This window comes from Clostridium sp. ATCC BAA-442 (assembly GCF_964239415.1).
In the GTDB taxonomy this organism is placed as follows: domain Bacteria; phylum Bacillota; class Clostridia; order Oscillospirales; family Oscillospiraceae; genus Flavonifractor; species Flavonifractor plautii.
In genome coordinates, this window is record NZ_CAXSQB010000001.1 from 30,381 (window position 1) to 86,950 (window position 56,570).

Below are 56,570 nucleotides of genomic sequence, written 5' to 3' on the forward strand. Positions count from 1 at the left end.
CGACAGGCGGCGGCGGATACCAGAGTGGTATCCGCCGCAGGAGGGAGATCAGCCGAAAAAGCGGTTCAGATCCTCCTCCACAGTGCCGATGCCGGCGATGCCGAAGGTATCTGTCAGCACCTTGGCCACGTTGGGGGAGAGAAAGGCAGGCAGGGTGGGGCCCAGGTGGATGTTTTTCACGCCCAGGTGGAGCAGGGCCAGCAGGACAATCACCGCCTTCTGCTCATACCAGGCGATGTTATAGACGATGGGCAGGTCATTGATGTCGTCCAGGCCGAAGATCTCCTGGAGCTTGAGGGCGATGACAGCCAGGGAGTAGGAGTCGTTGCACTGGCCCGCGTCCAGCACCCGGGGGATGCCGTTGATGTTGCCCAGCTCCAGCTTGTTATACTTGTACTTGGCGCATCCGGCGGTGAGGATTACCGTGTCCTGGGGCAGGGCCTTGGCGAACTCGGTGTAGTAATCGCGGCTCTTGGCCCGGCCGTCGCAGCCAGCCATGACCACGAACTTGCGGATGGCACCGCTCTTGACGGCTTCCACCACCTGGTCGGCCAGAGCCAGCACCTGGTTGTGGGCAAAGCCGCCCACCAGGGTGCCCTGTTCCAGCTCAATGGGGGAGGGGCAGCGCCTGGCGTGGGCGATCAGGGCGGAAAAATCCTTGTGTCCCTGGCGGTCGGCCCCGATGTGGGGGCAGCCGGGAAAGCCCACTGCCCCGGTGGTATAGAGCCGGTTCTTGTAGCTGTCCTTCGGGGGCACCAGACAGTTGGTGGTCAGCAGGATGGGGCCGCGGAAGGCCTCGAACTCCTCCTTCTGCTGCCACCAGGCGTTGCCGTAGTTGCCCACAAAGTTGGGATACTTCTGAAAGGCGGGGTAGTAGTGGGCGGGTAGCATCTCGCCATGGGTGTAAACGTCCACGCCGGTCCCCACAGTCTGCTCCAGAAGCTGCTCCAGGTCGTGGAGGTCGTGGCCGGAGACCAGAATGGCGGGGTTATCCCGCACGCCCAGGTTCACCCGGGTCACCTCCGGGTGGCCGTAGGCGCTGGTGTTGGCCTCGTCCAGGGCGGCCATCACGTCCACACCGTACTTGCCGGTCTCCAGGGCGAGGGCGGTCAGCTCCTCCGCGGTGAGGGAGTCGTCCAGGGTCTTGGCCAGGGCCGCCTGGAGAAAGGCGTCCACGCCGGGGGCGGACTTGCCGTAGGCGTTGACGTGGTGATTGTAGGCGGCCATGCCCTTGAGCCCGTAGGTGATAAGCTCCCGCAGAGAGCGGATGTCCTCGTCGGCAGTGGACAAAATGCCAACGGCCTGGGCCTTGTCGTCCCAGTCACCGGAGCCGTCCCAGCGCGCGGCGGCGGACAGCCCCGCCCCGTCCAGCCGGGAGCGCAGGGCGGCATTCCGCTCCAGAGTGGCGCGGATGCGGGCCTGAAGTGCGTCATCATCAAAGTTGGCGTTGGTGATGGTTACAAACAGGTTTTCGGTCACCAGCCGGTCGTCCTCCGGGATGATGGCCTCGCCCTGGTTCCGCAGGGCGGTTGTGAGTTGGCAGAGACCGCGGGTCACATAGATGAGCAAATCCTGGAGCGCGGCGGTGCGGGCACTCTTGCCGCAGACGCCCGCCCGGGTGCAGCCGGTGCAGCCGGCGGTTTCCTGACACTGATAACAAAACATGTAAAGTCCTCCTTGTACGGGCGGAAGTATTGGAACTGTCCGCAAGTATAGCGGAGGCGCGGGGGAATGTATGTTGTAATTGCAACAGAAAAGGGGATTTGCTGTGGAAAGTGGCCCGACCGAACGGACAAAGGCCCAAAAGACTCTTGAGAACGGACTCCCAGTGTGTTAAAATAAAAATAAACTATTTAATTTGTCTTTATTGGGGGTGGACGGGATGCCTAGGGTCGCTTATTCGGAGGAGGAACGGGAGCGTATCCGGGTGGCATTGGTTCGGGTCGGACTCGATCTGATGACAAAGCAGGGGATTCAGCATACAACCGTTGAGCAGATATACAGAAGGGTTGGGATATCACGCACGTTTTTCTACTCCTTTTTCCCGACCAAGGAGGATCTGATCGTGGAGACGCTGTACCTCCAGCAGCCCAAAATTGTGGCATATGCGCGAAAGCTGATGGCAGATCCTGCTCTGAGCTGGCGTGATGGGGTGAGGCAATTCCTCCATGCCTGCTGCTATGGCGAGAAGAATGGGATCGCGGTTCTGACCATCGAGGAGCAGCAGCTCATTTTTAAGCGCCTGTCCAAAGAGAGTTGTCAGATGTTCCGCGAAAAGCAGGCCCGCCTGTTTGGAACCATACTGGAGAGTTTTGGAATCAGGGCGAATCGGGCAAATATCAGCCTGTTTACCAATCTGAGCCTCACGGTAATGGTCATACGCAGGGCGATCCCGGACACGCTTCCGCTGTTTGTGCCAGAGGCCGCCGATGAAACGGTGGAGTTTCAGATCAACGCGATCGCAGATGCCTTGGAGATATTGAAAGAGCAGGACTGATGGAATTGGAAAATCCGTCCGGATATTGAAGTACGATGTCGGATTCGGGCGGATTTAAGTCTGCTATAGATAAAGATAAATTATAAATTTAATTCTTATTTGAGTGTTCTTTATATGATATATATTTAGGAGGAGTATGCAATGGGGTTTTTTAGCAAACTGTTCAAGGGACCGGAAATTGATATGGAAAAGAGCGATGCAAATGCAAAGAAAATGCGTGCGCTGTTTCACCAAGCAGTAGGGGGCGGGGAGGATTACAGGTTGATATTTGGTTATACCGAGGATGTAAGCCGGTTCAACTATGGGTTCGTCCACGGGAGTAAAACAAAGATTGGGAATCTGCTGGTCGGTTGGAATGAGGAGAGTCAGACAATTGTAGTCGTTCCTACGGTCCCGGATCTTTCCGGCTGCGGCGAGCCGGTCTATTACCGCCGCTCCGAAATTTTGAAGGCATATCGAAATAAATATCCCACTGACGCATTCATTATCTATCCTGATAAGAAAAGCTATATTGGCATCCACGCCTATGACTGGTTGGAGGACGAAACATTGTATGTCTATGTGTCTCAGGAGAAGGAACTGGCGGCATTTACAGAATTTTTTATGAACTGCTTTGCAACGAAGTGAGACTCTGTTCCAGAACCCTATACATAGAAAATAATTTCACCAAAAGGGAGGCGTATACACGAACGCCTCCCTTTTTAGCAAAAAAAGAGACTTGCCTTATAAAAGCAAGTCTCTTGGTGGAGATAAGCGGGATCGAACCGCTGACCTCTTGAATGCCATTCAAGCGCTCTCCTGAGTCCATCGGTTACATACCCCCGTAACCGGGCTTCGGAGATGCGCTTCAATACGCAGTCTGTCACCACCGCTGCTGTGGCCGAAGCTAATCGGCCTATACTCTCTTTCCTGCTGATTATGATATAATTCTGATGTCCTACAAGAGAAAGAGGGTGTAATATGGAAAAAGAGTACATACCTGATGAGCCATATTGGTATCAATTTGGAAAATGTGTTTTTATTGTGGAACCTTACTACAATAAAAGTGGCGAAAGTATGGAAGACATCTTGTTGAAGTTACGATGGCTGGTCCGGATGAAAAATGCGGGATAAAGGTCGCAGGAAAAACCTAATATCGCGGTCAAAGCTGTTGCGCAAAAGGCTTATCCAAATAAGATCGCCCTAAAATCTTAGAGAGATATTGTTAATATCTCAGAGTCGCTTAAAAATCACCTATGCAACAAGATGATATCCAATTAAGCTTTTTTCAATAACACCTGCTACATACAATTTATGAATACCACTCAAGATTTCTTGCTCAGAAAAACGCTTAGATTTTTCTTCAGACCAATTCTTAAACCCAATAATAATATCTTCCGGTGTCATACTACCAGTTTGCTCAATTAAAAAGCAGATAGTGGATAAACACTCCAATTCGTGATCACTCTTTATAGCATTAACAAAGTCACAAGCTTTCTGAATGGGTATAAACAAATCGTTTATTGTATTATTTACAGATTCACTTACTATTTTGTTATATAAAATGATCTTTGCTTCTTCTGTGGTCTGTGTTTTATGATATTTCTGAAATTCACGAATTTTTTGACTTATAACATCGATTGAGTGATCATATGGCCCATATTTATATGCGGAGAAGCCAAAATATTTTTTGTGGGAGAAAACATTTACGAAGTACGCTGCTTTTTGTAATCTAAATTTGTTAAATTGATGCAACTGGTGTTTTATCTCCATTAACACAAGGGCTGATGCGCTGAGTTTGGGTTCTTGCACAGGCAAAGAAGAAAAACTCTTTGATGGTTCATAAATATATATATCAACGAATTGTGCAACAGGCTGCATCTTGTCGACAATAACTTCTTTTACATTTGTCCATATGAGCCCTCCGTTTCCACTGCCAAGAGGAGGTATCGCAATGCTTTCAATGTTGAGCTTACTAATCAATATCAATAATTCATCCAATCCAGTTTCAATATATTCAATCTTGGATTTTTCACGCCATTTATTCTTTGTGGGGAAGTTAATAATAATCTTTCCACACTCTCTAAAATAATGAAGTTTTCCGGGCTTTAATTGTCCATTTTTGCACGCCTTAATATAGTCAACATTATTCTCCGGAAATCGCAACTTAAACTGATAAGCTATACCCTTTCCCATATATCCTTCACAGTTTACTGTGTTGACCAGGGCATCGGCATTTGATTGAAGTAAATCTCCAGTCGTGTAAAAAAGCACAGAGACACCTCCCCTCTAAATTATATAACTTTAACTAGTTTACGGAAACATTCTGGCATTAACAGTTATTCGCACACGATTTGAATTTGGCGCTTGCATTATTTTCCTCTTAGTTTCTTCACTTGCAACAAAAATACAAGAGAAGGCTTCACATGGAATGTTATATGGCACAACACATTCAGCCATACAAGCTTTCTTAATCTCTGGGTCGCGATAATCTCGTCCACTTTCTCTATCTAAAATGTCCCAGCGGATTAACTTAAATCCTTCATCATACGGATAGATGTCTGGTTCGTCTTTATCTAATGGATGGGAAGGAATGATATAAAACTTATTTGTTTTATGCAGATCTCTAGAAATTGTAATTATTGCCATATTCTCTGCGCCATAAGTTTTACATATACGACCATCGAAGGGATTCTTAGAATAAAAATGGAAAAGAACATAATTAGACAATGCACTTTTATATGATTCTCGTTTACTTAATATCTCTGGATCTGCGATATCGTAGAACTTTGCTCCACCTTGTTTTTCCAGTTCTTTTCGAGGCATTAGACCATATTCCAAAATTGAAGGAATATTGTCAATATGAGTAATATGATACAATAACTTCCCTTGACTTGGAGCAGTGCCCATAAAACTCGCCTCCATAGCATTAAAGATTAAGTGACAAGTATATCATAGCTGAATTCCAAGAAAGCGTCAATCATTATATTGAATTCGCTTTTGCCTAACTGGACTACAGGCGGCGTTTTTTGATAAAAATCTGAAAGGAGGCGATAGTCGCCCATTGGCCAGCCATGAGGCTGGCTTTTTCTATTTCACGAAAAGGAGGTTTTTGATTGCCTGACAACAACCATATTCCCGATTCAGGGAAAGTAAACGAGCCCCCCAAGGCTGGGAACACAGAGCCTATTAAGGCCGATCCGCCTGTGGAGGAACAGCCCGCCCCGGTAAAGACGGAGCCCCCTGCGGTGGAGGACGCAGCTAAGACAGCGCCCCCTCCCGCAGCGGAAAAGCCCCCCGAGAACAAGGAAATCTCCGGCTCTACGGCGGAGCAGCCCGCTCCCGTCAGGGAGGACGTGCCCAAGGATAAAGAGGCTCCCGCCGCTGGGAAGGATACCCCGCCCAAGGGAAAGAAGCCCCTTGATAAGTCCTTGCCGGAGGACAAGCAGACCACGATTCCCGGTATGGAGGCCCCCGCTGGGAAGGTAGTGGATTTTGCCGCCGCCCGGGATGGGGCGGCCAAGGGGGAGCAAACAGACAAATCGCCGGATACCCCCAAGCCCCGCCGTGGGCGTAAGCCCAAGGAGGCCACTCAGGATAAGGATGATCCATCGGGCAAGGTTCGGGACAAAGTGTCCCGAGGCAAGCGCGGCAAGGCCGCCCCTGAGCGGGACGCTCCCGGAGGCGGCTCTGCCGCTGATGCTCCCGCCGTTGAGGGGGATACCCCTGCCGCAGATGTAGAGGCCGCCTTTGGGCTGAAGGACGCCACCCGCGCCACCAAGGAGGAGGTCGTTTACCTTGACCTCTCCGAACTCCACGCCTTTAAGGATCACCCTTTCAAGGTGCGGGAGGATGCGGAGATGCAATCCCTGGTGGAGAGCGTCAAGACCGGCGGCGTGAACCAGCCCGCCCTTGTCCGCCCCCGTGAGGGTGGCGGCTATGAGATCATTGCGGGCCACCGACGCCAAAAGGCCAGTGAGCTGGCCGGTTTTCGGAATATGCCCTGCATTGTCCGTGAAATGACGGATGACGAGGCCATCTTGGCTATGACAGACGATAACCTGCGGCACCGGGATCATATCCTCCCCACGGAGAAAGCCAAGGCACTCCAACAGCAGGTGGATGCCATTTCCCACCGGGGGGTCAAACTCCAAAATGTTGCCGAGGGCGATATTGGTAAACGTTCAACGGAGATTGTGGGTGCCCGGAATGGCCTAAACTATAAAAAGGTCATGCGGCTGATCCGCTTGAACTATCTGGTGCAGGAGCTGAAAGATAGGCTGGATGGGACGGCAATAAACGCGGACGGCAAGCCCGCAAAGAAAATCGCCTTTACCCCCGCTGTGGAGTTGTCCTATATCCGGCCCAAAAATCAGCGGCTCATCGCGGTGTCCATCGAGGGGGAGCAGGCGTCGCCCTCTGTATCCCAGGCAAAAAAGCTCCGGGAACTGGATGAAAAGGGCTTGCTCAACGGAGATGTCATTGATGGAATTTTAAGCGAGGAAAAGAAGGAGGTCGATCAAGTGATTATCAGCACACAGGAACTCAATAAATATTTTGGCCAGGAGGTCACTCCCCAGCAGATGAAAGCGCAGATCGTGGCGCTGCTGGACGAGTGGAAGGAAAAGCAGCCACCTGAGAAGAAAGCGGAACTGGAGAAGTAAGCCTTTGGGACGCTTTGTCCCAAGGGCTTACTTCATTTCTACATTATATTAGGAGGTGCGATTTTGAACATTTATCACCATACCCCCAGGCGGCTCATGGCGCTGGTGCTGGCCCTGGTGCTGTGCATCGGCATGGTGCCCAGCGCCTTTGCCGCTCAGGAGGACAACTATCACAATCCGGCAGAGAATTGGATTGAGGCGCTCAACCGCACCAACGAACTGGATGCCAATTCGGTGGTGACGATTGAAACATTTAACTGCTGCGAGTGCGGGCAGGCCACTTCGTTTGAAGTGTTCCGCGTGCCGGAGTACACCCGCAACGGGGAAACAGCCCTGACCCGCAACGTCAAGTATTCAGATGGTACTTGCCTGGACGGGGAAAGCAAGGGCGACCTGCTGGACGGCACCCCCGGCAAGGATGCCTACTACACCGGCTACCACTGGACGAAAGCGGTGTGCCAGACTTGCGGCACGTTCAATACCAACATGGGGGCCACCAATTACTCCTGTGGTAAAAATGTGTATTGGCTCTATGACTGCGCAGCGGATTTCTTTGAGGAACTGCCGGAAACGCAGACCATTGAGCAGGTAGACAGCGAGTATCACCGCGTCACCACTACTAGCGGGGAGTATTGCGCGTTCTGCTATGGCACGTTCAAGGAGGAAAATTCCACCCTGGAGCGCCACCACATGGAGGGCAGCATCCGCCCGGAGTTGGCCCATGACCGCTTTGTGGAAATGGACACCTGTGCTGATTGCGGCTATTCCGAAACCGCCTACACCGCCGCAAAGAGTGTCGTGGCGGACTACTTCGGCGTGGTGGACGGCCAGCCCCACACCGTCACCGTGTCAGATCTCTCCGACGCGGGCGTGACCACGGCGATCCGCTATGGCAACGAGGCAGGCTCCTGCACCCTGACTTCGGCCCCCAACTACACGGAGGCCGGGGATTATCCCGTGTATTATGAAATCACCTACACCTTTAAGGACACCAACATGGTGGAGGACGGCGTGGCCTTTGTACATCTCCGTGACGAAACAGTTGCCGGGGACGGCTCCTGCTCCTGCGGCTGTGGCAATCCCGATTGCGGCTGCCAGAACCCGGATTGTGACGGCTGCTGCTGCGATGATAAGGGGTGCGGCGAGAACCACAACTGGACGCTGCTGGACAGCGTAGACCCCACCTGTCTGACCCTGGGCTATGACCGCTATCTCTGTGTCGAGTGCGGCATGATTGAAAAGCGGGACTATGAGGCGGCCCTGGGCCACGCCTACCAGAGCTCTGTCATCCGGGAGGCCACCTGCGAGGTGCCCGGCAAGACCCTGGACATCTGCCAGCGGTGCGGCGATACCAAGGAGACCTCCATCCCCCAGGGGGAGCATGAGTTCTCTATTTCCACCATCTCCGCCACCTGCACCAGCCCCGGCTACACCCTGCGGGAGTGCGCCGTCTGCGGGGAGCGCCATATCGAGGACATCACCCCGGCGCTGGCCCACAACTATGTGAGCAAGACCACCCCGGCCACCTGTGAGGGCGGCGGCAAGACCATCCATCTCTGCGAGGGCTGCGGCTCCAGCTTTATCACGGATTACACCGACCCCCTGGGCCATAGCTGGGACGAGGGCAAGGAGATCACCGATGCCACCTGCACCGGCGAGGGTATGACCGAGTACACCTGTGTCCGCTGCGGGGCCACCCGTCTGGAGGGCGACGCGGCGGCGGGCCATGTGCCCGGCGCTCCCGCTACCTGCACCGAGCCCCAGCTTTGCGAGAAGTGCGGGGCCGTGATTGCCAACGCCCTGGGCCACGACTACCAGGAGGAAGTGATCGCGCCTACCTGCGAGGGCATGGGCCATACCACCTACATCTGCTCCCGCTGCGGCGATACCTATGACGGGGACTACACTGACCCCACCGGCCACACCCCCAGCGACTGGATTGTAGACGTGGAGCCCACCACAGATTCCGAGGGCTCCCGGCATAAGGAGTGCGAGGTCTGCGGAGAAACGGTGGAAACCGAGGAAATCGAGAAGATCTACAATCAATCCACCACGGACGAACACGGCGAGGCCATTGTGGGTGGGTATCTGGTGACGGTCAGCGACACCGATACCAAAAATCCCGTAGCCGGGGCCACCGTCACGCTCCGCGCGGATGAGTCCCTGTCCATCCGGCTGCCCTCTGGCCGCCTGTTGGACTATGACGACCAGACCACCATCCTTGTCCAGCTCGTCAAGGACAAGTCCCCTGTTTCCGGCATGGGTATCGCCGTCACTGACCGCAACGACAATTTCAGCAGCGGCAAGACGGATACCGCCGGGCAGCTCACTGTCCCCGGCGGCTCGGATTCCACCAACGAGGACGGCAAGGGCACCGTGGGCTGGGAGGACGAGGACGGCGACCGCTGGACGCTGACCGTCACCGTGGAGGACTATGAAACCAAGCGCCCGATCCCGGACGCCGGTATCTCCATCGGCTCCACCGGCAATATCACCGTCACCCTGCCGGACGGCGAGGACATGGACGAGGACAACCGCATCACCGTCACTGTTACCGACCATGAGCGCCAGCCCCAGGAGGGCCTGTCTGTCATCGTGAAGGGCGACCTGGGCCAGCGGGAAAGCGGCGAAACCGATGAGGCGGGCCAGCTCACCGTGCCCGAGGTGGCGGAGCTGGAGACCCACGGGGCCTATGTGGTGGGTTACACGGACGGCACCTTTGGGCCGGGCCGGAGTATGCGCCGCAGCGAGGCGGCCACTATCTTTGCCCGCCTGCTCTCCCAGCGCCTGGGTGAGCCCATCACCGCCCCCACGACCGCTACCTTCCCGGACGTGCCCGCCGATGCGTGGTACGCCGGGTATGTGTCCTACCTGACCCGCTATGGCGTGGCGGTGGGCTACACGGACGGCCTGTTCCACGGGGACGAGCCCATCTCCCGCGCCGAATTCACGGCTATGGCGGTGCGGTTCTTTGATGCCTACGGGGACGGCGACCAGGAGATCATGGAGGACTACCAGGACTTTTGGGATGTGTCCCCCGGCCATTGGGCGGCGGGCTACATTGAGGACGCGGCCCGGCACGGCTGGGTGGTAGGCTATGAGGACGGAACGTTCCAGCCGGAGGATGAAATCTCCCGCGCGGAGGTCGTTACCATCGTCAACCGCCTGCTGGGGCGCGAGGCCGACCAGGACTACATCGCCAGCGGCCCCCGTGGGCTGGTGCGTTTCCCGGACGTGCCCAGCAGCCATTGGGCCTACTATGACATTCTGGAGGCGTCCAACCACCACGAGGCGGACGTGTCCGGCGATCCCGAGGTCTGGCAGGAGAAGTAAGGAGCCCTGAGACACTTTGTCCCAAGGCTTTTGTGCTCGTCCATCCCGGAGCTCTGGCGGTATATATCCCCCGTCGCCGCCGTCCTTCCGGCGCAGGCGGGAGCGGGCAGTCAAGGGCAAGCCGCCGCAGAGCGGCGGGGGGGGGGGGGGGGGTGGGGGGGGGATGGGGGTGGGCTGAACGATCCCAAAGAGCATCTACATTTTAATGTATAACAGGAGGTATCTGAACATGAAAAGACCCCTTGCTTATATCACCGCCCCTTGGAAGGGCGACATAGCGGACAACGCGGAGCAGGCGGCGCAGTATTGCCGGGCTGTCTACGAGGCGGGCTATGCCCCCATCTGCCCCACGCTGTTTCTGCCCCTGTTCCTCAATGACCCGGTGCCCCAGGAGCATAAGGACGGCATCGACATTGGCCGCGACCTGCTCCGGCGCTCCCGGGTGCTGGTGGTCTGCGGCCACATCGTCACGGAGGAAATGAAAAACGACATCGCCATCGCCCAGCGGCTGGGGATCACGGCCACCACCCTGGAAGGCATTTTGACGGTGAAAGGCCAGGGGAAACGCTGATGCCCTCGCTCTTTGAGGCGTATATCACCAACCTTGGCAAGTACACCGAAGGTAAGATGGCAGGCGAAACGCTGAACTTCCCTACCACCACGGAGGAGGTGCAAGCCCTCCTAAAGCGCATCGGCGTGGACGGGGTACGCTACCAGGAGTTCTTCATTACCAGTTTTGACGGCGATGTGCTGGGGCTCTATGACTATCTCACTGAGTATGAGAATATCGACGAACTCAATCATTTGGCCTGTCTGCTCTCGGAAATGAGCCAGAGCGATTTGGAGAAGTTTGAGGCCATCATTGACGGCGGAGAACACACCTCCGACGTGAAAGACCTGATTAACCTGACGTACAATCTGGACTGCTACGATTTTTACCCCGACGTGGAGGACGAGGAAGCCCTGGGACGGCTGTATCTCCAGGAGTTTGAGGCTGTCCAGGTGCCGGAAAAACTGGTGGATTACATCGACTACGAGGCATACGGGCGGGATGTCCGTATCAATGAGAACGGGCATTTTGCCCCCGGCGGCTATGTGCGGGGCGGCTGGGATTTTACGGAGGTCTATCACGGCATCCAGGACATCCCTGCCGAGCACAAGGTATTCGCCCTGCCCCGGCTCAATATCCGGGAGCAGATGGCAGCCTATCAAGAAGTGATAGACCGCTCCTCTTTAGAGGGGGAGAGACATCCGCCCACCAATGCCCGTGAGGATCGGTAGCCCTTTGGGACACTTTGTCCCAAGGGGCTTTTGTCATATCTGGAGGAGGTGATTGACTGGTAGACGAGGAAGTGTCCCGGCGCACCATAGCGGTCTATGTGAAGGCGGGCAAGCTGACCACCCGGACGCTGGCCCTGGCGCTGCAGGCGGCGGGGCGGCAGATTCGCAAGGCGCACCAAGCCCACCAAACACCCCACGGCAGGCAGACGGTACGGAAACTGATGGCCCACGGTGCGAACACGAACAGCGCCCCCGTGGAGGCCCCGGCCCTCTTTGACCGGGTGGCCCGCAAAATGAACGTGGACTACGCTTTCTACAAGACCAAAGAGGGGAAATACCTGCTGTTCTTCAAATCCGGCCAGGCGGACGCCATTTCCGCCTGTTTCTCGGAGTATTCCCATCTGGTGCTCCGCCGGGGGAGATCCCGCAAGACGCCCATCATGGAGCAGTTAAAAAACGCCCAGGAGCAGGTGCGGCAGCAGCCCCACCGTGAGCAGGAGCGCGTAAAGGAGATGGTACATGAAGATCGGTAACGTCAAGAAAATCCTTTTACCCAACCTGCCCTACCTGTTCTTTTTGTGGGCTTTTCTGAAAATAGGCACCGCCTACCGGCTGGCCCCCGGCGCGGACTTCGCCCACAAGCTCATCGGCCTGGGTCAGACCATCGGCCCGGCCTTTGCCGACCTCGCCCCGGGGCTCCACCCCTTTGATTGGCTGGTGGGGATCGTCGGGGCGGCGGCGCTCCGGCTGGTGGTGTACGCCAAAGCAAAGCGGGCAAAGAAGTTCCGCCGGGATGAGGAGTACGGTTCGGCGCGATGGGGCGGCCCCAGAGATATTGAGCCGTTCACCGATCCCAAGTTTGAGAACAACGTCATTCTCACCGGGACGGAACTGCTCACCATGAACACCCGGCCCAAAAATCCCGCCAACGCCCGCAACCTCAACGCCTGCGTGGTGGGCTCGTCCGGCTCCGGCAAGACCCGGTTCTGGCTGACCCCCCAACTTTTGCAGGCTCATTCTTCCTATGTTTGTGTAGATCCAAAATCCAGCGTCTTGTCCCAAGTCGGTTCTTTTTTACAGCGGCGTGGGTACAAAATCAAGGTGTTCAACAGCATTGATTTTTCAAAATCCATGCACTATAACCCCTTGGCCTACGTCCGCAACGAGGCGGACATTCTAAAGTTTGTGAATACCTTGATTGCCAATACCAAGGGCGAGGGCAAGGAAAGTGACCCGTTCTGGACAAAGGCGGAAACGCTGCTCTACTGCGCTCTCATCGCCTATATCATCTTCGAGGGCCCGCCGGAGGACAGGAATATGAATACTTTGGTGGATATGATCTCCGGCATGGAGGTCAAGGAGAACGACGAGGACTACATGAACGCGGTGGACTATATGTTCAAGGGCCTGGAAAAGCGAAAGCCGGATTGCTTTGCGGTCAAGCAGTACAAAAAGTACAAGCTGGCCAGCGGCAAGACGGCAAAATCCATCCTGATCTCCTGCGGGGCCCGCCTCGCCCCCTTTGACATCCCCCAGCTCCGGGAGATCATGGCCTATGACGAACTGGAACTTGACCGCATGGGCGACAGGCGCACAGCAACCTTTTTCTGCATCAGCGACACCGACAGCACCTACAATTTCCTGGTGGCGCTGGCCTTTTCGCAGATGTTCAATCTGTTGTGTGAGCGGGCGGACAACAAGTACGGGGGTCGCCTGCCCCATCATGTGCGGGTGCTGTGGGACGAGGCGGCCAACACGGGACAGGTGCCAAACCTGGAAAAGCTGGTGGCCGTCATCCGTTCCCGGGAGGTGTCGCTGACGCTCTTTTACCAGCAGTTAGCGCAGTGCAAGGCCATCTATGACAAACACGCGGAAACCATTTTAGGCAACATGGATTCCGTGGTGTTCCTGGGAGGCCGCGAGAGCTCCACCATCAAGGAGATCTCGGAGAACTGGCTGGGCAAGGCCACCATCTATATGCAGACGGACGGGCGCTCCAAGGGCCAGTCCGAGAGCTATAACCTCAACACCCAGCGGCTGGGCCGAGAGCTGATGACCCCCAGTGAGCTTGCCACCATGCCCGGTGACAGGTGCATCTTGCAGCTCCGGGGCCTGCCGCCCTTCTATTCCCCTAAGTACGATTTGAAACGCCACCCCAACTATAAGTTTACGGCGGAGGCGGACAAAAAGCGCAACGCCTTTGACCTGGACAAGCTGATCCGCCGTAGGCGGCGGCCCGGTCTGGACGAGGTGTGCGAGGTGTTCCAGGTGGACGAGCCGATCCCGCTCACGGAGGAGGACGAGGACATCCTCAACTATGACGATGTGGACGACCCGGACGCCTTTTAAGATAGATACCTTTTTATTATTGTTCCTTTGGGACAAAGTGTCCCAAGGCAGCGCCGCCAGTTTTGGCGGCTTAATTTTTTGCCCGGAACTATCCGGAGAAATGGAGGTTTTATGGAGTTTTTCAGTTCCGCGATCACTACTTTGCAGACCCTTGTTGTGGCTCTGGGCGCTGGCCTGGGCGTGTGGGGCGTCGTGAACCTGCTGGAAGGTTATGGTTCCGACAACCCCGGCTCCAAGTCACAGGGAATTAAGCAGCTTATGGCCGGCGGCGGCATCATCCTGCTGGGCACCACCCTGATCCCTGTTCTGAGCACCCTGTTTTAAGGCTGGCCGCCTATGGATTTTCTCACCGACTGGCTCACAGGCTGGCTGAAAGACCTGCTCATTGACGGCATCATGGGAAACCTGGGCGGGCTGTTTGACAACGTGAACGCCTCAGTCGGGGACGTGGCGGCACAGGTGGGAACCACCCCGGCGGCGTGGAACGCCGGGGTGTTCTCCCTGATCCGGCAGCTCTCCGAGACGGTGATCCTGCCGATAGCGGGCATGGTGCTGACCTTTGTTGCCACCTATGAGCTCATTCAGATGCTTTTGGAAAAGAACAATATGCACGAGGTTGACGTGGCGAACATCTACAAGTGGATGTTCAAGACGGCCATTGCCATCCTGATTCTTTCCAACACTTTCAATATTGTCATGGCGGTGTTCGACGTGAGCCAGAGCGTCATCGCGGATGCCAGCGGGCTTGTCCAGGGCTCCACAGACATCTCGGCGGATATGCTGGCAGAGTTGGAAACCACGCTGGAGGGCATGGGCATCGGCTCCCTGCTGGGGCTGTTCATGCAGTCCATTCTCATCCAGGTGTGTATGTTCGCGCTGAACATCATCATCTTTGTCATCGTGTATGGCCGTATGCTGGAAATTTACGGCGCGTCCAGAAGCGCCGCTTTTCATCCAAAGGCGGTGTGCGGGCATTTTGGGAACCCGGCTTTAGCAAGCCGGTAAAGAAAAGTATCAAAGACGTGAAAAGCGTCACTTTAGCGTCATCCGATTTACCCCGGAGGGAAACCACAAGGGGGACAATAGCGTATCGGAAAAATCGCAAGTTGGGAAAACCATCTACCCACGACTGAGCGGCAAGACGCAACATTGTGAATGAGGAGCAAGGCTAAACTGCTTTAAGGGTAGTCCGAGGCGGGATACTCGACCCGGCGGCGCAGGATGGTTGTATTCGCCGTATGTCATAGCGGAATGTGACAGGTAAACACAGACCGCACGATACTTATGACAGCCAGCCGCAGTAAGCGGAAAAGGACGAAAATCCACTACCGACATCACAATACGCTTATCCCAAAGTGTCTAACTGGAGATTGCCTAAACCGGAACGCCGGAACTATCCGGCTATGCGTAATGCCGCAAGGCGATAAATTTCAAGGGGTAAAAACCCAAGAAAGATGACGCTGAATATCCAGCATGGCAACGGAGCCTCCGTAGTAGTCCGAGGGCGGGAAAGCCGTCTACATGGCGAAGGGAGGCAGGATGTCAACCAATTCATAAAAAGGAAAGGTGCGTGAGGCATTATGAGAAGTCCTGAAAATGTGTTGGAAAGCCTAAAATCCAAGGCGTGTAACAAGAGTTACAAGTACGAGCGGTTATACCGCAACCTGTACAATCCACAATTCTATCTGCTGGCATATCAGCGGATACAGGCGAAACCAGGCAACATGACAGCCGGAACAGACGGCAAAACCATTGACGGAATGGGAATGGCAAGGATAAACGCCCTCATTGAAAAGATGCGGGATTTTAGTTATCAGCCTAACCCGGCAAGGAGAACGTATATCCCGAAATCCAATGGGAAAATGCGTCCTCTGGGGATACCGTCATTCGACGATAAACTGATACAGGAGGTGGTGCGGCTCATCTTAGAGAGTATTTATGAGCCAACCTTTAGCGACTATTCCCACGGTTTCCGTATAAACAGAAGCTGTCATACGGCACTCAAATATGTGCAGAAATATTTTACGGGGACAAAGTGGTTCGTTGAGGGAGATATAAAGGGCTGTTTTGACAACGTAGACCATCATGTGTTGATTGCTATTTTGCGAAAGCGGATTGCAGATGAACATTTCATCGGTCTGCTCTGGAAGTTCTTGAAAGCTGGATATATGGAGGATTGGAATTATCACAATACTTATTCCGGCACTCCGCAAGGCTCCATCATCAGCCCTATCCTTGCAAACATCTACATGAACGAACTGGATAGCTATATGGCAGAGTATGCAGAGAAATTCAACTGCGGAAACCGCCGTAAAATCAATCCTGCGTTCAAGAAGAAGCTGGATGTCTGCCGGGGGAAAGAACAAAGGCTTAAAAGAAATCTCTCTAAAATGAGCGAGGAAGAAAAAGAAGGTCTAATTGCAGAAATCCGGGAACTGCGGCGTAGTCTGAAATCTATGCCGTATAGCGACCAGATGGACGATAGCTATAAACGGATTTGCTATATCCGATATGCCGATGATTTCTTAATTGGAGTTATCGGCAGCAAAGAGGACGCAGAACAGATTAAACAAGATGTAGGCTGCTTTATCCGGGACAAACTCCATCTGGAAATGTCCGAGGAAAAGACATTGATTACTCATGGACACGACGCTGCGAAGTTCTTGGGATATGAGGTCACAATCGCCAAAGGCGAACACAACAAAAAGACCAAAACCGGGGCTACCAGACGGGTAAACAATGGAAAAGTCTTGCTCTATGTTCCCCATGATAAGTGGGTAAAACGACTGTTCTCCTACAATGCCCTCAAGATTAAATACGACAAACAAAATGGAAACAAAGAGGTTTGGGAACCTGTCCGGCGCACTCGCCTGTTGCACTTGGACGATTTGGAAATCCTAAACCAGTACAACGCAGAAATCCGTGGATTGTATAACTACTACCGACTTGCAAACAACGTGTCTGTACTCAACAACTTCTACTATGTAATGAGATACAGTATGCTCAAAACCTTTGCTGGAAAATATCGGACACGAATCAGCAGAATTATCCGCAAGTACCGTCAAGGAAAAGATTTTGTTGTGGAATATCCGAAGAAAAACGGCAAGGTCGGAAAGGTATTGTTTTACAATAATGGGTTCCGCCGGGACACTAAAGTAGAAAGCGGAAATCCTGATATAGTAGCAAGAATTTTTGAGAATTATGGGCGTAATAGCCTTATAAAAAGACTGCAAGCAAACAGGTGTGAGTGGTGTGGCGCAGAGAATGTGCCGCTTGAAATACACCATATACGAAAACTCAAAGATTTAAGTGGCAGAAAACAATGGGAAATCGCCATGATTGGGCGTAAGCGCAAGACAATGGCACTCTGCATTGACTGTCACGATAAGTTACACGCAGGAAAGTTAGACTGACATCTGGAGAGCCGGATACATCGAGAGGTGTAAGTCCGGTTCGGAGGGGAGTTCTCGGAAACCTGCCATAGTGATATGGTAAGGCGCCGGGTTCTTACCCTACTCATGTCCAGTTTGGCCCCGCTGCCGATGGCGACCCTTGCCAACCGGGAGTTGGGCGGCATGGGGCAGAACTACATCAAGTCCCTATTCGCCGTGGGATTCCAGGGGCTGCTCATCCTGGTGTGCGTGGCGATCTATGCCGTGCTCGTCCAGGGCATCGCCACCAGTGGCGACCCCATCGGCGCAATTTGGGGGGCTATGGGCTACACGGTGCTCTTGTGTTTCATGCTATTCAAGACGAGCAGCATCGCCCGGAGTATCTTCGGGGCCCACTAAACTTTTGAAGGAGGATTGATTTATGCCAAAAAACCAGGCGGCCCCTATCACCCAGGACGCTGCCATCCAGGAAATGAACCGGCTGCTGTTTGAGGCCCCCATCGCGGAGCTGGCGGAGAGCCAGGGTATCAGCATTGACGAGGCGGTAAAGCTCCGTGTGGAAAAATCCATTGAGGCTGCTCCGCTGCCCATTGAAGTGACGGTACGGCCCATCGAGCCGATGGGCTCCCTGCGGGGCTATGCCAGCGTCAATATCGGCGGCATCGTGGTGGACGATTTCAAAGTGGTGGACGGCAAGAACGGGATGTTCCTGAGTCCCCCCAGCAAGGAGTCCAACCGGACGCGCAGCGGCTACCGGGCCACGACGCGGGTAACGAGCCGGGCCCTGCAGGAGCGGCTGGACGCCCTCACTGTGGATGCCTACAACGCGGCAGTGGAGCAGCTTGTGGCCCGTGTTAAGGCCCTGCGCCCCGCCCCCATCCGGGAGCAGCTGGCGCAGGCGGCCCAGGCTGCGGACAAGGCCAACGCGGAGCGCCCGGCCCCGGACAAGGGCAAGGAGGCCAGGGATGACAGATAGGGCCCCTTTGGGACAAAGTGTCCCAAACGGCCCGGCGGCCCCGGTGGAGTCCGGCATCTACTTCATGGACGGCATCGCGGGCCTGCGCTCCCTGCCCCAGCACTCGATTGACCTGCTGCTCACCGACCCGCCCTACGGCACCACCCGGAATTTTTGGGACGTACCCCTGCCGCTCCCCGAGCTGTGGGAGGCGGTACGCTGGGCGGTAAAGCCCAACGGGGCGATCCTGTTCTTCGCCCAGTGCCCCTATGACAAAATACTGGGGGCGTCCAATCTAAAAATGCTCCGCTATGAGTGGGTGTGGTACAAGAGCCGGTGTACCGGCTTTCTCAACGCCCGGCGGGCCCCGCTGAAAAAGACGGAGAATATTTTGGTGTTCTACCAAAAGCTCCCGCTGTACCAACCGCAGTTCGAGCAGGGCAAGCCCTATGAGCGCATCTGCAAGAAGGGCTCTCTCAGCTCCAACTACGGTAAATATATCCCCAGCGGGAACGGCTCCCCGGACGGACGGCGGTTCCCTGGGAACGTGCTGGCCTTTGCGTCTGTCCAGCACACCATCCACCCAACGCAAAAGCTGGTGGAACTGTGCGAGTATTTCATCCGTACCTACACCCGGCCCGGCGAGCTGGTGGCAGACATCTGCGCTGGCTCCGGCACAACGGCGGTGGCCGCCGTCAACACAGGCCGCCGCTACATCTGTTTTGAAACAGCCCCGGCCATCTTCGGCACCGCCGTCCAGCGTATCCGCGAGGCGGAGGAGACAGTGGCGCGGGGCGGGAAAGGAGTGTGAGCCATCAATCAATATTCTGTGATCTACGCCGACCCACCCTGGCGGTATTCCGCCAAGAGGGTGCAGGGGGCGGCGGAGCACCATTACCCAACCATGAGTATCAACGAATTATGCGCGCTCCCGGTGGCGGAACTGGCCGCCCCGGACAGCGCGCTTTTTTTGTGGGCCACGTTTCCCCAGCTCCCGGAGGCCCTGCGGCTCATCCGGGCTTGGGGCTTTACCTACAAGACCGTGGCCTTTGTATGGCTGAAACAAAACCGCAAGTCCGAGGGCTGGTTCTACGGCCTGGGCTTTTGGACGAGGGGCAACGCGGAGGTGTGCCTGCTGGCGACCAGAGGCCATCCCAGGCGGCAGGCGGCCAACGTCCACCAGTTCATCATTTCCCCCATCCGGGAACACAGCCGGAAACCGGACGAGGCACGGGAGAAGATCGTGGCCCTCATGGGGGACGTACCCCGTGTGGAGCTGTTTGCCCGGCAGTCACCGCCCGGCTGGGACGTGTGGGGGAACGAGGTGGAGCCCTCGGCGGGCCTTTGGGACACTTTGTCCCAAACTGGAGGTGATTGAAATTCCCTATGTAAACGTACCAAACGACCTTTCCAAAATCAAAACGAAGGTGGCGTTCAATCTCACCAAGCGCCAGCTCATCTGTTTCGGCTGCGGGGCTGCCGTAGGCATCCCGGCCTATCTGCTGGCCCGGACCGTGATCGGCAACACCGGCGGCCTGTTCCTCATGCTGGGGGTTATGCTCCCGGCTTTTCTTTTGGCGATGTATGAGCGGGACGGCCTGCCGCTGGAGAAGGTGGCCCGGAACATCATCCGGGCCAAGTTCCTGCGCTCCGGGCATCGGCCCTATCGAACGGATAATATCTACGCCCCTTTTACCCTGCGGGGCGCGATGGAAAAGGAGGATGCGATTGCAAAAAGCAAGCACGCAAAGAAAAAAGCCCGCAAGGGCTGACCGCCGGGGCCGGGGCATGGTGTCCGCCCAGCAGACCATCCCCTATGTAGCGATGTACCCGGACGGGGTGTGCCAACTCCCCGGCGGCCTGTTTACCAAGGCCGTGGAATATGAGGACATCAACTACTCAGTGGCGTCCTCGGAGGATCAATCCGCCATCTTCAATGGCTGGAGCGCCTTCCTCAACTACTTTGACAGCGCCCTGCCGTTCCAGCTCTCCTTTGTCAATCGACGAGCCCACACCGCCAGCCGGTACAAGGTGAATATCCCCATGCAGTCCGACGAATACGACAGCATCCGGGGGGAGTTCGTGTCCATGCTCAAGCGTCAGATCGCCAAGAGCAACAACGGCATTGACCGGGCCAAGTACATCACCTTTGGCGTGCCCGCCGGTTCACTGGGCGAGGCCCGGCCCCGGCTGGAGCGTGTGGAGGCCGACGTGGTGGGAAACCTGCACCGGCTGGGCGTGCAGTCTAATCCCCTGGACGGGCGGGAGCGGCTGGCGGTGCTCCACGGCCAGACCCATCCGGGGAGCCGGGAGCCGTTCCGCTTTTCGTGGAAGGACATTCCCCGCACCGGCCTTGGCACCAAGGATGCCGTTGCCCCCAGCGAGGGCTTTGACTTCTCCCAACCCCGCCTGTTCCGGGTGGGGCGGTATTGGGGCGCGGCGTCCTACCTGCAAATTCTGGCGTCTGAGCTCTCAGACAAGCTGCTGCGGGAGATTCTGGAGCTGGATGCGGAGCTGACCGTCACCATGCACATTCAGACGGTAGACCAGCTCAAGGCCATTAAGACCATCAAGGGCAAGGTCAGCGACATTGACAAAATGAAGGTGGAGGAGCAGAAGAAGGCGATCCGGGCCGGGTATGACCCGGACATCCTGCCCCCTGACCTCATTACCTTTTCCAAGGACGCCGCCGATCTGCTCTCCGACCTGCAGTCCCGCAACGAGCGGATGTTCCTGCTGACCTTCACCATCATCAACCTTGCCCCCACCCGCCAGCGGCTGGAAAACGACGTGTTCACGGTTAACGGCATCGCACAGAAATACAACTGTGCCATCAAGCGGCTGGATTGGCAGCAGGAGCAGGGCTATGTGTCCTCGCTGGCGCTGGGCTACAACGAGGTGGAGATCCAGCGGGGCATGACCACCAGCTCCACCGCCATCTTTGTGCCCTTTATGACCCGGGAGCTCCGCATGGGCGGGCAGGCCCTCTACTATGGCATGAACGCCCTTTCCCACAACATCATCATGGCTGACCGGAAGAAACTAAAATCGGCCAACGGACTCTATCTCGGCTCCACCGGCTCCGGCAAGAGTTTTTCCGCCAAGCGGGAGATCATCAACGTGTTCCTGGCGACTCAAGACCGCATCATCATTGTAGACCCGATGGGAGAATATGCCCCGCTGGTGCGGCGGCTGGGCGGGCAGGTCATTGAGATTGCGCCGGACAGCCCTCACCATATCAACCCTATGGACATCCAGCTCGACCTGGGCGGGGACGAGAGCCCCCTGTCCATGAAGGCGGACTTCCTGCTCTCCCTGTGCGAGCTGGTGGTGGGCGGCAAGGACGGCCTGCAGCCCATTGAGAAAACCGTCATTGACCGCTGCGTGCGGCAGGTCTACCGGGAGCTGGCCCTGGGGATCGGGGACGGGAAACCGCCCTTGCTCCAAGACCTCTATGAAGAGCTGCTCCGGCAGCCGGAGCCGGAGGCCCAGCGGGTGGCGACGGCCCTGGAGCTCTACTGCACCGGCTCCCTCAACCTCTTTAACCATCCGACCAACGTGGACTTGACTTCCCGCGTGGTGTGCATCGTGCTCAAGGGGCTGGGGGAAAACCTGCGGAAGATCGCCATGCACATCACCAACGACTTTGTGACCTCGGCGGTGAATACCAACTTCCACAACGGGATTGCAACGTGGTGCTACTTTGACGAGTTCCACATCCTGCTCCGGGACGCCCTCACCGCCAGCTACTTTGTGGCCGTGTGGAAGATGCTCCGCAAAAAAGGCTGTGTCCCCAGCGCCCTGACGCAGAACGTGAAAGACCTGCTTGCCAGCCGGGAGATCGAGGCCATTCTGGACAACACCGACTTTATGGTGCTATTGGCCCAGGCGCAGAGCGACCGGGCGATCCTGGCAAAGCAGCTCGGTATCTCGGAGCACCAGCTCTCCTACATCACCCACTCCAACCCCGGCGAGGGGCTGCTGTTCTATGGCAGCACCACCATCCCCTTTGTGGATCGGTTCCCCAAGGGGGAGATTTACAACCTGCTCACCACCCGCCCGGAGGACTTGAAGAATGAGCAGGGAGCGTGACGGGGGCCGGGAGCCCAGGCAAGACCCGGCATCCCGGCTGATCTCCGACAAGGAGCAGGCGGGCAAGCTCTCAGACCCCCTGCGGTTTGGGGCGGAATGGGAGCCCGAGCCCGGCACGCCCAAGCAGCGCCGCCCAGATTGGAAAAAGACATCCGCCCGCAAGGTGCGGGAGGCCACGGGGGAACCAGAACGCCGGGAGGATGCCGTGCCCCAGCGGGGCGATTTCCAGCCGGTGTCTGATTCTGTGGAGGGCGCTGCCCCTCTGGATGGCCGGGCAGATCGGTTCCCCCCTGACCGGGCGGCGGAGCCGGTAGCCCCGGATGATCCACGGGAGGCCCCTTGTGGGCCGGAGCATACCGAGCCCCGCCAGGGTCCAGCGGCCCGCCTGCGCTTTGAGGGCGAATCCCCCGCAGACGATCTGGGTGAAACCAATGCCAAGAACTCCCGGCCTGCTGGCCGGAGGCCCGCCTATACCCCAGGGAACGAGGGCGCTACTCCTTTGGGACAAAGTGTCCCAAAGGACGGCGGCGGGAAGTTCCGTATGGAGAGCAGTTCTGAGCAGGTCAATCGCGCGAAATTCCGCATGGAGCAGCGGGAGGCCAAGCTGGACAAGGCTCGGGGCAAGCTGGTAAAGCAGAAACCGCCCAGGAAAAAGAGCCTCATCCGCAAGGCGGCAGGGGCCGCTGGGTGGACGTTTCATGGCTTTGTCCACGGCAAGATTTATGAGAATGAGCATGAGAACGTGGGTATCGAGGGAGCCCACCGCTCCGAGCTGGCGGCGGAGGCGGCTGGCCGGAAGTTGTACCGCTATGGTAAGCGCAAGGTGCGGGAGCACCCCACCAAGGCCGCCCAGCGGGCGCAGTCCAAATTCACCAAGGCAACGGCGGACTACCACTTCCGCATGGCCGCCCAGGAGCATCCGGGGCTGGGAGATAACCCGCTGTCCCGGTTCTGGCGCAAGCACCAACTGAAAAAGCAGTATCGAAAGCAATTCCGCAAACGGGCGCAGGAGGCGGCCAAGTACGGCGGCACCGCCGCTGCCAAGACCGCCACGGTGACGGAGAAGGCCGCCGCCCACACCGTTGGCTTTGTCAAACGGCATCCCGTGGGAGTGCTGCTGGTTCTGGCCTGCCTGCTTATTGTGGTGCTGTTTCAGTCTTGCGTGTCCTCGCTGGCTCCATTGGGCAGCGGCGCGGGCGGTGGGATCGGGGCCACCACCTACGCCGCCAGGGACGAGGACATTCTGGCGGCGGAGGCGGCCTACTGCGATATGGAGGCGGAGCTGCAAGCCTACCTGGACAGCTACGAGAGCAATCATAGCTATGACGAATACCACTTTGACCTGGACGAGATCGAGCACGACCCCTATGTGCTCATCTCCATCCTGTCCGTGCTCCACGAGGGGGAATGGACGCTGGCCGACGTGGAGGGCACGCTGGATGACCTCTTTGACCGCCAGTACATCCTCACGGAGCGGGTGGTGACGGAAACCAGGTATGACGAGAACGACGAGCCCTACACCTGGTACATCTGCTATGTGACCCTGGAAAACTTCAACCTGTCCCATCTGCCGGTCTACATGATGAGCGAGGAACAGATGGCCCGGTACGCCCTCTACATGGCGACCCTGGGAAACAGACCCGATTTGTTTCCAGGCTCCGGCTATGTGGACAAGTACACCCAGCCGGGCGAAACGTATGAGGTACCCGCCGAGTACATGGGCGATGAAAAGTTTGCCGCCCTGCTCACCGAGGCGGAGAAATATGTGGGCTATCCCTATGTGTGGGGCGGCAGCTCCCCGGCCACGTCCTTTGACTGCTCCGGCTACCTGTCGTGGGTGCTCAATCAATGCGGCTGGAATGTGGGCCGCCTTGGGGCCCAGGGGCTCTACGACTACTGCACCCCTACCAGCGATCCCAAGCCCGGCGATCTGGTGTTTTTCGTGGGCACCTATGATACCCCGGGCGTTTCCCACTGTGGGCTCTATCTTGGCGACGGGATGATGCTCCACTGTGGAGATCCCATCGGTTACGCAAACCTAAATTCAAGCTACTGGCAGGCGCACCTGTATGCCTACGGGCGCTTGCCATGATTGGAGGATGATAACATTGGCAACCAGCAAGAGCGCGAAAATCCAGGCCGAGATTGAAAAGGTCAAGGCCAAAATCAGCGAACAGCAGGCTCGGCTCAAGGAGCTGGAGCAGAAAAAACTGGAAACGGAAAACACCGAGATCGTGGACATCGTGCGGGGCATGAGCATTTCACTGGATGAACTGCCCGCGCTGCTCCAGGCTATCCGCTCCGGCGCACCTTTGGGACAAAATGTCTCAAAGTCCGCCCCTACCACTCAGGAAAAGGAGATTGAGGAATGAAGAAATACCGTGTCCTGATGGCGGCGCTGTGCGCCGCCTTTTTGCTGTGCGGCATGACCGCTCCGGCCTATGCCTACTCGGACGAGCCCACCGGGGGCTATGAGGAAACCGATCCCGCCCCCACGGATGAGGACGCCACCGTAGAGGAGGCCCCCGCACCAGAGCCCACCATTGAGCCCGGCGAGGGCTTTTCAGAGGAGGGCCAGTTTGTGACCCGCGATCTGCTCTACGACGAAAACACCAACAAGCAGTTTATCACTGTCCAGACCAAGGGCGGCAGCACGTTCTACCTTGTCATTGACTACGACAAGCCTGTGGACGAGGAGGGCGAGCAGTATGAAACCTACTTTTTAGGCATGGTGGATGAGGCCGACCTGCTGGCCGCCTTTGAGGAAACCGGCGGGGAGCTGCCCACCTGCTCCTGCACGGAAAAGTGCGCGGCGGGGGCTGTGAACACGGCTTGCCCTGTCTGCGCCACCAACATGACCGAGTGCGTGGGGGTGGAGCCGGAGCCTGAACCGGAACCGGAGCCTGTGGAAGAGCCCGAACCGGAGGCCGAGGGCGGTTCCCTGGGGCTGCTGGCGATGGTGCTGGCTGCGGTGGTGATCTGCGGCGTCGTCGGGTGGTACTTCAAAATCTACCGGCCCAAGCAGGAGCGGGCAGCGGCCCAGGCCGAGGAGGACTACGGCGACGAGCCCGAGCCCTATGACGATCCCGAGGAGGACTATGACCCCTACGGCGAGGACGAATACGGCGATGAAGAGGAAACGGGGGATAAATCTTGAATTTTACCAACAACCACCTGGAGCGGGAAATGAGGCGCAAGCCCCGGCAGGAGCAGCCCGATTCGGCTCCGGCCCCCCGTGGCTCCCGGTGCGCCGGGTGCCCCTACTGGCAGGGTATCCGCTGTATGACCTGTTTCCGCGCCCTGCTGCGGCGCGGGAGGTGAGGCGTTGCCCCGTGAACTGACCCGTGAGGAGAAAAAATCCATCCGGGCCCTGGTGACAAGGTGGTGCGCCAACTACGACCGGGACTACGGATGCTTACCATTGGAGTGTGAATGTTATATGCTGATGAAGTGCTGGACGGGCCCCATGTGCCGCTACTTCCGGGACGCCGTTCTCCCCATTGATTCGGCCCTGGCGGTGCAGCTTGCCCAGGAGGGGCCGGTGGAGGAGCTGCGTATCTGCCCCCTGTGCGGCAGGGCCTTTCTCCCCAAGCGGCGGCAGCTCTACTGCTCCCAGGCGTGCCAAGCCGAGGCCAACCGCCGCAAGAGCCGGGAGCGGATGCGCAGCCACCGCCGGAAACAGGGGTACAAGCGTTACGATTAAAGCCCCGGAAACGCCCTGATGACGGGGCTTTCCGGGGCTGCTTTTAAGGGGGCCGGTATGATTTTACGTCCGGCCCCCATTTTCACGGATATTTCAAACATCTTGTGCCAGCGCCCCTTTGGGACAAAGTGTCCCGAAGGGGCGCGGCGCGTGGAAGGAGGCAATATGGACAAAAACCAAGGCTATACCATTCTCCGCGTTGCCATGCTGGAAAATGGCAGGGGCTTTGCCCTGGGGGAAAACCCCAAGGCCCCATCCCGCTATGTGACCTGGGCCTGCTATGACGATGAACACGACCAGCGGCAGTATGAATGGGGCCACTATGGGGATGACTTCGCCGCGATGGAACAGGATTTCAACCGCAGGCTGGTGGAGTACCAGATGCAATTCAAAGTCCGCGTTGTCCAGGAGGAGGCCCCTGGGCTCTACAAGTATTACTCTACCCAGCGGCCTGTGGACATCGGCACATTCCCGAAACCGCCCCGCAATGCCCCGGATGAAATCATCAACTACGGCCAGCGTGTTCCCGTAGAGGGCAGCGCGTTCTTGGCCTGGGGCCATTTGACCTATACCCGGCCCCTGACGGAAAAGCAGGTGGCCGACTATGAGTTGCGGCCCGCCCCCGATGTGGCCGAGTTGTGCCAGAACAGCGGCAGCCGTCCCCGTCCGATCTCTCAGCAGATGAAGGACGCCCAGGCCCAAGTTGAGGCTGACCGTGGCCCGGCGGTTCCGAGGAGGGACGCTCCCGACCGGGGCGACCGTTAGGGGGTGGCCGGATGCCGAAGTATTATCCCATCAGCGAAGAGGCGGCCCGGCGGGCCAACGACCTCAACAGCTACCGTGACTACAAGCCCGGCTCCGCCACGGCCAGTTATCAGGCTCAAGTGGATGCCGCCTATCAACTGGCAGAGGAACAGAAACAGCGTGTTGATCCCATGTACCATGAGAAGATTGACTACCTTGCAGACCTCTATGCCCGCAAGCTGGCGGAAAATCTCAATCAGGCCCATGCCATTGATGCCCGTGTGCCCTCGATCCTAGTTGCCGGAGGCGGCAACTTCCCCGTGCAGAAAAAGCTCAAGCAGAACGCAGCACGGGATAAGAACATGGGCGAGTATCAGCATATCCAGGGCCTGCTGGACAAGATACGCTCCACCGGCACGGCGGGTATCTCCGCCGATGACCGGCAGGCGGTGGAAAAGCTGGAGGCCAAGCTGGAGGGGCTCAAGGCCGACCAGGAACACATGAAAGCGGTCAATGCGTACTACCGCAAGCACAAGACCCTGGACGGCTGCCCCGGCCTAACCGACGAGGGGATCGCCAAGCTCCGGGCCTCTATGGAGCGGGACTGGCGGAAAGACCCGGTGCCCTATCCCTCTTTCCATCTCTCCAACAACAACGCCAACATCCGCCGGGTGCAGCAGCGCATTGACGATCTGAAAAACTGGGGTGACTTTGTGGGCTGGGAGTTCCCCGGCGGCAAGGCGGAGATCAATGAGGGGGAAAACCGGCTGCAGTTGTTCTTTGATGAAAAGCCCACCGAGGAACAGCGGCAGGAGCTCAAACACAATGGATTCAAGTGGGCCCCCAGCCAGGGGGCGTGGCAGCGGCAGCTCAACCGCAACGCCATCTTTGCGGCAGGCAGAATAGACTTCCTGCGCACCGAGGACGGTCAGAGCCCCGTCCGGCTCCAGCCCTTTGCTCGGCAGGAACGGGAGGAGCCGTCCCGGTGAGCCGGAACAGGCGGCGGCCCATCCACCTGCACGTTATGGTGTCTGAGGAGGAGCTGGCGCTGCTCCAGGAGCGCATGGCCGAGGCCGGGGTGCGAAACATGGGGGCCTTTGTACGGAAGATGGCCCTCAATGGGTATGTGCTCCACGTTGACCTGGGGCCGGTGCGGGAGCTGGTGTCCCTCCAACGCCGGTGTTCCAACAATCTCAATCAGGTGGCGATCCAGGCCAACACCTACGGGGGCATCTACCCCCAGGACATCGCCATGCTGCAAAAGGACTATGCCGATCTGTGGGAGCCCCTGTCCGAGTTGCTGAAAAAGCTCTCTCAGGTGGTGGAAATGTAAATGGCCGGGGAGCGGTGTGCCGCTCCCCGGTTTGCCCGGCTTTGGGACAAAATGTCCCAAGGCCGGGCAAGCCGGAGGCATCCTTTACACCCTATTTTCCCGGCGTTATAATATACATATAGAGGGAAAATGACGAGAAATCCAAGACTTTTTAGGAGGTTTTCATCATGCGTATTATCTTGAAAATCGCCGCGTTCCCCTTTGCCCTGGCCTGCTCTGTCCTCGCCGCCGTGGTCGCTCTGGCGGCTGGTATGTCCAACGTACTCTTGGAGGCGCTGGGCGGGCTCTGTCTGATCTGTGCCCTGTTCGCGTGGTTTATCCAGGGCAGCGGTCACGACGGCCTACTCATGCTGGGCATCGCCGTATTCTTCGTCGCGCTGGGCCTGCTGGCCGACGCTATTGCCGATGGGCTTAGTTCCCTTGCTGGCTCTCTGTGGGGTGTTGTATTTGGATAAGAAGATGAAAGAGTCCTGCTTGAACTGCAAACATAAGGCCGGATGCCTGCAAAGGAGCACAACCATTTTCATGCTGTTCATCGCCACAGGCCGGGACGAGATGGTGCCCGAGGCTCAAAAGAATATGAACATCCGTGCGTCCTGCAACCGTTGGGCCCCGGCGGAGCGAACTGAATGACGCTTGCCCTTTGGGACAAAGTGTCCCAAACATAACCGGCGGCCTTGTGGCCGCCGGTTTTTCTGTGCGGAAAGGGGGAATACCACGGCCACAACATTCATCAAACCACACAAGCAGGCCCCGCGCCGGACGGCTCTGCAAAGCCTGAAAGACCGCTTTGATTATGGGCTCAATCCTCAAAAGCTGGGGGCCGTGTCCGCTTACCTCTGCGATCCCGCCACGGCCCACGTCGAGTTCCTGCTGGTGAAAAGCCAGTATCAGGCGGAAACGGGACGGGAGGTGGAGCGCGGAGCTCTGTGCTATCAGATCCGGCAGGCGTTCCCCAAAGGGGAGATTACCCCCGAGGAGGCAAACAAGATTGGCTATGAAACGGCCATGCGCTGGACAAAGGGAAAGTATCAGTTCTTTGTCTGTACTCATATCGACAAAGGCCATGTGCATAATCACATCTATTACAATTCCACCGCCTATGACCGCTCCCGGAAGTTCCGCAACTTCATCGGCTCTACCTTTGCGCTGCGGCGGCTCTCTGATCGGGTGTGCATCGAGCATGAGCTCTCTATCATTCAAAATCCCAAGCTGCACAGCAAGGGGCGCTTTCTCCACTATGGCCAATGGATGGGCGGCATCCGGCAACCATCACAGAAAGAACAACTCCGGGCTATCATCGACGAGGTGTTGACCAAGCCCCCTGCCGATCTCCCGGCCTTCCTCGCAGCGATGGAGGCGGCGGGCATCCAGGTGCTCCACGGGCGGGGCGGTGTGATCTCGTTCCAGCTCCCCGGCTTTGAGCGGCCCGCCCGCTGGCGGAGTTCCACCTTGGGGGACGGCTACGGCCCCGAGGCTGTCCAGGCCGTCTTGGAGGGCAGGGCCCCAGCCCGCGCTGGAGGCGGTGGGGACACCCGGCCCAAGGCACGGCGGGTCAACCTTGTCATTGATATTCAGCAGCGCATGGCCCAGGGCAAGGGGCCGGGATATGAGCGGTGGGTCAAGCTCTACAACCTAAAGCAGATGGCCGCAGCCCTGCAATTCCTCCAGGAGAATGGCCTGACCGACTATGACGAGCTGGCGGTCAAGACCGACGCGGCGGTAGATCGTGCCCACGCCCTGGCCGGGGAGCTCCGGGCCGTGCAGGAGGAACTGGGCCGCACGTCGGAACTCATGGGGGCTGTGGTGCAATACGCCAAGACCCGGCCTGTATTCGACGGGTACAAGGCGGCCCGGTACAGCAAAAAATATCTGGCCCAGCACGAGGCGGAGTTGGCCGACTACCGGGCGGCTCGGGCCACCATGAATGAACTGCTTGACGGCGAAAGGCTCCCCAAAATGGATGCGCTCAAAAAAAAGCGCCGGGAGCTGGCGGAGCAGAAAAAGGCCCTTACCGCACAATACCGCACCGCTCAAAAGGAGATGCGGGAGATCGTCACGGTCAAGGGCAACATTGACCATCTACTCAACCTCACCGGCGGACGCGCCGATAAGGAACAGGCCCGGTAGGGCCGGTTCCGCAGCCTGACCTTTGGGACATTTTGTCCCAAAGGTGCCGGGTTTGGGGAGGCTCCCCAACAAGCATTTTCGCAGGGCCTCGCCCCTGCGAAAATGGGAAGTGTGTCCACACTTGCCTTGCTTGCTGTTTTGCGCTCCCCCGAAAATGGGTGCAAAAAACGGAGGCTCTTATTTCTGAACCTCCGTTTCTCTGGCTTTCTTGAGCCCTTCGGCTGTGGCTTCCATGACAACGAGTTCTTTTTCATTCATGGAGTCTAAAAGTACATCAATGTGTTTTCGACAACTGTTTCCGCCGCGATTTCCCTCTGTATAGAAAAACTGATCTACTGAAATATCGAATAGCGTAACGAGCTTAAAAAATAAGTTGAAGCTGGGGTGCTGGCCTTTGTTCTCGATGTTCATAATGGTTCGGTCGGTCTTGCCGACCAGTTCCGCAACATAGGCTTGCGTCCATCCCTTGTCCTCTCTGGCCTGTTTCAGTGCCAGACCGAGCCCATGAAAGTCAAACCTTCTTTCATCATGATTCATTCTCATATCACCCTATATCATTGTACATTTCGGGTTAGATTATGAGAATGTAATTATATTTAATGTTAAGTGCTATTTTATTTCTGTTTTATCGACTTGTATTGTTCGAGCAAAAGAACTACAATAGAAAAAATGGAGGTGCACTATGGACTATATGACTCTGAAAGAGGCAGGCGAAAAATGGGGTGTGACCCCTCGACGGGTAAACTATTATTGCGCCGATGGTCGTATTCCCGGTGCCGTGAAGATGGCGACAATCTGGCTGATCCCCAAAGATGCGGAAAAGCCCGTGGATATGAGGACAAAACAAGGAAAGGGATTAAAAGATGAATAAAATACTGCTCTTAGAGGATGATGTAAGTCTGGTAGATGGCTTGGTCTACTCTTTGGAAAAGAATAATTTTGATGTTGAAGTTGCCCGAACTGTATGTGAGGCAAAACAGTACTTGTCCGAGCTAGACAGATATGACTTATTGATTTTAGATGTCACCTTGCCAGATGGAACTGGATTTGATGTATGTGAAAAAGTAAGAAAAGAAAATCAGTACATACCGATCATATTCTTGACTGCATCGGATGAAGAAGTCAGCGTAATCCGCGGATTGGATAGCGGCGGAGATGATTATATCGCCAAGCCTTTCAAACTGGGGGAATTGTGTTCCCGTATTCGGGCTCTGCTGCGCCGAGCTGGGGTCTCCAAAAGCGGAAAAAACACTTCTATTAAATGTGGCGACATTAGCATTGACCTATTAGGCAACCGAGCAACTTTACAGGGGAAAACATTGGATCTAACAAGCGCCGAATATCGCTTGCTATGTCTGCTGGTCAAAAATGCAAATCGTGTCGTGACAAGGGCCATCATTCTAAATGAGTTGTGGGATGATACAGGCAATTTTGTAGATGATAACACCCTGTCAGTTTATGTGCGACGGCTTCGTGAAAAAGTGGAATCTGATCCATCACATCCTGAACACCTCATAACAATCCGTGGGTTTGGCTACCAATGGAAAGAGGTGTCTGAATGAGTTTATACCGTGATAAACAGATTAAAGGCTTCTTGCTATTTTTAATCTCATTTACTCTGCTGTTTATAGGTATAGGAATCGCTTTAGCCATCTATCAGGTAAACAATTTAGAAGTGCTATGGCTTATGCACGATGAAGCGGTTGTATCCTCGCTTTTGGAACATGGAGCTTCTAAAGAAACGATTGCAACTGCTTTTACGAACACAGAAATCAGCGAAGGCGGCCGTTCATTATTAGCGGCTACGGGTTTGGGAAAACAAGCAGAAATCAATATGCGGCCCTTTCTCAACCAATTTCAGCAATCTACTGTCTGCATTATGCTCTGTGCTATGATGTTTTTGCTCTTTATGCTTGCCATAGGAATGTTCGTTTTTTTCTGGAAAAGAAAGCGATTGTATCAGCAAGCAGACAGAGTATTGACAAATTACATCAACGGGGATTACTCCTGCCATTTACCACAGAATTATGAGGGAGGCATTTTCCAAATATTTTCCTCGGTGGAACAACTTGCAACCATGCTACAATCGAAAAATGAAACAGAGCATAGGGCAAAAGAGTTTTTGAAAGATACCATATCGGATATATCACATCAACTCAAAACACCTCTCGCGGCCCTCGCCATGTATCAGGAGATAATTGAGAACGAGCCGGATAATGCGGAAACGGTAAAGCAGTTTGCTGCTAAGATGGGAATTTCTCTAAAACGCATGGAGCAGCTCATCTTATCAATGCTGAAAATAACCCGGCTGGATACGGGAAACATCGTTTTTGAGAAAAACAAGTGCCGTGTGTCCGAGTTGATTGCACATTCGGTCAATGAATTAACCACAAGGGCCAAAAATGAAAACAAAGAAATTCAGATAGCGGGTGATGATGAGCAACAGCTTATTTGTGATATGGACTGGACGAGTGAAGCGATTGGAAATATCGTGAAAAATGCTCTGGATCACACACAAGATGGCGGAATGATCTGCATTACATGGGAGCGCACTCCTGCTATGTTTCGTATTCTCATTTCTGATAATGGAAACGGCATAGCCCCGGAAGATATTCACCACATTTTCAAACGCTTTTATCGCAGTAAACATTCCCTTGATACACAGGGAATTGGGCTGGGGCTACCTCTTGCTAAGTCTATCATCGAAGGGCAAGGTGGTGTAATCTCGGTGCAAAGTGAAATCGGTAAGGGCACGACATTCACGCTGTCTTTCCTTACAGAACTGTAAGGTCAAATTCACCTGGTTGTAAGCTGTTTTTGTTATCTTTTTAGGAAAGGAGGTACGGAGCGCAATGGAAATTTTGAAAGTACAAAACCTATGTAAAACTTACGGGATAGGCGAAGCGAAAGTGGACGCCTTAAAAAATGTATCCTTTTCACTCAACAAAGGTGAGTTTGCCGCAGTTGTCGGAGAATCCGGCTCTGGAAAAAGCACTTTGCTGAATTGTGTTGGTGCGTTGGATTCTCCCACTTCCGGTCACATCTGGGTGGATGGACAAGACCTGTTTTCTATGAAAGAGGAACAGCGCACAATTTTCCGCCGCCGCAATATCGGCTTTATTTTTCAATCCTTTCAGCTTGTCTCCGAACTGAATGTAGAGCAGAACATCATGTTCCCTCTGCTGTTGGACTACCGCAAGCCCGATCCGACAGCGGTAAACGAAATTTTGGAGTTGCTGGGCCTTACAGAACGGCGGAACCATCTGCCGAGCCAGCTATCCGGCGGCCAGCAGCAGCGCGTCGCTATTGGACGGGCTTTGATTACAAAGCCTAAACTGATTCTTGCAGACGAACCTACGGGCAATTTGGACAGCAAAAATAGTCAGGATGTTATTGCGCTGCTTACACAGGCATCCCGCCGTTATCAGCAAACAATCCTGATGATTACCCACAACAAAAACCTGACAACATCTGTTGACCGGGTATTCCGGGTATCCGATGGCATCCTCACGGACTTGGGAGGGAACACAGATGAAGCGTTATCTTGACCTTGTTCCCATATCCGCAAAAATTCATCGGAAGCAAAGCCGGATGTCCATTTTCTGTATCGTGCTGGCTGTATTTCTGATGACTACTATCTTTGGTATGGCGGATATGTTTATCCGCAGCCAAGTTATCAAAACACAGGCAGAAACGGGAAATTGGCATATTGGAGTACAAAACATTACGGATGAAAATGCAGCCATTATTGCTGCACGTCCTGATGTTGAGGCTCTCGCCCCCTATGATGTTCTGAACTATAACGGCAACCGAGGGTACACCTTAAATGGGACGGAAACGCTTATCTGTGGTGGCAATGAAACTCTGTTTACAAAAATCTTTTCAAATATGATTGCAGCAGGCAGTTTTCCGCAAAGTAGCGATGAGGCAATGGTAACTGTAAATGCCAAAGATATGCTCAATTTATCTATTGGCGATCATATCACCGTTGATATGCCGAATGGGGCAGAGCATACATTTCGTATATCTGGATTTGTCAAAAATACTGCCAATCTTATGAGCAACGATTCCTACGGCGTATTTATCACGACAGAGAAATTTCGTTCTCTTTTGACTGACACTGGAAATGGCGAGTCAGTTGGCAGCAGTACGGTTTTTTATGTTCAGTTTTCTGACACAGGAAATGTCCAAAATGAAATCTTAGATTTGAAATCACAATTTGGGTTAAGTGATGATCAGGTTTTTGAAAATACGAAGCTGCTGGGTTTACTTGGGCAGAGCAGCAATTCTTTTATGATGCAGGTTTATACATCTGCGGGTGTCTTATTTATTTTGGTCCTGTTTGCGGGTATTATGATGATTGCAAGCAGCCTGAATAGTAATGTTGCCCAGCGAACAGAGTTTTTCGGCCTGATGCGCTGCATTGGTGCAACACCCAAACAGGTCATGCGCTTAGTTAGAAAAGAAGCCCTTAGCTGGTGCCGATTTGCGATTCCCATAGGCGTTTTAAGCGGTGTGGTTGTGATATGGGTTCTGTGTTTTGTTCTGCGGGTTCTTAGCCCGGAATACTTTGGTGCTATGCCCGCATTTAGTATCAGCATACCGAGCATACTGGCAGGAATTATTGTGGGATTGCTTACCGTTCTCTTGGCAGCTCGATCTCCGGCAAAAAGGGCCTCAAAAGTTTCTCCGCTGGCGGCGGTTTCCGGCAACGCCAATGCTTTGCAGCCAGTCCGCAAAGCCGCAAATACCAAATGGCTGAAAGTAGACGCCTCGCTTGGGATTCATCATGCTAAATCCAGCCGCAAGAATTATGTCTTAATGGTTGCCTCTTTTGGCCTTAGTATCGTCCTGTTCCTCTCCTTTTCTGTGACGATTACTTTTATGAACCACACTTTGACGCCGCTGTATCCGTGGGCGCCGGATATATCTATTGTTAGTCCAGATAACACTTGCTCTGTTGATGAAGCTTTTGTAGACGAGTTAAAAGAAAATCCTGTTGTAGATGCAGTCTATGGCCGGATGTTTGCATACGATGTTCCCGCCACGGTGAATGGGGCAGAAAAAACGATTGTCCTGATTTCTTATGAGCAGCTGCAGTTTGAATGGGCCGCCGACTATTTGCAATCGGGCTCATTAGAGGCTGTGCAAAATGAGCTGAATACTGGTTTGACTGTGTTTGATTCGCAAGGTTCCATGCAAGTAGGCGATATAGTTACGATGGAGATAGATGGCCGGCCTGTCGAAATTGAGATTGCCGGACTTCTTTCTGCCAGCCCATTCAATAGTGCCGGAGATTCTGCAATCATCATTTGCTCTGAAGATACTTTCCGGCAAATCACCGGGGAAGAAAACTATACCATCATTGATATGCAGCTATCTGCCAGTGCCACAGACGATGATGTAAATACCATCCATCGCACTTATGGAGCAGGATTCGATTTCGTTGACAAGCGGATGGATAACAGCAGTACATTAGGTGTTTATTACTGTGTATGGCTGTTCCTCTATGGATTTTTGGCCTTGATTGCTTTGATTACCATTTTCAATGTGATTAACAGCATTGCTTTGAGTGTAGCAGCTCGAACAAAACAGTATGGGGCTTTCCGGGCGATTGGTTTAAGTACCCACCAGCTTTCCAGAATGGTGATTGCGGAAGCAGCCACCTATGCTGTTTCCGGCTGCATCATTGGCACCTTGCTGGGGCTGATCTGTCATAAACTTCTCTTTAGTTTGCTGATAAGCTACAATTGGGGTGAGGCATGGACAATGCCATTCACAGAACTAGGTATTATTCTCTTAATTGTAGTCCTTTCTGTAATTCTGGCCGTGTATGGGCCAATCCAGAGAATACGCAAGATGTCCATTGTTGACACGATCAGCGCGCAATAAATTTAGTTCATATATTTACAAAGCAGGCGGTTTGACTATAAAGCCGCCTGCTTTTATTGAACTTACATTTTCGTAAGCCAAAATTCACCTGTTTGTAAGCTGAAATTGTTATCATTAAAACAGAAATTGAGAATACACAGCATCTTATATCTGCTGAACGGCAGCAAAAGAAAAAAGCCGTCGTACAGCAGCTCTTTTAACACGCCCGTATAATCAGCGGCGGCTTTGAATAAATCAAGGCCGCCGCTCCTTTTGTTCTCTGAGAAATAGCTAAAAATCATGGCGGCTTTGGGAAGGAGCCGCCGTGAAGCAAAAAAATTTTCAATATAATTTGGTAAGACCTGACCTGTCAAAAAAAGTTTATCCCTCAAGCAGGATCAGTCCGGCGGCGGACACGAAATCTGGCAGAATGTAAATGATAATATAATTTCATGCGTCTGTGTGGCACTATACCGCGCAGGCGCATTTTACTTACTACGCTTTGGGACACCTTGTCCCAAAGCCGGCCGGGAGTGTCCCCGTTGCCGATCCCCGCCGGAGCTCCGTTCAGAACGCAATCCACCCCACCCAAAATCTGAACGGAGGAATGACTAATGACAACCATCAACCTGCGGGAGTTTTTCTATTGGTACAAGGTGGACGAGTACATCGAAGTCAGCGACGAGGTGGCCGAGGAACTCCAGGCCGATAAGCGGTTTGAGGCTGCTTATGCCGAGCGGGTGCGTTACAACAAGGCATTTTATTCACTGGACTGTGATGACGGGATTGAATACTCTGCCTGCCTGCATGAGCCGACGCCCCAGGAGCTGCTGGATCGGGTGGAGCTGTTCGTCCGGCTCTGGAACGCCCTCAACTCCCTGCCGGAGATCCAGGGACGCCGGGTAGATGCCCACCTGATCCTCGGCAAGAGCATACGGCAGATTGCCAGGGAAGAGGGCGTGAGCAAGAGCGCCGTCCGGGATTCTATCCACGGAGGTTTGGAGAGCATGAAAAAATATTTGAGAAAAAATTTCTGATTTGCCTGTCCATTTGGCTCTGTTTTCTGGTGGTATATGAGAGGTAGTGATTGACCTCTCCGCAGCAGAATAGCGGAGGCCCCGACTTAGCGCGGGGAGCTCAGCGGTGGGTGCTTGGCATCAGCGCCGCAGGTGGGACAGGCCCCCCACGGCCATAATCCGCCGGAGCAGGTTTGGCCGCCTGCCCGTCCGGGCCACCGCCTCTGCTGTGTGGGGACGCCGTGCCGAGGACTGCTGTCTTATGACGGGCCAAGGAAATGGGCGCGGCGTCCCCAAAATTCAATAAAGGAGGCAATCCCATGAATTGTGATCCCGAACTAGAGGCCCTGCTCTCTCGGTCATGGAGTGACAACGCCTGCCGGGGCTATGTCATCTACGCGATGGAACGCTGCTGTTTTTCCCCCGGTGACATCCGGCGTGTGATGGCAGAGCTCCATGAGGTCTTTGATTTCTGCGGGCTGGAGGAGGCCCAGCAGCACTTTGAAAACAGTACCTACTGACCCTGGGACAAATTGTCCCAAGGTGGAGCAAGGCAAGAGGGCGGCACTTCGACGGTGCCGCCCTCTTGCGTTTCCCCACGGGACAAGGGAGACTTTTTAAGTTGTCGTTTTTCGTTCTGTTGAGGAGGTAACGCTATGCCGAGAAACTCTACCACGCTCAAGGTGGACGGGTACGAGATTTCCGCCACCTTTACCGAAACCCGAAACACGGCCATTTCCGGCCATCTGAAACAAATCCTGTTGGCGTCGTTCACTAGCGGTTCCCCCAAGTCCGGCTCCGGTGACATCCTTGTGATGTCCCCCGAACAGAGGTATAATAAGGATGGTGGTAGACACCATGTACCTTGAAAATTACATAGATTGCGTATTGATCCGCATCTTCATATTGCCCTACTGACAATATGAAAGGACGGGTCAACGATGAAAAATCGAGTTTGCACATTATACCGTGTTTCCACCGACAAGCAGGTGGATCACAACGATAAAAACCAAGCCGACATTCCCATGCAGCGGAAAGCCTGCCACGCCTTTTGTGAAAAAATGGGCTGGGTAATTGTCCATGAGGAACAGGAGGAAGGTGTTTCCGGCCACAAGGTAAGGGCGGAAAACCGGGATAAGCTGCAAATCATCAAGGAGCTGGCAAAGCAGAAAAAGTTTGATATTCTGCTGGTGTTCATGTTTGATCGTATCGGGCGTATCGCTGACGAAACGCCCTTTGTGGTGGAGTGGTTTGTAAAGAACGGGATCGAGGTGTGGAGCACCCAGGAGGGGGAGCAGCGCTTCGACAGCCACACGGACAAGCTCACCAACTACATCCGATTCTGGCAGGCTGACGGCGAAAGCGAAAAGACCTCTATCCGTACCAAGACCGCATTGGGCCAGCTCGTAGAGGGCGGCGGCTTCAAAGGCGGTCTTGCTCCATACGGCTATGACCTTGTAAAAAGCGGGCGCTTCAACAAGCGCAAGCATGAGCTCTATGATCTGGTAGTCAATGAAACCGAGGCCGCCGTGGTACGGATCATTTTTGACAAGTATGTGCATGAGGGCTTCGGCGCTCAACGGATTGCCACCTACTTGAACAAGCAGGGCTACCGTGCAAGAACGGGTAAGATGTGGCACCACGCCAGCATCCGTGGCATTGTCTGCAATCTCACCTATACGGGCGTTCTGCGGTGCGGGGAAAGCCGCTCCCAAACGCTGCCCCACCTGCAGATTATTCCGCCGGAGCTCTTTGAAGCGGCCCAGCACATCCGTACAAACCGGGCCAACAGCGCCGAGCAGGAGCGCCATGTCCCGATGAACACCAGAGGCAACTCGCTTTTGGCTGGGAATGTGTATTGCGGTCACTGTGGGTCAAGGCTGTCCCTCACCACCAATGGCAAGGCTTATCCCTGCAAGGAAGATCCCAATCGGGTGGTGAAGCGTGTGCGGTATGTCTGCTACGGGAAAACCCGCAAGCAGACAGACTGTGACGGTCAGACGGGCTACACGGCCCATATCCTTGACGGGATCATTGATAAGCTGGTACGCCAAATCTTTGAGCGCATGAAAGCGATCCCTAAAAGCGATATCGTCAATATCCGCTACCGGGAAAAGATGGAGGAGCGGAAAAGCCTGCTCCATAGTGTCCAGGTGGAATATACCAAGGCTGCCGCTGACCTTGAAACATTAAAGGGCGAGGTTATCAAAACGATTCGTGGGGAGAGCACCTTTTCCAAGGAGCTGTTGGGCTCTCTGATTGCCGAGGCTGAGGCTAAATGCCGGGAGCTTCAAGAGAACCTGGAAACGGCACAGGCGGCCTATGACGAGGGGAAAGCGGTGCTTGCTTCGCTGAACGCCCAATATGACGATATTATCTCATGGGCGGAAATGTACGACACGGCCAGCATGGAGGCCAAAAAAATGATTGTCAACTGCTTGATCAAGCGGGTAAAGGTCTACCGGGACTACAAGCTGCACATTGATTTCAATATCGACTTTGAGCAGTTCACAGGTGGGCTGGACATCGTGACGATTGCCGCATAAAGCAAAAACCTCATTCCCGAAGAAATGAGGTTTTCGTTTCACTCTCTTAAGAGATGGTGGAGATAAGCGGGATCGAACCGCTGACCTCTTGAATGCCATTCAAGCGCTCTCCCGAACCATCAGGTATGCCCCCCCTGATGACTTGGGAAAGGGCTTGAATATCCCGCTCCGGCAATTACTGAGAGATGCATTGAGTATAGCATGGAAAGTATATGTTGTCAACTGGCCATATCAAACTTTGATATGTACCCCTCGCCGTGATCGTGGCGAGGGTGAGAGCTTATTGCGCCATAGGCAGTTCATAGGTATCGCATTCGTCGATGCTGTCGATACCGTTCAGGAACTGCTCTACATTGATGTTGAATTCAATCTTGATTCTATAGTCCCGGAACACCGAAACCTTTTTGATGATGTAGCCGCAGATCATTTTCTTGACCTCCATCGGGCTTTCATCAAAAATCTTGGACCAGGACACGATCCGGTTGAACTCGGCCTTCATCTCCTCGATCTTAGAGTTTCCATCATTCAGTTCCGCGGTAAGGGTCGTGATTCGTTCACTGGTGGACAGTACCTTCTGTCGGGTATCCTCCAGCATTTCAGTCAGCACATCTTGCGGCAGGGCGCTTTTCCCTTGGATCGCCTTCAGTACCTCGGCCTTGAGGGATTCATATTCCTTATTGGCCTTGGTGTTTTCGGCTCTGGCCCGCTGCAATTCCGAGCGTATCATTGCCATCTGCTTTTGAACCGCGCTTCCCACAATCATGTCGTTGGAAGCTCCCTGCATCTTGTCGAAGACCTGATGCAGCACCTCAGTGACGATCCCGTCCAGAATGTGCATTGTGTATCCAGTCTGTCCTGTACATTCCTGACGGCGCCGGGTCTTGTTGTAGCATACATAGCGAATACGTTTTTTATGGACCGGCGTCCCATCCGCAAGGCGGGTGGTTGTCCCGTTGGTAGTGAGCACCAGCCGGCCTCCACAGTGGCCGCAGAAGATGTTCCCGGAAAGCAGGGATTGGCCTGTGGTATTCAGCGGTACTGTACGCCGCTCTTTCCGCTCATTGGTCCGCTCCAGCATCAGTTTCTGCGCCAGGTCGAATTGGTCTGGGGCGATGATCTGGAGGGCCTCAAAGGGACCGGCATAGGTTTCTCCGCTCCGAAGGATTCCCTTGTAGAGCGGGTTGTGCAGGATGCCCCCCACACTGGCGTCGTGCCAGTTTTGTCCCTTCCGGTTTTTGATCCCGTGGTCGTTGAGGAAGTTGGCAAGGCGCCATCTGCCGTAACCGGACGAAATGCAGAGGTCAAACATCATCCGGACGACTCTGGCCTCGTCCTCATCAATGACCAGCATGTACACCTCATGTTTGCGCTTGTTGAGGATGCCGCTCTTTTCCAGCCGGTACCCGTATGGTGCGTTTCCACCGCGGAACCGGCCTTCCTCTACCATCTGGCCAAGGGCCGTTTTGGTGCGCATCGAAGTTTTCTGGCTCTCTCCATCGGCCTGCCAGAAACGGATGTAGTTGGTCAGGCGGTCCGTGTGGGACTCAAACCGCTGCTCTCCTTCCTGTACGCTCCAGACGCGGACGCCCTTTTTAGTAAACCACTCCACAACGAAGGGTGTTTCATCTGACTTGCGGCCCAGTCGGTCGAACATGAAGACAAGCAGAATATCGAACTTGCCCTGCTCTGCATACTTCTTGATGAGCTGCAGTTTATCACGGTCATCGGCGCTGACTTTATAACCGGATACGCCAGTTTCCTGCTCCTCGCCCACGATGACCCAGCCCATTTTCGCCGCAAAATCGTGGCAGGCTTTTCTCTGCATAGGGATGTCTGCCTGGTTGTTTTCATCGTGATCGACCTGCTTGTTGGTGGAAACTCTGTATAAACAATAAACTCTTTCAGCCATTGATATCCGTCCTCTCATGTTTTTGTGTGAGAGGGCGGACACCCAATCATTCTATTCGATTATCAAGGTTCCCGGCTTTTGCCATACCCATTATCTCACACTACGGCCAGAATAGCCAGGGGAATTGATAATCTTTTTGGAGGTAAATCTGCAGTAAATGGGCTGGTATGTTGGGTTATCCTGTACTTTGCTCAAAGTTTTTGGGCCTCATCAGTCTGCCAAAAGCGAATGTAGTCAAGCATGCGTTCTGCGTCAACGGCGTCTATGATCTCTCCCTCATAGACGCTCCAAACATGGATGCCCTTCTTGGTAAACCACTCTGCGATGAATGGGGTTTCGTTGAGATTGCGTCCCAGCTGGTCATACATAAAGACCAGCAGGATATCAAACTCACCCTGCTCAACAGCCTTTCTAATGCGCTGTAACTTAACACGGTCATCAGCGCAGGCTTTATAGCCGGACACGCCGATCTCCTGCTCCTCGTCAACAATGTTCCAGCCTTTTTTCTCTGCAAAATCGTGGCAGGCGTTCTTCTGCATGAGAATGCTTTCCTGATCTTTACCTCTGTATAAGCAATAGACTCTTTCAGCCATTTTACTGACCATCCCTTCATCAAATCTTCTGAATGCAAGACCTTCAGCAAGTCGTTCTATTTCTGGAGCATTGCATAGGCGCTCAGGAGAGCCTGCTTTACTAATACAGCAACTTCAGGATTTTCTTTTTCTGCAAAGCAGAGAGTGACCTTATAGCCCTGAACCGAGATATGCATTTCAGGCTTTTCTTCGTCGATTCTGAGTACCCTGTTCATAGTAATCCTCCTAAAAATAAAGCATCGGCTATCCTAAAAAGATAGCCGATGCTTTTCAATTTCTAATTGTAACTGCTTAGTGGCGATAGTCCTTTTACAGAGTAGGTTCGATTGACTGCATACCGATTTCCTGTACTTGGACGATATCCAATGTTGGCAGAGCCTTCAGATAATTCTCTACATTCCAGTATTGGACCCCATTTTCCATCTGCGCATCTTCGCCGCGGTACAGGATATAGCGCCCCTGGATGGGGCCAAAGCGCCGTTCCGTCCTCTGGCATTTATCCTCATCGACGAGGTGCCGGTATTGAAAGGGAACCTGTTTGCTGCTGTGTTTGATTTCAAAGATCTCACAGGAGTTTTCTTTCTGGTCATAGATGACCATGTCAAACTCGCCAGCCTCAAACTGCAGTTTGAAAACACGGTGATCCTTGTCGGCCGCCTTCATGGTTTCCAGCAGCACAATATCTTCCATCATCCGGCCGCGGACTTCTTCAAGGATGCGGCCCGTGATCTGCGTTTTATCATATTCGCTGAGCGCCGAGAACTGCTCATCCTTCAACAAGGAATGGACAAGGGCCTGAGCCTGACAATATCGCATTCCAGGCTGTGTGAAGAGAATATGTTCCACTGGTTCAATTCCGGGGTCCGCCGATTCAATGGGACAATCCACAATCAACTCCAACGCGGCAAGATATTGCTTAATCTCTATGATGTGAGCAGTTGTGATACCGATGGACTGCTCCTCCTTGTTCCGGATATCCAGCAGTTCCATCAAACGCTGGGTGACCGCCTCTGTATCAATGGCATCCAGCGCCTCTGTGCGCTTTTCGGGGTCACGCTCTTTCCGCAGATTTGCGGCAGTGAGCCGCAGGTCATGGGAGAGAAAATCATCGGTCAGCACTGAGATCAGGAATCGGTGGTTCATATCCTCTATGATCCGGTTGATGGCGCTGGTCAGCTCTCCAGCTTCATACAGAGAGTACAGGTGGCGGAAATGCCCGCCCGACTCGTAGCAGGCCAGGGAGTGCTGGATGTTCTTGCAGATTGCCGTGTCGATGTATCTTCGGGTGGACTCGTCATCCCGGAAGGATGCATCCTGAGCATTCACATCTTCATCGTCAAAGGCCAGCTCTCCGGCGCGTAGTGTGCCGCCATATCGGATGTACTCATCAATGCTGTCGATCCCGAGCAGACGGCTATACTCCCGATATGGGATGAAGGTCGTGTGGATGGACTTGGCCCGGTCATACAATTCTTCATCCATTGCCAGCCAGAAGCCCAGGGAGTCCGTACCAGACAGGACGATCTTCATTCCCATGGTGGCGAACACATCGGAAAAGAGGGCAGCCGAGTCAATAAAGTCTTCCATCAGTGTGACCTCGTCGATGAACACATATCGGAATCCCGCGTTAAACAACTTCTTGAGATCCCGGTTCATCATCGCCATATTGTCAGTCCTGCGGGCTTTGATGTATGCGATACGGCTCAAGTCCTCCTTTGTCATTCTGCCAATGGCCTGACGGAGCATGGTGTTTTTTCCAGTCTGGAGCAGGCCAAAGAGCAGACACACGCGGTCATGACTTCTGCCGTGGAGGTACATCTCCAGTTGCTCAAAGCAGTCGCGTGAGGCCAGTGCCTTTGATTTCTGCGCAACGGCAGCCAGTTCTTTGCCGATGGTTATATCGGTTTCGACACCTGATATTGATATGCTTTTCGGGCTGCTTCCGCTCACTTATGCGTCACCTCCTCGCCAATCACGCCCTGATATGTTACCGCTTTCTCAATTCCATTCTTCCGCCAGAAGGAAGTCACGGATATTCCGGTGCTTGATCCCGTTCCTGCTCATGTCAAACTCGTCGAGGGATACGACATACTTGGGGAAATTGTCCTGGATGCCATCGTATGCACCGAACTCCCGTTTCACCGTATCTTCAGAGGCCAGCAGGTATGTTACCTGCACATAGAGTTTTTCTCCTCTTTTTTCGCATACAAAGTCAATTTCTTTTTCTCCTGCTCTGCCTACTGTGACAACATAACCCCGTCGCAGCAGTTCCATGTAGACAATGTTTTCGAGGATCAGGTTGATGTCCTTCATGTTCCCGCCGAACACAGCCTCCCGAATACCGTGATCCGCAATATAATACTTTTCGTTGGAGGCCAGTATCTGCTTGCCCTGCAGGTCCTGGCGCTTTACCTGATAGAAGAGATATGCGTCACAGCAGTACCGCACATAGTTCAGGATGGTTTCCGCCGCGACAGTCCGCTGCTCATTTTTGAAAAACTTAGCCAGAGAGGACGCTGAGAAAACTGTTCCGACATTTGCGGTCATATACGCAATGATGCGCTCCAGCAAATCAATATCCCGAATCTTGTTCCGTTTTACGATATCTTTGAGCTGCACAGAATTGAATAGATCTGTGAGATACTGCCGGGAGGGTTCTTCCTCATACCGGAGGTTGGCCAGATAGGGCATTCCTCCGGCCAGCAGATATTTTTGAAAGCATTGCTGGATCGAATCGCTTGGTGCGATTGTGTGGTACAGTTCCAGGAATTCAGCGAAGGAGAATGGGTAAATCACAAACTCCACATACCGTCCGCCAATATAAGTGGCCAGTTCACCGGACAGCAGTTTTGCGTTGGAGCCCGTAATGTAGATATCGCAGTCCAGCGCCACACGCAAAGAATTGACGCACTTTTCCCAGCCCTCTACTTCCTGGATCTCGTCAAAAAACAGATACGCTTTTCCCTCGATGCCCTCTACCCGTTTTATGATCTCATCGTGCAGAGCCGTTGCGGTCTGCAGATGGGAGTACCGCATATCTTCAAAATTGATTGAGATCATCTGAGACGGGGCAACACCAGCCTCCGCCAGTTCCTCTTTGATCAGTTCCAGCATCACCGACTTACCGGAGCGGCGAATGCCGGTCATTACCTTAATCAGTTCGCCCCCAATGAAGGGACGGATGCGGTTCATATACAGTTCTCGTTTGATCATGATTGGAGCGCCTCCTTTCTATCGTTGACCTCAGTATATCCCATTTACAACTGAAAATCAACTGATATAATCTGATTTTATCAGTTATAACTTATAAAATTAGTCGTATGTTGGCGCAAACACTGTACACAGCTTTTCAATTTCTCTCAAAGAAGCCCCCGAATGCACTCACTTTCCAGTTCAACGATGTCGCCTATCGGTATCCTTAAGCCATCAACCAGAATCAATACCTGATCCGCCTCATGGATTCTTTTCAGCCTCCCGGTTGATACGATATACCGGCCGCCGTCTTTCTTTGCATCGGGCTGGAACCAGGTCACCGTGATTTCCGGCCGCTCTTTGATCCGCTCCAACAGCAGTTGCTGTTTTGAGTCCAAGGCAGCCCTGGCATCCTCGTCCAGTTCCATGCGCTGGTCGGTCAGCCGGGCCGTTTCCACAAGGGCGGCGCTGTGGCCGGACAGGGCCGCAAAGGGTGCGAACTGGGCCGCACGGTCTGAGAGCGGCATCCTCGGGTGCTTGGCTGAGGTAGGATGCGGCAAGTTGATGATATCATCGTATGGTCCGGTCATGCTTTGTGACCTCCGATTTGGTTGTTTCTCTCCCTGGCTGTGGCGCCGTCCTCCAGATTCAGCCCTTTGAGGATGGCATTCTTGCCAAAACGCTTTTTGATGTCCAGCATGGTTTCCTGGAGTTTTCTCTCCCGTGCATGGGCAGTGTCAGCCTCTTTTTTCTGCTTTTCCTTTGCCGAGTAGTCCGTAAACAGGTCAATCTGCTCCGGCAAATCCTCCGGCACAGAAGACTCGTCCAGCAGGTGATTGGCGCAGAGGGTCAGCCGGCGGGCCAGCAGGGTTTTATCTACGATCCGGTCATACAGGCTGGTGGCTGCCTTGAGCAGCTCCTCGCCGGAGGAAGTATATCCGTCCAGATTGACTGTACCATGAGCATGCTTGGGAATTTTGCGCCCATAGCGGTCCGTGGTGACCTCTCTGGTGTAGGCTGTACCCTTGAGGTTTTCGATGTCATAGCCTACTGTGAGGACCAGTTGGTTGGTCGCAAGCCGCTTATCTACCAATTCCAGCGCCAGTGCATCGGCCATCTCCTGGATGACCAGCCTTGCCTTTTCAAATGGGTATGGGTACTGCAGAATCTGCCCAGAGACGATGCTCTTGTTTTCTGGTTTGTATGCCTTAATGTCCGCAATGGTGCAGGGTTCCCAGCCCCAGGCATGGTCGATGAGCAGTTCTGCGTTGACACCAAACAGTTTATAGAGCAGTTCCTCGTTGTGATAATCTGTAGGCTGCCCGATAGAACACCGGGCAATATCTCCCATGGTGTACAGGCCGTTGGCTTCCAGCTTGGCGGCATAGCCTTTTCCCACCCTCCAGAAGTCGGTGAGCGGACGGTGGGTCCAGAAGGAGCGGCGATAGCCCATCTCATCCAGTTCTGCGATGCGGACGCCGTATTCATCGGCGGGGACATGCTTCGCGCCAATGTCCATGGCGACCTTGGCCAGATACAGATTCGTCCCAATGCCCGCCGCAGCGGTGATACCGGTCGTCTGCAGAATGTCGAGGATGATTTTCCGGGCAAATTCACGGGCCGACAGATGGTAGGTCTGCAGGTAGCTGGTGGCGTCGATGAACACCTCATCGATGCTGTATGGATAGATGTCCTCTGGCGCAACATGCTTGAGGTACACGCTGTAGACGCGGGTGCTCCAGTCAATATAGTGGGCCATCCGGGGTGGGGCCACGATATAGTCGAGGGCCAGGGAAGGATTTCGCCGCACCTCCGGGTCGTGAGAGGAAGCGCCGGTGAACTGTCGGCCAGGGGTATTCCGCTGCCGTTGGGCATTGACCTCCTTAACCCGTTGGATCACCTCAAACAGCCTGGCTCGACCGGAAATGCCATAAGACTTCAGGGAAGGTGTGACCGCCAGACAGATGGTCTTTTCAGTGCGGCTCAGGTCCGCCACCACGAGGTTGGTGTCCAGTGGATTCAGCCCACGCTCGATGCACTCCACACTTGCGTAAAACGATTTTAGATCACAGCAAATGTAGGTTCGCTCCTTCATGCTTCGGTCACCCCTTCCTCTTTATCTTCCAACACATTTTCAAAGCCATTATAGCACATTTGTTCTGGTTGTTCTATTGTGAAAAAACACCATCTTGTGCCCATTGGAAAACCAGCACAGAATGCTGTGATTCCTAAAGCGATATGCCTCCATATTTCTGCTCTGCCAAGGTTTCAATGGCCTCCTCTTTCGTCCGAAACATCCTCCACGGAGATACCCGGTGATATAGCCCGGTATGGCTACGGACGCCAAAATATACCCCGTCATAACTTTCTACAATATATTCAGAAGTGCTCTTTATCGCTTTGTTTGTAATCATTACACAGATATCGCCCTTATGCCACCCATATGGGAAATCTGTTTCTTCCTTAGTATAGCCGATCTCTTTGCTCATTTGGCATCTTCCACTCCGTTCAGAATAACAGACCAGAGAGTGCTGACTATCCACTCTCTGGTCTATTGTGATTAAAAACTCAGTTCAGATATCTTCTCCCACTGGAGGATGTATTTCTGATCTATGATTCGATTCTCATGGTAATGGCCGAAAAACCAGTAGGCGAATTTACACCGCTGGCTGACCATTTCAAGAAAGTCCGTCAGTTCATCCGTTCCATAGGATGGATTGATCTCCTGCACCACACCGCTGGGAGCGCAGTGGGTGAGAACACAGTCTACCGTCCAGTTGACTCGTTCCAAGTTTGCCAGGGCTTCTTGGTATTCCGCTTGGCTGGGCATTTCCTCGGCCCACCAGCTTACCCCCTTTACCCGAAACATGGACCGCATCCGGCGCATCAGCCAATACCGGTGTTCGAAGTCCGGAGCGGCTGGATCGAGAACTCCATCCTGAATATCATGGGAGGCCGCACCGCCCATTGTGAACCAGGTGAGGCCGCCGAAGTCGAAGACCTGTCCCCGCATAAGGTGCAGGACATGCTCCCGCACCACATGGACCCGTCCGCCATTCCATTCTTTTTCTGGTAGAGTGTTCAGCAAGTCAAAATTCTCATGGTTCCCATCCACGAACAGGGTGGTGAAGGGCTTCTTGTTCAGCCAGTCCAACCAATATTGATCTTTCTGGCTTCCATCCCACAGTCCTCCAAAATCACCCGCGATGACCACATAGTCCTCCCGGCTCATCTCCTTCTGCTGTGGGAAGTATTTGCTCCCAAAGCGTTGGAAGTCACCGTGAGTATCTCCCGTAATATAAATCGCCATTCCATCGCACCTCGATTTACAGGGTCATTTGCTGCTGCCCTGGCAGTGGGGAGCTGATTTCTGCATCGGTTGCCGTGCGGACACCAGGACCGTTTCTGGTTTTCGTTGTCACCAGCAGGCCATCTTGAACAAGCTGCTCCATCAGTTCGCCCACGAAGCGGTTGGCAAGATTATGCTTGCCTTCTTTATCACAGAGCCTGTGTACAGAGAACTTTTGAGCGACATTTAAAGCAACCGGGCCTGTGATATACAGGTTTTTCCGTTTTGTCCGGCACCGTTCCAGGATTTCATGTGTGATCTCCTCGCGCTTGGTCTCCAACTGTGCCAGATATTCCTCATCGGTAATATCCCAATACCTCTCGTAGCAGTCGAAGCCATAGCAGCAGAACGCTTTCGCATCCTTCAGTAGTTCTTGGATGGCTGGGATCTCGTCCATCTCTATAATACCACTAAAGTTCATTGGATGCAGGTATAACTCCTGCCAGCCTTTCGTAACGGTATCGGATGTGCTGTCCCCACAGGGCTGCAGATCCCAGCCCACACTCTGGAACAGGCTGCGGCTTTCTTCCTGAAATTTGGCGGCGTCAGTCTCAGCCGGCCAGCCGGAATCGAACTGATAGCGGCTGCGAATCCGGAAGTAAACTTTTCGGTACTCCACTCTTGCTTCACCTCGTTTTCCTATTCCAAGTGCTTTTTCAAACAATACCACAAGTAAGGCGGCAACATCTATTCACCAATACCAACAGAATAAATGTTCATAAATTGACCTATTCTACCGATATCCTTCCGCCAGACCGACGCTGACCCCAAGCGCCCAGTCAATCTGTTTCATCTCGGAGGTGTCCAATGCTCCAACGCGCTCTCTGAGCCTGGACTTATCAATAGTGCGAAGTTGCTCCAAAAGGATAACGGAACCACAGCTCAATCCATTCGCTTGCCTATTCAAACAAACATGTGTAGGCAGCCGCGGTTTTCCCATCTTGCTGGTGATGGGGGCTGCGATCACTGTGGGACTGTGCCGGTTGCCCACATTGTTCTGCAGAATGAGTACCGGACGGATACCACCTTGCTCAGACCCGATGACTGGCCGCAGGTCAGCATAGTAAATGTCACCACGGCTGATTTCCTGTCTGCAATATGTTTTCACAGAATACACCTCCTCAGCATATTGGGCTTAATATCACAAAAATAGGGACCGCCTCCGCATCTCCCGCATCTGGTTGGAATGGCTGCTCATATGGCATGTTCCGGTCAGTAAACGGGTTTTGGACAGAAGCGATCCCCATAGCTTCTGATATTAAGACTTCACATTTGTGTTGTCTTCTGCTGCGCTCGTATTCGACACTACTTCCCCAAGCGCAAAAGCCTGCGCCACTGGCGCTGGCTCCGTAGGGCAACCATCTGAACCGCGGCTGGCTTCACCGCGTCATGGGACTCTCACCCCCGGCAGGATCTCTGTCGGCCGCCCTCATTGCTTGATCCCCATTTCGGTGGGGGCTGTGACTGGACGGAAGTATCATTATCCCTGGCGGAGTCATTGCGATACAGCTTGCCACATGCTGTTTTTTGGACGGATGGACCCGCTTGGCACCTTATTTGGCCGTCGTTGATAGAGGGGAAATCCGGCAGGCTGTCATAACCGAACAAAAATGTATAGGTGACTTCGTTTGCAGCCTGTACCAGAACCTCTACAGGTGGTTTTCGCGCATCCTCCAGCGTCGCTTGCCCCTGTCCAGCAGGGGCCCCGTCAGGAAAGTATTCAGACAATCGGATATTCGGTTTTCAAGGAACAAGTGAGAAGCATTTCCTTCTCGCTTGTATAGGGGAAGATGTCGGCATTTTAATAACCCTCCAATTTCAATTTTCTAAAAGTTTTTTCAAAGACTTGAGAATACGGACTTTCCGTTTATGCACTGCAGGCTGTGAAACGCCAATCTCTCTTGCATAGTCAAGTTCACTTTGTCCCTTAAAAAACAACCCCTGTACCAATGCCTGATCCGCAGCAGGCAACGCTGAGATCGCTTGGTACAGGGCCTCTTTCTTCATTTGTTCAAGGATGATGTGTTCCGGGGTGTTGATAGCGTCAATAAACTCCCGGAAATTTTCATAGGCGCCATCCTGACTTCCGATCATCCCACTCGTCTGGATCTCATGGTCAAAAAAGCTCTGATCGTTGTCCTTGATATTCCACCGTGTTCTGCAGTAAGTACGATAGACCTCCTCTGTCACTATGACTTCCTCATATTCCTGAGTGCAGGTGTTAAAAACAATAAGGGTAAACTTCCCGTTGGATTCCATGTGCCTTTCCTCCAAATTTCAAGATTTTGATGGTGAATCAAAATCTTGAAATCAGGGGTACTTGGCGATATAAGCCTCCCAGCCCATGCCGGCCCTCCCAGTGCCGGGCAGAAAAATAGCCGGGGACGCATTTCTGCATCCCCGGCCGATCCCCGCCGCCATATTGCGGCAGGAATACAGAGGGCCGGGACACTTTACAGCGTCCCAGCCCTTGTCAGCTGGTCCTATTCATTTTTGTGCATACCTGCCACTGTACTGAGTATAGCAGAGGCAAAGTCGGAAGGGAGTAGGGATTTCGTCGGTTTTTTATCGGGAATCAGTCGGGATAAAGTCGGGGCATCTCCAATTCTTCCTGAAGTTCCGGTACAGCATAACCAAAAAGGCAGAGGGACAATAAGAAGATCGCCTCGCGCTTCCGGTCATAGAATACGCTTCGCTCCATATTCAGCTCATCCAGCAGATCCCTTTCTGTGCTGTTGAAACGGTGGATAAATTGTTTGGTTAGGATCTCATAGTAAAGTTCCCCCCGGTCAGGGTATCGTTTCAAGCGGAGAAGGGCACGGTCGATCACATCCACCAGCATCCGGTTTTCCATCACACAGCAGACCCGTTCCTCAAACTCCTGCAGATCCATATCCGGGGCGAAGCTTTGCAGATAGATAAGCCCGGTATCAGCGTCCTGAGCGCCCAGCTCCCAGGCATACTCATGCAGTTCCTCCACCCGCTCACTGAGGACCCACACCACATCCCGGTAGATTTTCAAAATCAGCTTTACCCGGTGATAGGCCAGCTGGCTGTCAAATCCAAGGGTCGCCATCTGCCTTTTACATTTCTGCACAGTGGAGCTTTCTTTTCTCATGCCATTCTCCTCCTCCCATGTTCGCTAAACTGCGAACAAAATGCATATAACAAAGCCTGTGAACATTGGTGCGGCTGCACCCCTCTCTTAGGAGGGGGGCTTGCCGTACCAAACTTATATGAGATTGCGTGTTTCCAACCGAATACGCATGGCCTGCTTGGAGACTTGGAAGATCTGAGCCATTTCCGCAACCAACTGCTCATTGCTCCTGCCTGCACGCAACCGGTAAAAACTTCTTTTGATTTGCGGCAGGGGCATGAGGAGAGCAGTAGCCAAAGCATCCGCCTGCCATTCGACCAGGCCGTGGCTTTCATCCAAAGATGTTTTTCCTTCATAGGCAGCCACATCGCCTGTGCCGGAGTACAGCTTCTGGTGCAGGACCCAGTGCCCCAATTCGTGAGCACAGGTGAACCGCAGCCTGCCGAGGAGCCTGTCCACACAAAGCCGCTCCTCCACCAAGATCGTTCCGGCCTTGACTGCAATCAAACGGTAGCGTTTTTCATCTTGGTCGTATAAAATAGCCGCTCCTTCATCAAAAATCGTTTCCCCAAGGATGCTCCCGTTTTTGCGTAGGCAATGATATTCCAGAGTTAGATCAAACTTGGTCTCTATGATAGTTTCAATGGGAACTGCCTGGGGAGACCCGTCCAACAAAGCGGGATCATACTCTTGCAGGATCTTCCGTCCAATGGTTTCAATTGCGTCCAATCGATACTTCGGTACAGACAAGAAAATCCCCCCTTAGTTCTGGCGGTTCTGCAGCATTTCCATAAATGCCTTCCATTCCTCATCGGTAGCATCTACTTCCTTTGCCACTCTCAATGCTGCGCGGACGATGTCATGCTGGCGGATATAGTCAGGCAGGTCGGCCGGAACCGTCTGCCTGGAATCTGCGGCCAGATCCAACAGCATTTCATGCTCCTGCTTATCCAATTCCAGAAAAGAAGAGATCCGCTCTACAAATGCTCCCTCTGGCGCTGGCCGGCGACCCTGCTCAATATCACACAGGTACCCATTGGAGATACCGAGGTGTTTCGCGGTATCCCGGAGATTTAATTTGGCCTCTTTGCGCCGTGTGCTGATGAAAGCTCCAAAGGTCACTGGTCTCCCTCCTTCATAGAGTTTCGCTGGTTTGCGAACATCTTGTTTATATTATAACTGGCACATCTGTTCGACACAAGGGCAAAAAAGAAAGCAGGGGCCAGGTGTTAAAATTCCATAACACCTGGTCCCTGTTTTAGAGAAACCTGTGGGCGATCCGCTTCATTTCTTCTATACACTCTTGGGGTGCTATGATCTGAATCCCGCCCATAAATTTGAATACCCATCCGTAAAAGGTGCCGCTTGGGTCGACTTCAATGTTTGCCGTAAAGTGTTCCTCGTCATATGTGCGGGTTGGTACAGCTTCTCCATAATGGTCTATGATGGTTTTCATCAGCTTGTTCTCACAGAGCAGTTCAACAGAAACTGTGCGGTCAGCAGCAAACATATCAACGATCTTGTTGGTGTAGCCCGCCACATCCAAGTCTTCATCGGGGGTAAAGCCGGAGGGAAGTATCTTGATCCCTGACAGGCGGTCTACTCGGAAATGAGCCATCCGCTGGTGTTTGTGAGAAAAGCCGATCAGGTAATAGTGGTCATTCTTCCATTCCAAAGCGTAAGGGTCCAGTTTATAGAGATAACCGCCATGTTTGAGAACTCGTTTTTTCTCGGGCGTATATTCATAATACTGGAACTGGATCTGTCGCTTTTCCAAGATCGCCGTTTGGATGGCATCAATGATGTAATAGACTTGCTCATTGTCCGGTTTCACCCGGCTGGACAGGCTGGCGAGCTGCCGAAGCTGCTCTGCCTGATGTGTGCTGGTCAGACGGCATAATTTCTGTACCAGTTCCTCAGATTTCTTGGCAGAAATGATCTTCGAGGATGCTACTGCGTCTGTCAGCATTTTCAGTTCTGGATACTCAAACAGGCGGCTTCCCATAAAATATTGGTTTTGGGTACTCTTGACCACCACAATATCAATTCCTGCATCGATCAGAGCATTGGTATCCGCGTAAACAGTCTGCCGTACTGCCTGAATTCCTTTTCCATTCAGATGGGCAATGATGTCAGATACTGTGGCGGGATGGTTTTCATCGGTCCGCTCATAGAGAAACCGGAGCAATTCCAGTATCCGCATATTTGTTGAATTCTGCATACTTCACCTCCTCGATTTTCGAAATGGCCTATTTTGTCTGGTGACCAGTCCCAAAGACCAGGAACAGGGCAACAGCACAGAGAAGCAGTCCAATCCAATTTCGATCCATAATCAGCTTGATTACCGCCACAAGCAGCAGCCCGCCCACCAGGAGCACAACGCCGTTCATTCAGCGGCCTCCCGAGGCATAGTTCCCCATGTGGATGTCCAACACCCCTCTGGGCGGCTGGATCAGGGCATCCTCATACTGGCACTTCCACTGGATCTCCCGGCTCATCTGGCCATCCGCCACGCCGTCTATGGTTTCCCCATCCTGAATGGGGTTATCATGCTCCAGAATATAGGACGCCACATTATAGGCGTGGTTTACCACCCAGTTGGGGTCCATGTCGTGGAAGTGATACTGGAGATCCGGCAAAAACAGGGTGCTCATGCCCACCGTGTCGATGAGCATATCCTCGGTGCCCTCGATGTTGAAGAAGCGGACATTGACCCCGAAGCGGATGAACCGATCCGGGCCCTCAATCTGGTGGGAACGCACATCCTCTGCCAGAAACAGCTTGCCGCAGTTCTGGAAATAGAATGCTTCGCATGAGGGGTACAGCTCCGCCAGAGCCTCCAAGAAGTCGGCATCCAGGTTGGCACGCTCCAGCGCCGGAAGCGCCGCAGCCAGCATATCGGTGGCCACCACCTGATATTTGCACTCCCGGAAGATCCGCTCCCGGTCCTCCTGGCAATCCCACATCTGGCTCATCAGGAAGGCATCAAAGCCTTTGCCCTTGAACTTGTCGCATTTCATCACCATCAGCTGCACCGGGCATTTTCCGTCCTTGAACTTTGCAATATGCTCCTGTGCGGCAAAGCCGGCCATTTTCTTATCATAACAGAAGCGCTCTGTTGATCCGATGTGCTTCTTCATTACGGCAGTCATTTTTTCTTTATCCGGCATTTCTACTGGCTCTTTGAACAGCATCTGAATGAGATAGGGACCTCCGGGCTGAGGACCTTTTTTGTCATCCAGGTTTTGCTGGAACACTTGATTGCTCATTTGGTTTCCTCCTTAATAATCCAGCAGGATGGGTACCTGCTGTTCCTTGGCAAACCGCATGGCCCGCCAGAACATGGAGAAAGCAAACTTGGCAAGGGATTGGGTGTCATACTGGGTGTGTTCTGGGATGTCCGCCTTGCTGTACTGTCCATTCGGGCCAACGGTCCCGTCTACCGGGTATCCCTCCGTGTCTGCCCAATCAAGGATGGTAGCCTCATCGGCCTGCCACGCCAGCTGGTTCAGCTTTTCCAGCTCCTTCCGCAGTCCGCCCAGGGTGGCAATCATCGCCTGATCATCGGTGGGCAGAGGGCCTTGGAACAGAAAGCTGTCGGTGAGGGGAAGCCACCAAGTCGCGCCCCGAAACAGGGACCACACCCGCTCCTCGTCCGATGCAAGACGGGCGACCAGAGGATGCTCCCCAAAGTTCCAGTCCTTCTCTACGGTAGGAGGCACCGGTTCCTCGTATGTACGACAGGCGGCCACCAGCAGCATAGCGCCGAAGGCGTCCCAATCCGGCTTGTCGGTGTAATAGGGCTTCTCATTATCCTCTGGCCAGGTGGCGTAGGGGGGCTGGTCCGGCTGGGAACTGGCGGCCAGGATCTGATCCCGCCAGTTCTCAACCGCAGACTGAACCTCAGCTGGGGACAGCTCATCTTCGTTGTCAGCAGGTTCTCCATCTGGCGTGATCCGGTTAAAGGCATATCCGTTTTCCTCCGCCCACTGCTGAACAACAGTTTTCCAGTTGTGAGAATAGTACCGGGTCAATGTTCCGGCGTAGATGTCAAGTCCCATAGTGATGCCTCCTTTTCTGTCTATATCTTATCGCAGGAATATCATTCATCGAATGATATTCCGACGATCCGTGCGCACCACAAAGCTGATATCCGCCATTCTATCCAGCAGAGCGTCTGCGTCATGCTGCAGCTTATACTCCAATTCATTCCGATAGAGGGGAAGCACCTGATAGAAGTTGATCTCATCGCCATCCGGCAGTGTGCAGACCTGACAGCCTTCCACCGGGCTTTGCGCTCCTGCCAGGATGAAGGCACAGAGCTCCGTGTTCTCTGCGAAAGGTCTTGTGTTGTCCATGGTATGTCCCCAGGCCAGCCAGGTATCATTGACAATAGGCAGACGGGCCAAAGCCTTGAGCAGACGGATGGGCCAGTACCACCGCTCGTCCTGTATGGATTCCTGATTCAGCTTCCAGTCTGCTGGGAGGGCGATGGCCAACTCCGCCCGTTCCAGCTTGTATTCCGCCAGCTCCTTTGGGACATTC

59 protein-coding genes, 1 tRNA gene and 4 pseudogenes (1 of these 64 only partly in view) are annotated in these 56,570 nt (G+C 54.0%); 38 read left to right on the forward strand and 26 right to left on the reverse strand.

The genetic code is table 11. The features are described from left to right. Positions 1–48: 48 nt before the first annotated feature. Positions 49–1,665: a hydroxylamine reductase gene (hcp, locus tag ACESY8_RS00165; RefSeq protein ID WP_054338787.1), complete on the reverse strand. Its 1,617-nt coding sequence runs from the start codon at positions 1,663–1,665 to the stop codon at positions 49–51. Positions 1,666–1,882: 217 nt separating this feature from the next. Between hcp and ACESY8_RS00170 the strand changes: the two are divergent. The 3 genes and pseudogenes from ACESY8_RS00170 to ACESY8_RS00180 form a co-directional block, all read left to right on the forward strand. Beyond that, positions 1,883–2,059, forward strand: a pseudogene (locus tag ACESY8_RS00170) (TetR/AcrR family transcriptional regulator); the annotation flags it as partial. A 6-nt stretch (positions 2,060–2,065) separates the two neighbouring features. Next, positions 2,066–2,497, forward strand: a complete 432-nt coding sequence (locus tag ACESY8_RS00175) for a TetR/AcrR family transcriptional regulator (RefSeq protein WP_434307692.1) — start codon at positions 2,066–2,068, stop codon at positions 2,495–2,497. A gap of 141 nt (positions 2,498–2,638) precedes the next feature. Further along, positions 2,639–3,124 carry a hypothetical protein gene (locus ACESY8_RS00180; protein ID WP_007490401.1) on the forward strand — a complete coding sequence of 162 codons (486 nt, stop codon included), beginning with the start codon at positions 2,639–2,641 and terminating at the stop codon, positions 3,122–3,124. 114 nt (positions 3,125–3,238) lie between these two features. On the opposite strand, the gene ACESY8_RS00185 is transcribed toward ACESY8_RS00180, so the two are convergent. Further along, positions 3,239–3,320, reverse strand: a tRNA-Ala gene (locus tag ACESY8_RS00185). A gap of 137 nt (positions 3,321–3,457) precedes the next feature. On the opposite strand from ACESY8_RS00185, the gene ACESY8_RS00190 reads away from it, so the two are divergent. Continuing rightward, positions 3,458–3,610, forward strand: a complete 153-nt coding sequence (locus ACESY8_RS00190; RefSeq protein WP_164468432.1) for a hypothetical protein — start codon at positions 3,458–3,460, stop codon at positions 3,608–3,610. Between the two features lie 120 nt (positions 3,611–3,730). Here the strand turns inward: ACESY8_RS00190 and darG are convergent, their stop codons facing one another. Next, entirely contained in the window at positions 3,731–4,750 is a 1,020-nt protein-coding gene (gene darG, locus ACESY8_RS00195; RefSeq protein ID WP_204681439.1) for a type II toxin-antitoxin system antitoxin DNA ADP-ribosyl glycohydrolase DarG, read from the reverse strand. Between the two features lie 39 nt (positions 4,751–4,789). Beyond that, positions 4,790–5,386, reverse strand: a complete 597-nt coding sequence (locus ACESY8_RS00200; protein ID WP_162231856.1) for a DarT ssDNA thymidine ADP-ribosyltransferase family protein — start codon at positions 5,384–5,386, stop codon at positions 4,790–4,792. Positions 5,387–5,682: 296 nt separating this feature from the next. On the opposite strand from ACESY8_RS00200, the gene ACESY8_RS00205 reads away from it, so the two are divergent. From ACESY8_RS00205 to ACESY8_RS00325, 25 genes and pseudogenes are all read left to right on the forward strand, one after another. Continuing rightward, the gene (locus tag ACESY8_RS00205) at positions 5,683–7,140 is read left to right on the forward strand and encodes a ParB/RepB/Spo0J family partition protein (protein WP_434307691.1); all 1,458 of its coding nucleotides are present in this window, start codon (positions 5,683–5,685) and stop codon (positions 7,138–7,140) included. A gap of 63 nt (positions 7,141–7,203) precedes the next feature. Next, positions 7,204–10,473: an S-layer homology domain-containing protein gene (locus ACESY8_RS00210; RefSeq protein WP_243427576.1), complete on the forward strand. Its 3,270-nt coding sequence runs from the start codon at positions 7,204–7,206 to the stop codon at positions 10,471–10,473. A gap of 229 nt (positions 10,474–10,702) precedes the next feature. Continuing rightward, positions 10,703–11,044, forward strand: a complete 342-nt coding sequence (locus ACESY8_RS00215) for a DUF7768 domain-containing protein (protein ID WP_054338791.1) — start codon at positions 10,703–10,705, stop codon at positions 11,042–11,044. Then, positions 11,044–11,754, forward strand: a complete 711-nt coding sequence (locus ACESY8_RS00220; protein WP_054338792.1) for an antirestriction protein ArdA — start codon at positions 11,044–11,046, stop codon at positions 11,752–11,754. Before ACESY8_RS00215 ends, ACESY8_RS00220 begins: the two co-directional genes overlap by 1 nt. A gap of 71 nt (positions 11,755–11,825) precedes the next feature. Further along, positions 11,826–12,287 carry a PcfB family protein gene (locus ACESY8_RS00225; protein WP_369848301.1) on the forward strand — a complete coding sequence of 154 codons (462 nt, stop codon included), beginning with the start codon at positions 11,826–11,828 and terminating at the stop codon, positions 12,285–12,287. Beyond that, complete coding sequence (locus ACESY8_RS00230; RefSeq protein WP_204681440.1) at positions 12,274–14,103, forward strand: VirD4-like conjugal transfer protein, CD1115 family; 1,830 nt, start codon at positions 12,274–12,276, stop codon at positions 14,101–14,103. The genes ACESY8_RS00225 and ACESY8_RS00230 overlap by 14 nt, the downstream gene beginning before the upstream one ends. A gap of 111 nt (positions 14,104–14,214) precedes the next feature. After that, positions 14,215–14,427: a Maff2 family mobile element protein gene (locus ACESY8_RS00235; RefSeq protein WP_054338793.1), complete on the forward strand. Its 213-nt coding sequence runs from the start codon at positions 14,215–14,217 to the stop codon at positions 14,425–14,427. A 12-nt stretch (positions 14,428–14,439) separates the two neighbouring features. Next, positions 14,440–15,030 (forward strand): annotated as a pseudogene (locus ACESY8_RS00240) (VirB6/TrbL-like conjugal transfer protein, CD1112 family); the annotation flags it as partial. A 653-nt stretch (positions 15,031–15,683) separates the two neighbouring features. Then, positions 15,684–17,516, forward strand: coding sequence for a reverse transcriptase domain-containing protein (locus ACESY8_RS00245; RefSeq protein ID WP_434307687.1), 1,833 nt, complete (start codon positions 15,684–15,686; stop codon positions 17,514–17,516). Positions 17,517–17,618: 102 nt separating this feature from the next. Then, positions 17,619–17,894: pseudogene (locus ACESY8_RS00250) on the forward strand (VirB6/TrbL-like conjugal transfer protein, CD1112 family); the annotation flags it as partial. A gap of 22 nt (positions 17,895–17,916) precedes the next feature. Then, entirely contained in the window at positions 17,917–18,471 is a 555-nt protein-coding gene (locus tag ACESY8_RS00255; protein ID WP_082382872.1) for a septation protein SpoVG family protein, read from the forward strand. Beyond that, the gene (locus ACESY8_RS00260; protein ID WP_054338795.1) at positions 18,461–19,261 is read left to right on the forward strand and encodes a DNA-methyltransferase; all 801 of its coding nucleotides are present in this window, start codon (positions 18,461–18,463) and stop codon (positions 19,259–19,261) included. The genes ACESY8_RS00255 and ACESY8_RS00260 overlap by 11 nt, the downstream gene beginning before the upstream one ends. An 18-nt stretch (positions 19,262–19,279) precedes the next feature. Beyond that, the gene (locus tag ACESY8_RS00265) at positions 19,280–19,828 is read left to right on the forward strand and encodes an MT-A70 family methyltransferase (protein WP_369848299.1); all 549 of its coding nucleotides are present in this window, start codon (positions 19,280–19,282) and stop codon (positions 19,826–19,828) included. A gap of 1 nt (position 19,829) precedes the next feature. Next, complete coding sequence (locus ACESY8_RS00270) at positions 19,830–20,222, forward strand: PrgI family mobile element protein (RefSeq protein ID WP_054338827.1); 393 nt, start codon at positions 19,830–19,832, stop codon at positions 20,220–20,222. After that, positions 20,173–22,542: a VirB4-like conjugal transfer ATPase, CD1110 family gene (locus ACESY8_RS00275; RefSeq protein WP_174888202.1), complete on the forward strand. Its 2,370-nt coding sequence runs from the start codon at positions 20,173–20,175 to the stop codon at positions 22,540–22,542. Before ACESY8_RS00270 ends, ACESY8_RS00275 begins: the two co-directional genes overlap by 50 nt. Then, the gene (locus tag ACESY8_RS00280) at positions 22,526–24,634 is read left to right on the forward strand and encodes a CD1108 family mobile element protein (protein WP_082382873.1); all 2,109 of its coding nucleotides are present in this window, start codon (positions 22,526–22,528) and stop codon (positions 24,632–24,634) included. Before ACESY8_RS00275 ends, ACESY8_RS00280 begins: the two co-directional genes overlap by 17 nt. 16 nt (positions 24,635–24,650) lie before the next feature. Continuing rightward, positions 24,651–24,914 (forward strand): DUF4315 family protein, encoded by a 264-nt coding sequence (locus ACESY8_RS00285; RefSeq protein WP_054338796.1) that lies wholly within the window; start codon positions 24,651–24,653, stop codon positions 24,912–24,914. Continuing rightward, on the forward strand, positions 24,911–25,699 hold the full coding sequence (locus ACESY8_RS00290; RefSeq protein ID WP_054338797.1) for a DUF4366 domain-containing protein: 789 nt from the start codon (positions 24,911–24,913) through the stop codon (positions 25,697–25,699). The genes ACESY8_RS00285 and ACESY8_RS00290 overlap by 4 nt, the downstream gene beginning before the upstream one ends. Continuing rightward, on the forward strand, positions 25,696–25,863 hold the full coding sequence (locus tag ACESY8_RS00295; protein WP_164468433.1) for a hypothetical protein: 168 nt from the start codon (positions 25,696–25,698) through the stop codon (positions 25,861–25,863). Before ACESY8_RS00290 ends, ACESY8_RS00295 begins: the two co-directional genes overlap by 4 nt. A 4-nt stretch (positions 25,864–25,867) precedes the next feature. Beyond that, the gene (locus tag ACESY8_RS00300; protein WP_054338798.1) at positions 25,868–26,245 is read left to right on the forward strand and encodes a cysteine-rich VLP protein; all 378 of its coding nucleotides are present in this window, start codon (positions 25,868–25,870) and stop codon (positions 26,243–26,245) included. Positions 26,246–26,410: 165 nt separating this feature from the next. After that, positions 26,411–27,010: a defense against restriction DarA-related protein gene (locus ACESY8_RS00305; protein WP_054338799.1), complete on the forward strand. Its 600-nt coding sequence runs from the start codon at positions 26,411–26,413 to the stop codon at positions 27,008–27,010. Between the two features lie 11 nt (positions 27,011–27,021). Next, entirely contained in the window at positions 27,022–27,978 is a 957-nt protein-coding gene (locus ACESY8_RS00310) for a DUF8626 domain-containing protein (RefSeq protein ID WP_054338800.1), read from the forward strand. Beyond that, positions 27,975–28,322 carry a plasmid mobilization protein gene (locus ACESY8_RS00315; RefSeq protein WP_054338801.1) on the forward strand — a complete coding sequence of 116 codons (348 nt, stop codon included), beginning with the start codon at positions 27,975–27,977 and terminating at the stop codon, positions 28,320–28,322. Before ACESY8_RS00310 ends, ACESY8_RS00315 begins: the two co-directional genes overlap by 4 nt. Before the next feature lie 167 nt (positions 28,323–28,489). After that, positions 28,490–28,777 carry a hypothetical protein gene (locus ACESY8_RS00320; RefSeq protein WP_054338802.1) on the forward strand — a complete coding sequence of 96 codons (288 nt, stop codon included), beginning with the start codon at positions 28,490–28,492 and terminating at the stop codon, positions 28,775–28,777. Positions 28,778–29,099: 322 nt separating this feature from the next. Then, a complete protein-coding gene (locus ACESY8_RS00325) occupies positions 29,100–30,452 on the forward strand; it encodes a relaxase/mobilization nuclease domain-containing protein (RefSeq protein ID WP_054338830.1) in 1,353 nt (450 codons plus the stop codon). Between the two features lie 177 nt (positions 30,453–30,629). Here the strand turns inward: ACESY8_RS00325 and ACESY8_RS00330 are convergent, their stop codons facing one another. Further along, on the reverse strand, positions 30,630–30,995 hold the full coding sequence (locus tag ACESY8_RS00330; protein ID WP_174888203.1) for a helix-turn-helix transcriptional regulator: 366 nt from the start codon (positions 30,993–30,995) through the stop codon (positions 30,630–30,632). Positions 30,996–31,134: 139 nt separating this feature from the next. Between ACESY8_RS00330 and ACESY8_RS00335 the strand changes: the two genes are divergently transcribed. From ACESY8_RS00335 to ACESY8_RS00355, 5 genes are all read left to right on the forward strand, one after another. Next, positions 31,135–31,323 (forward strand): helix-turn-helix domain-containing protein, encoded by a 189-nt coding sequence (locus ACESY8_RS00335; protein ID WP_204681467.1) that lies wholly within the window; start codon positions 31,135–31,137, stop codon positions 31,321–31,323. Beyond that, a complete protein-coding gene (locus tag ACESY8_RS00340) occupies positions 31,316–32,014 on the forward strand; it encodes a response regulator transcription factor (RefSeq protein WP_082382874.1) in 699 nt (232 codons plus the stop codon). Before ACESY8_RS00335 ends, ACESY8_RS00340 begins: the two co-directional genes overlap by 8 nt. Beyond that, entirely contained in the window at positions 32,011–33,240 is a 1,230-nt protein-coding gene (locus ACESY8_RS00345) for a sensor histidine kinase (protein WP_054338804.1), read from the forward strand. The genes ACESY8_RS00340 and ACESY8_RS00345 overlap by 4 nt, the downstream gene beginning before the upstream one ends. Before the next feature lie 64 nt (positions 33,241–33,304). Further along, a complete protein-coding gene (locus ACESY8_RS00350; protein WP_054338805.1) occupies positions 33,305–34,000 on the forward strand; it encodes an ABC transporter ATP-binding protein in 696 nt (231 codons plus the stop codon). Further along, entirely contained in the window at positions 33,984–36,344 is a 2,361-nt protein-coding gene (locus tag ACESY8_RS00355; RefSeq protein ID WP_054338806.1) for an ABC transporter permease, read from the forward strand. The genes ACESY8_RS00350 and ACESY8_RS00355 overlap by 17 nt, the downstream gene beginning before the upstream one ends. Positions 36,345–36,406: 62 nt before the next feature. Here the strand turns inward: ACESY8_RS00355 and ACESY8_RS00360 are convergent, their stop codons facing one another. Next, positions 36,407–36,697: a hypothetical protein gene (locus tag ACESY8_RS00360; protein WP_152970493.1), complete on the reverse strand. Its 291-nt coding sequence runs from the start codon at positions 36,695–36,697 to the stop codon at positions 36,407–36,409. A gap of 240 nt (positions 36,698–36,937) precedes the next feature. Between ACESY8_RS00360 and ACESY8_RS00365 the strand changes: the two genes are divergently transcribed. The 4 genes from ACESY8_RS00365 to ACESY8_RS00380 all read left to right on the forward strand — a co-directional run bounded on the left by ACESY8_RS00365 (position 36,938) and on the right by ACESY8_RS00380 (position 39,885). Further along, positions 36,938–37,360, forward strand: a complete 423-nt coding sequence (locus ACESY8_RS00365; RefSeq protein WP_204681468.1) for an RNA polymerase sigma factor — start codon at positions 36,938–36,940, stop codon at positions 37,358–37,360. Between the two features lie 299 nt (positions 37,361–37,659). Further along, on the forward strand, positions 37,660–37,860 hold the full coding sequence (locus ACESY8_RS00370) for a hypothetical protein (RefSeq protein WP_054338809.1): 201 nt from the start codon (positions 37,660–37,662) through the stop codon (positions 37,858–37,860). A gap of 135 nt (positions 37,861–37,995) precedes the next feature. Continuing rightward, positions 37,996–38,208, forward strand: a complete 213-nt coding sequence (locus ACESY8_RS00375; protein WP_054338810.1) for a hypothetical protein — start codon at positions 37,996–37,998, stop codon at positions 38,206–38,208. 72 nt (positions 38,209–38,280) lie between these two features. Then, a complete protein-coding gene (locus ACESY8_RS00380; protein ID WP_054338811.1) occupies positions 38,281–39,885 on the forward strand; it encodes a recombinase family protein in 1,605 nt (534 codons plus the stop codon). A gap of 280 nt (positions 39,886–40,165) precedes the next feature. Here ACESY8_RS00380 and ACESY8_RS00385 read toward each other — a convergent pair whose 3' ends face one another. From ACESY8_RS00385 to ACESY8_RS00480, 20 genes and pseudogenes are all read right to left on the reverse strand, one after another. Continuing rightward, entirely contained in the window at positions 40,166–41,794 is a 1,629-nt protein-coding gene (locus ACESY8_RS00385) for a recombinase family protein (RefSeq protein WP_021630214.1), read from the reverse strand. Positions 41,795–41,985: 191 nt separating this feature from the next. Next, complete coding sequence (locus tag ACESY8_RS00390; RefSeq protein WP_025543767.1) at positions 41,986–42,399, reverse strand: recombinase family protein; 414 nt, start codon at positions 42,397–42,399, stop codon at positions 41,986–41,988. Positions 42,400–42,443: 44 nt separating this feature from the next. Then, entirely contained in the window at positions 42,444–42,602 is a 159-nt protein-coding gene (locus ACESY8_RS00395; RefSeq protein WP_009259945.1) for a hypothetical protein, read from the reverse strand. Positions 42,603–42,696: 94 nt separating this feature from the next. Then, positions 42,697–44,337 (reverse strand): AAA family ATPase, encoded by a 1,641-nt coding sequence (locus ACESY8_RS00400; protein ID WP_156621345.1) that lies wholly within the window; start codon positions 44,335–44,337, stop codon positions 42,697–42,699. A 48-nt stretch (positions 44,338–44,385) separates the two neighbouring features. Then, positions 44,386–45,600 carry an ATP-binding protein gene (locus ACESY8_RS00405; protein ID WP_156621346.1) on the reverse strand — a complete coding sequence of 405 codons (1,215 nt, stop codon included), beginning with the start codon at positions 45,598–45,600 and terminating at the stop codon, positions 44,386–44,388. A 146-nt stretch (positions 45,601–45,746) separates the two neighbouring features. Next, a complete protein-coding gene (locus tag ACESY8_RS00410) occupies positions 45,747–46,169 on the reverse strand; it encodes a YolD-like family protein (protein WP_007487987.1) in 423 nt (140 codons plus the stop codon). Continuing rightward, positions 46,166–47,674 (reverse strand): Y-family DNA polymerase, encoded by a 1,509-nt coding sequence (locus ACESY8_RS00415; protein ID WP_007487988.1) that lies wholly within the window; start codon positions 47,672–47,674, stop codon positions 46,166–46,168. Before ACESY8_RS00415 ends, ACESY8_RS00410 begins: the two co-directional genes overlap by 4 nt. A 133-nt stretch (positions 47,675–47,807) precedes the next feature. Next, positions 47,808–48,068, reverse strand: a complete 261-nt coding sequence (locus ACESY8_RS00420) for a hypothetical protein (protein WP_156621350.1) — start codon at positions 48,066–48,068, stop codon at positions 47,808–47,810. Between the two features lie 71 nt (positions 48,069–48,139). Then, positions 48,140–48,889, reverse strand: coding sequence for a metallophosphoesterase family protein (locus ACESY8_RS00425; RefSeq protein WP_156621351.1), 750 nt, complete (start codon positions 48,887–48,889; stop codon positions 48,140–48,142). A 16-nt stretch (positions 48,890–48,905) separates the two neighbouring features. Further along, positions 48,906–49,547 carry a hypothetical protein gene (locus tag ACESY8_RS00430; RefSeq protein ID WP_421823166.1) on the reverse strand — a complete coding sequence of 214 codons (642 nt, stop codon included), beginning with the start codon at positions 49,545–49,547 and terminating at the stop codon, positions 48,906–48,908. A 114-nt stretch (positions 49,548–49,661) separates the two neighbouring features. After that, positions 49,662–50,036, reverse strand: a complete 375-nt coding sequence (locus ACESY8_RS00435; protein ID WP_021630225.1) for a type II toxin-antitoxin system PemK/MazF family toxin — start codon at positions 50,034–50,036, stop codon at positions 49,662–49,664. Positions 50,037–50,746: 710 nt separating this feature from the next. Continuing rightward, a complete protein-coding gene (locus tag ACESY8_RS00440) occupies positions 50,747–51,187 on the reverse strand; it encodes a sigma-70 family RNA polymerase sigma factor (protein ID WP_007487963.1) in 441 nt (146 codons plus the stop codon). 316 nt (positions 51,188–51,503) lie between these two features. After that, positions 51,504–52,046: a hypothetical protein gene (locus tag ACESY8_RS00445; protein ID WP_007487966.1), complete on the reverse strand. Its 543-nt coding sequence runs from the start codon at positions 52,044–52,046 to the stop codon at positions 51,504–51,506. Between the two features lie 114 nt (positions 52,047–52,160). Further along, positions 52,161–52,754, reverse strand: coding sequence for an ImmA/IrrE family metallo-endopeptidase (locus tag ACESY8_RS00450; protein ID WP_498794448.1), 594 nt, complete (start codon positions 52,752–52,754; stop codon positions 52,161–52,163). A 33-nt stretch (positions 52,755–52,787) separates the two neighbouring features. Beyond that, positions 52,788–53,147: a helix-turn-helix domain-containing protein gene (locus ACESY8_RS00455; protein ID WP_006877047.1), complete on the reverse strand. Its 360-nt coding sequence runs from the start codon at positions 53,145–53,147 to the stop codon at positions 52,788–52,790. 136 nt (positions 53,148–53,283) lie between these two features. Next, the gene (locus tag ACESY8_RS00460) at positions 53,284–54,246 is read right to left on the reverse strand and encodes a helix-turn-helix transcriptional regulator (protein WP_156621875.1); all 963 of its coding nucleotides are present in this window, start codon (positions 54,244–54,246) and stop codon (positions 53,284–53,286) included. Positions 54,247–54,274: 28 nt separating this feature from the next. Continuing rightward, positions 54,275–54,415 (reverse strand): hypothetical protein, encoded by a 141-nt coding sequence (locus ACESY8_RS00465; RefSeq protein WP_172694902.1) that lies wholly within the window; start codon positions 54,413–54,415, stop codon positions 54,275–54,277. Continuing rightward, positions 54,416–55,294 (reverse strand): DUF4261 domain-containing protein, encoded by an 879-nt coding sequence (locus tag ACESY8_RS00470; protein ID WP_156621876.1) that lies wholly within the window; start codon positions 55,292–55,294, stop codon positions 54,416–54,418. 12 nt (positions 55,295–55,306) lie between these two features. Next, positions 55,307–56,086 (reverse strand): hypothetical protein, encoded by a 780-nt coding sequence (locus ACESY8_RS00475; RefSeq protein WP_156621877.1) that lies wholly within the window; start codon positions 56,084–56,086, stop codon positions 55,307–55,309. Between the two features lie 51 nt (positions 56,087–56,137). Beyond that, positions 56,138–56,570, reverse strand: a pseudogene (locus ACESY8_RS00480) (suppressor of fused domain protein); its annotated part runs 1,043 nt beyond the window's last position; the annotation flags it as partial.

What these genes read in the sequence shown, in the direction of transcription:
- ACESY8_RS00190 (WP_164468432.1), top strand. Translation starts at nt 3,458, where the DNA reads ATGGAAAAAGAGTACATACCTGATGAGCCATATTGGTATCAATTTGGA.
- ACESY8_RS00475 (WP_156621877.1), bottom strand. Translation starts at nt 56,086, where the DNA reads ATGGGACTTGACATCTACGCCGGAACATTGACCCGGTACTATTCTCAC.
- ACESY8_RS00280 (WP_082382873.1), top strand. Translation starts at nt 22,526, where the DNA reads ATGAGCAGGGAGCGTGACGGGGGCCGGGAGCCCAGGCAAGACCCGGCA.
- ACESY8_RS00405 (WP_156621346.1), bottom strand. Translation starts at nt 45,600, where the DNA reads ATGATCAAACGAGAACTGTATATGAACCGCATCCGTCCCTTCATTGGG.
- ACESY8_RS00235 (WP_054338793.1), top strand. Translation starts at nt 14,215, where the DNA reads ATGGAGTTTTTCAGTTCCGCGATCACTACTTTGCAGACCCTTGTTGTG.
- ACESY8_RS00355 (WP_054338806.1), top strand. Translation starts at nt 33,984, where the DNA reads ATGAAGCGTTATCTTGACCTTGTTCCCATATCCGCAAAAATTCATCGG.
- ACESY8_RS00420 (WP_156621350.1), bottom strand. Translation starts at nt 48,068, where the DNA reads ATGAGCAAAGAGATCGGCTATACTAAGGAAGAAACAGATTTCCCATAT.
- ACESY8_RS00395 (WP_009259945.1), bottom strand. Translation starts at nt 42,602, where the DNA reads ATGAACAGGGTACTCAGAATCGACGAAGAAAAGCCTGAAATGCATATC.
- ACESY8_RS00290 (WP_054338797.1), top strand. Translation starts at nt 24,911, where the DNA reads ATGAAGAAATACCGTGTCCTGATGGCGGCGCTGTGCGCCGCCTTTTTG.
- ACESY8_RS00335 (WP_204681467.1), top strand. Translation starts at nt 31,135, where the DNA reads ATGGACTATATGACTCTGAAAGAGGCAGGCGAAAAATGGGGTGTGACC.
- ACESY8_RS00215 (WP_054338791.1), top strand. Translation starts at nt 10,703, where the DNA reads ATGAAAAGACCCCTTGCTTATATCACCGCCCCTTGGAAGGGCGACATA.
- ACESY8_RS00375 (WP_054338810.1), top strand. Translation starts at nt 37,996, where the DNA reads ATGCCGAGAAACTCTACCACGCTCAAGGTGGACGGGTACGAGATTTCC.
- ACESY8_RS00470 (WP_156621876.1), bottom strand. Translation starts at nt 55,294, where the DNA reads ATGAGCAATCAAGTGTTCCAGCAAAACCTGGATGACAAAAAAGGTCCT.
- ACESY8_RS00245 (WP_434307687.1), top strand. Translation starts at nt 15,684, where the DNA reads ATGAGAAGTCCTGAAAATGTGTTGGAAAGCCTAAAATCCAAGGCGTGT.
- ACESY8_RS00410 (WP_007487987.1), bottom strand. Translation starts at nt 46,169, where the DNA reads ATGACCGGACCATACGATGATATCATCAACTTGCCGCATCCTACCTCA.
- ACESY8_RS00385 (WP_021630214.1), bottom strand. Translation starts at nt 41,794, where the DNA reads ATGGCTGAAAGAGTTTATTGTTTATACAGAGTTTCCACCAACAAGCAG.
- ACESY8_RS00180 (WP_007490401.1), top strand. Translation starts at nt 2,639, where the DNA reads ATGGGGTTTTTTAGCAAACTGTTCAAGGGACCGGAAATTGATATGGAA.
- hcp (WP_054338787.1), bottom strand. Translation starts at nt 1,665, where the DNA reads ATGTTTTGTTATCAGTGTCAGGAAACCGCCGGCTGCACCGGCTGCACC.
- ACESY8_RS00345 (WP_054338804.1), top strand. Translation starts at nt 32,011, where the DNA reads ATGAGTTTATACCGTGATAAACAGATTAAAGGCTTCTTGCTATTTTTA.
- ACESY8_RS00445 (WP_007487966.1), bottom strand. Translation starts at nt 52,046, where the DNA reads ATGAGAAAAGAAAGCTCCACTGTGCAGAAATGTAAAAGGCAGATGGCG.
- ACESY8_RS00330 (WP_174888203.1), bottom strand. Translation starts at nt 30,995, where the DNA reads ATGAGAATGAATCATGATGAAAGAAGGTTTGACTTTCATGGGCTCGGT.
- ACESY8_RS00320 (WP_054338802.1), top strand. Translation starts at nt 28,490, where the DNA reads ATGCGTATTATCTTGAAAATCGCCGCGTTCCCCTTTGCCCTGGCCTGC.
- ACESY8_RS00310 (WP_054338800.1), top strand. Translation starts at nt 27,022, where the DNA reads ATGCCGAAGTATTATCCCATCAGCGAAGAGGCGGCCCGGCGGGCCAAC.
- ACESY8_RS00260 (WP_054338795.1), top strand. Translation starts at nt 18,461, where the DNA reads ATGACAGATAGGGCCCCTTTGGGACAAAGTGTCCCAAACGGCCCGGCG.
- ACESY8_RS00350 (WP_054338805.1), top strand. Translation starts at nt 33,305, where the DNA reads ATGGAAATTTTGAAAGTACAAAACCTATGTAAAACTTACGGGATAGGC.
- ACESY8_RS00465 (WP_172694902.1), bottom strand. Translation starts at nt 54,415, where the DNA reads ATGAACGGCGTTGTGCTCCTGGTGGGCGGGCTGCTGCTTGTGGCGGTA.
- ACESY8_RS00415 (WP_007487988.1), bottom strand. Translation starts at nt 47,674, where the DNA reads ATGAAGGAGCGAACCTACATTTGCTGTGATCTAAAATCGTTTTACGCA.
- ACESY8_RS00425 (WP_156621351.1), bottom strand. Translation starts at nt 48,889, where the DNA reads ATGGCGATTTATATTACGGGAGATACTCACGGTGACTTCCAACGCTTT.
- ACESY8_RS00390 (WP_025543767.1), bottom strand. Translation starts at nt 42,399, where the DNA reads ATGGTCAGTAAAATGGCTGAAAGAGTCTATTGCTTATACAGAGGTAAA.
- ACESY8_RS00220 (WP_054338792.1), top strand. Translation starts at nt 11,044, where the DNA reads ATGCCCTCGCTCTTTGAGGCGTATATCACCAACCTTGGCAAGTACACC.
- ACESY8_RS00305 (WP_054338799.1), top strand. Translation starts at nt 26,411, where the DNA reads ATGGACAAAAACCAAGGCTATACCATTCTCCGCGTTGCCATGCTGGAA.
- ACESY8_RS00200 (WP_162231856.1), bottom strand. Translation starts at nt 5,386, where the DNA reads ATGGGCACTGCTCCAAGTCAAGGGAAGTTATTGTATCATATTACTCAT.
- ACESY8_RS00230 (WP_204681440.1), top strand. Translation starts at nt 12,274, where the DNA reads ATGAAGATCGGTAACGTCAAGAAAATCCTTTTACCCAACCTGCCCTAC.
- ACESY8_RS00255 (WP_082382872.1), top strand. Translation starts at nt 17,917, where the DNA reads ATGCCAAAAAACCAGGCGGCCCCTATCACCCAGGACGCTGCCATCCAG.
- ACESY8_RS00340 (WP_082382874.1), top strand. Translation starts at nt 31,316, where the DNA reads ATGAATAAAATACTGCTCTTAGAGGATGATGTAAGTCTGGTAGATGGC.
- ACESY8_RS00440 (WP_007487963.1), bottom strand. Translation starts at nt 51,187, where the DNA reads ATGGAATCCAACGGGAAGTTTACCCTTATTGTTTTTAACACCTGCACT.
- ACESY8_RS00460 (WP_156621875.1), bottom strand. Translation starts at nt 54,246, where the DNA reads ATGCAGAATTCAACAAATATGCGGATACTGGAATTGCTCCGGTTTCTC.
- ACESY8_RS00275 (WP_174888202.1), top strand. Translation starts at nt 20,173, where the DNA reads ATGCGATTGCAAAAAGCAAGCACGCAAAGAAAAAAGCCCGCAAGGGCT.
- ACESY8_RS00370 (WP_054338809.1), top strand. Translation starts at nt 37,660, where the DNA reads ATGAATTGTGATCCCGAACTAGAGGCCCTGCTCTCTCGGTCATGGAGT.
- ACESY8_RS00380 (WP_054338811.1), top strand. Translation starts at nt 38,281, where the DNA reads ATGAAAAATCGAGTTTGCACATTATACCGTGTTTCCACCGACAAGCAG.
- ACESY8_RS00365 (WP_204681468.1), top strand. Translation starts at nt 36,938, where the DNA reads ATGACAACCATCAACCTGCGGGAGTTTTTCTATTGGTACAAGGTGGAC.